Annotated in this window: 65 protein-coding genes (2 of these 65 running past the window's edge); 37 read left to right on the forward strand and 28 right to left on the reverse strand. The window is 62.9% G+C overall.

Annotation, left to right across the window (positions count from 1 at the left end; genetic code table 11):
• Both hemJ and hemE read right to left on the reverse strand, forming a co-directional pair.
• Positions 1-28: the 5' end (the start) of a protoporphyrinogen oxidase HemJ gene (gene hemJ, locus ACI3KW_RS14600; RefSeq protein WP_404848674.1), read on the reverse strand. 395 nt of this gene lie to the left of the window's left edge; only the first 28 of its 423 coding nucleotides appear in the window; its start codon is at positions 26-28; its stop codon lies off the left edge, out of view.
• Between the two features lie 38 nt (positions 29-66).
• Positions 67-1,101 (reverse strand): uroporphyrinogen decarboxylase, encoded by a 1,035-nt coding sequence (gene hemE / locus ACI3KW_RS14605; RefSeq protein WP_404848675.1) that lies wholly within the window; start codon positions 1,099-1,101, stop codon positions 67-69.
• 440 nt (positions 1,102-1,541) lie between these two features.
• Between hemE and ACI3KW_RS14610 the strand changes: the two genes are divergently transcribed.
• The 4 genes from ACI3KW_RS14610 to dnaQ are packed head-to-tail and all read left to right on the forward strand — an operon-like array spanning position 1,542 to position 4,283.
• Positions 1,542-2,150, forward strand: coding sequence for a Maf family protein (locus tag ACI3KW_RS14610; protein ID WP_404848676.1), 609 nt, complete (start codon positions 1,542-1,544; stop codon positions 2,148-2,150).
• Positions 2,147-2,974 carry a shikimate dehydrogenase gene (locus ACI3KW_RS14615; protein ID WP_404848677.1) on the forward strand — a complete coding sequence of 276 codons (828 nt, stop codon included), beginning with the start codon at positions 2,147-2,149 and terminating at the stop codon, positions 2,972-2,974. The genes ACI3KW_RS14610 and ACI3KW_RS14615 overlap by 4 nt, the downstream gene beginning before the upstream one ends.
• Before the next feature lie 2 nt (positions 2,975-2,976).
• Positions 2,977-3,573, forward strand: coding sequence for a dephospho-CoA kinase (gene coaE / locus ACI3KW_RS14620; RefSeq protein WP_404848678.1), 597 nt, complete (start codon positions 2,977-2,979; stop codon positions 3,571-3,573).
• Positions 3,570-4,283 (forward strand): DNA polymerase III subunit epsilon, encoded by a 714-nt coding sequence (gene dnaQ, locus ACI3KW_RS14625; protein ID WP_262170909.1) that lies wholly within the window; start codon positions 3,570-3,572, stop codon positions 4,281-4,283. Before coaE ends, dnaQ begins: the two co-directional genes overlap by 4 nt.
• Positions 4,284-4,341: 58 nt before the next feature.
• Here the strand turns inward: dnaQ and secB are convergent, their stop codons facing one another.
• Together secB and ACI3KW_RS14635 are read right to left on the reverse strand one after the other, a co-directional pair.
• The gene (secB, locus tag ACI3KW_RS14630; protein WP_113123327.1) at positions 4,342-4,863 is read right to left on the reverse strand and encodes a protein-export chaperone SecB; all 522 of its coding nucleotides are present in this window, start codon (positions 4,861-4,863) and stop codon (positions 4,342-4,344) included.
• A gap of 83 nt (positions 4,864-4,946) precedes the next feature.
• The gene (locus tag ACI3KW_RS14635; RefSeq protein ID WP_404848679.1) at positions 4,947-5,402 is read right to left on the reverse strand and encodes an FxsA family protein; all 456 of its coding nucleotides are present in this window, start codon (positions 5,400-5,402) and stop codon (positions 4,947-4,949) included.
• A 168-nt stretch (positions 5,403-5,570) separates the two neighbouring features.
• On the opposite strand from ACI3KW_RS14635, the gene ACI3KW_RS14640 reads away from it, so the two are divergent.
• The 3 genes from ACI3KW_RS14640 to ACI3KW_RS14650 are packed head-to-tail and all read left to right on the forward strand — an operon-like array spanning position 5,571 to position 7,262.
• Positions 5,571-6,287: a Tim44/TimA family putative adaptor protein gene (locus ACI3KW_RS14640; RefSeq protein ID WP_404848680.1), complete on the forward strand. Its 717-nt coding sequence runs from the start codon at positions 5,571-5,573 to the stop codon at positions 6,285-6,287.
• Between the two features lie 28 nt (positions 6,288-6,315).
• Positions 6,316-6,900, forward strand: coding sequence for a Smr/MutS family protein (locus ACI3KW_RS14645; RefSeq protein WP_404848681.1), 585 nt, complete (start codon positions 6,316-6,318; stop codon positions 6,898-6,900).
• Positions 6,897-7,262: a helix-turn-helix domain-containing protein gene (locus tag ACI3KW_RS14650; protein ID WP_262170903.1), complete on the forward strand. Its 366-nt coding sequence runs from the start codon at positions 6,897-6,899 to the stop codon at positions 7,260-7,262. Before ACI3KW_RS14645 ends, ACI3KW_RS14650 begins: the two co-directional genes overlap by 4 nt.
• 27 nt (positions 7,263-7,289) lie before the next feature.
• On the opposite strand, the gene hslU is transcribed toward ACI3KW_RS14650, so the two are convergent.
• The 3 genes from hslU to hslV are packed head-to-tail and all read right to left on the reverse strand — an operon-like array spanning position 7,290 to position 9,672.
• A complete protein-coding gene (gene hslU / locus ACI3KW_RS14655) occupies positions 7,290-8,600 on the reverse strand; it encodes an ATP-dependent protease ATPase subunit HslU (protein WP_404848682.1) in 1,311 nt (436 codons plus the stop codon).
• Positions 8,597-9,115: a GNAT family N-acetyltransferase gene (locus ACI3KW_RS14660; RefSeq protein ID WP_404848683.1), complete on the reverse strand. Its 519-nt coding sequence runs from the start codon at positions 9,113-9,115 to the stop codon at positions 8,597-8,599. The genes hslU and ACI3KW_RS14660 overlap by 4 nt, the downstream gene beginning before the upstream one ends.
• Positions 9,112-9,672 carry an ATP-dependent protease subunit HslV gene (gene hslV / locus ACI3KW_RS14665; protein ID WP_404848684.1) on the reverse strand — a complete coding sequence of 187 codons (561 nt, stop codon included), beginning with the start codon at positions 9,670-9,672 and terminating at the stop codon, positions 9,112-9,114. The genes ACI3KW_RS14660 and hslV overlap by 4 nt, the downstream gene beginning before the upstream one ends.
• A 565-nt stretch (positions 9,673-10,237) precedes the next feature.
• Between hslV and hisB the strand changes: the two genes are divergently transcribed.
• The 8 genes from hisB (at position 10,238) to coaA (ending at position 15,125) form a co-directional block, all read left to right on the forward strand.
• Positions 10,238-10,825 carry an imidazoleglycerol-phosphate dehydratase HisB gene (gene hisB / locus ACI3KW_RS14670; protein ID WP_404848685.1) on the forward strand — a complete coding sequence of 196 codons (588 nt, stop codon included), beginning with the start codon at positions 10,238-10,240 and terminating at the stop codon, positions 10,823-10,825.
• A gap of 135 nt (positions 10,826-10,960) precedes the next feature.
• Positions 10,961-11,317, forward strand: a complete 357-nt coding sequence (locus ACI3KW_RS14675; RefSeq protein WP_404848686.1) for a DUF2628 domain-containing protein — start codon at positions 10,961-10,963, stop codon at positions 11,315-11,317.
• Positions 11,314-11,967, forward strand: a complete 654-nt coding sequence (gene hisH, locus ACI3KW_RS14680) for an imidazole glycerol phosphate synthase subunit HisH (RefSeq protein ID WP_404848687.1) — start codon at positions 11,314-11,316, stop codon at positions 11,965-11,967. The genes ACI3KW_RS14675 and hisH overlap by 4 nt, the downstream gene beginning before the upstream one ends.
• Complete coding sequence (gene hisA / locus ACI3KW_RS14685) at positions 11,964-12,719, forward strand: 1-(5-phosphoribosyl)-5-[(5-phosphoribosylamino)methylideneamino]imidazole-4-carboxamide isomerase (protein ID WP_404848688.1); 756 nt, start codon at positions 11,964-11,966, stop codon at positions 12,717-12,719. The genes hisH and hisA overlap by 4 nt, the downstream gene beginning before the upstream one ends.
• The gene (locus ACI3KW_RS14690; protein ID WP_113120568.1) at positions 12,716-13,042 is read left to right on the forward strand and encodes a hypothetical protein; all 327 of its coding nucleotides are present in this window, start codon (positions 12,716-12,718) and stop codon (positions 13,040-13,042) included. Before hisA ends, ACI3KW_RS14690 begins: the two co-directional genes overlap by 4 nt.
• Positions 13,039-13,836, forward strand: a complete 798-nt coding sequence (hisF, locus tag ACI3KW_RS14695) for an imidazole glycerol phosphate synthase subunit HisF (RefSeq protein ID WP_404848689.1) — start codon at positions 13,039-13,041, stop codon at positions 13,834-13,836. The genes ACI3KW_RS14690 and hisF overlap by 4 nt, the downstream gene beginning before the upstream one ends.
• 17 nt (positions 13,837-13,853) lie before the next feature.
• Positions 13,854-14,177: a phosphoribosyl-ATP diphosphatase gene (locus ACI3KW_RS14700; protein ID WP_404848690.1), complete on the forward strand. Its 324-nt coding sequence runs from the start codon at positions 13,854-13,856 to the stop codon at positions 14,175-14,177.
• Entirely contained in the window at positions 14,178-15,125 is a 948-nt protein-coding gene (gene coaA / locus ACI3KW_RS14705; protein WP_404848691.1) for a type I pantothenate kinase, read from the forward strand. It abuts the gene before it with no gap.
• A gap of 155 nt (positions 15,126-15,280) precedes the next feature.
• On the opposite strand, the gene ACI3KW_RS14710 is transcribed toward coaA, so the two are convergent.
• Complete coding sequence (locus ACI3KW_RS14710; protein ID WP_113120565.1) at positions 15,281-15,631, reverse strand: VOC family protein; 351 nt, start codon at positions 15,629-15,631, stop codon at positions 15,281-15,283.
• Between the two features lie 128 nt (positions 15,632-15,759).
• Between ACI3KW_RS14710 and dapB the strand changes: the two genes are divergently transcribed.
• Together dapB and ACI3KW_RS14720 are read left to right on the forward strand one after the other, a co-directional pair.
• On the forward strand, positions 15,760-16,563 hold the full coding sequence (dapB, locus tag ACI3KW_RS14715; RefSeq protein WP_404848769.1) for a 4-hydroxy-tetrahydrodipicolinate reductase: 804 nt from the start codon (positions 15,760-15,762) through the stop codon (positions 16,561-16,563).
• 17 nt (positions 16,564-16,580) lie between these two features.
• On the forward strand, positions 16,581-17,195 hold the full coding sequence (locus ACI3KW_RS14720) for a 2,3-bisphosphoglycerate-dependent phosphoglycerate mutase (RefSeq protein WP_404848692.1): 615 nt from the start codon (positions 16,581-16,583) through the stop codon (positions 17,193-17,195).
• Positions 17,196-17,370: 175 nt separating this feature from the next.
• Here ACI3KW_RS14720 and ACI3KW_RS14725 read toward each other — a convergent pair whose 3' ends face one another.
• Together ACI3KW_RS14725 and ACI3KW_RS14730 are read right to left on the reverse strand one after the other, a co-directional pair.
• Positions 17,371-18,240 (reverse strand): methylated-DNA--[protein]-cysteine S-methyltransferase, encoded by an 870-nt coding sequence (locus tag ACI3KW_RS14725; RefSeq protein WP_404848693.1) that lies wholly within the window; start codon positions 18,238-18,240, stop codon positions 17,371-17,373.
• Positions 18,241-18,318: 78 nt separating this feature from the next.
• Positions 18,319-18,801 (reverse strand): DUF2244 domain-containing protein, encoded by a 483-nt coding sequence (locus ACI3KW_RS14730; RefSeq protein WP_262170882.1) that lies wholly within the window; start codon positions 18,799-18,801, stop codon positions 18,319-18,321.
• Positions 18,802-18,847: 46 nt separating this feature from the next.
• Between ACI3KW_RS14730 and nth the strand changes: the two genes are divergently transcribed.
• Complete coding sequence (gene nth, locus ACI3KW_RS14735; protein ID WP_404848694.1) at positions 18,848-19,522, forward strand: endonuclease III; 675 nt, start codon at positions 18,848-18,850, stop codon at positions 19,520-19,522.
• Here nth and ACI3KW_RS14740 read toward each other — a convergent pair.
• Complete coding sequence (locus ACI3KW_RS14740) at positions 19,519-19,974, reverse strand: DUF2214 family protein (protein WP_404848695.1); 456 nt, start codon at positions 19,972-19,974, stop codon at positions 19,519-19,521. The genes nth and ACI3KW_RS14740 overlap by 4 nt on opposite strands.
• Before the next feature lie 60 nt (positions 19,975-20,034).
• Here ACI3KW_RS14740 and ACI3KW_RS14745 point away from each other — a divergent pair, with 60 nt between their 5' ends.
• Together ACI3KW_RS14745 and ACI3KW_RS14750 are read left to right on the forward strand one after the other, a co-directional pair.
• Positions 20,035-20,595, forward strand: a complete 561-nt coding sequence (locus ACI3KW_RS14745) for a TetR/AcrR family transcriptional regulator (protein ID WP_404848696.1) — start codon at positions 20,035-20,037, stop codon at positions 20,593-20,595.
• Between the two features lie 69 nt (positions 20,596-20,664).
• Complete coding sequence (locus ACI3KW_RS14750; RefSeq protein ID WP_404848697.1) at positions 20,665-21,669, forward strand: adenosine kinase; 1,005 nt, start codon at positions 20,665-20,667, stop codon at positions 21,667-21,669.
• On the opposite strand, the gene ACI3KW_RS14755 is transcribed toward ACI3KW_RS14750, so the two are convergent.
• The 4 genes from ACI3KW_RS14755 to ACI3KW_RS14770 all read right to left on the reverse strand — a co-directional run bounded on the left by ACI3KW_RS14755 (position 21,670) and on the right by ACI3KW_RS14770 (position 24,353).
• Positions 21,670-22,440 (reverse strand): TIM barrel protein, encoded by a 771-nt coding sequence (locus tag ACI3KW_RS14755; RefSeq protein ID WP_404848698.1) that lies wholly within the window; start codon positions 22,438-22,440, stop codon positions 21,670-21,672.
• The gene (pyrF, locus tag ACI3KW_RS14760; protein WP_113120556.1) at positions 22,437-23,135 is read right to left on the reverse strand and encodes an orotidine-5'-phosphate decarboxylase; all 699 of its coding nucleotides are present in this window, start codon (positions 23,133-23,135) and stop codon (positions 22,437-22,439) included. The genes ACI3KW_RS14755 and pyrF overlap by 4 nt, the downstream gene beginning before the upstream one ends.
• A 63-nt stretch (positions 23,136-23,198) precedes the next feature.
• Positions 23,199-23,804: a histidine phosphatase family protein gene (locus tag ACI3KW_RS14765; RefSeq protein WP_404848699.1), complete on the reverse strand. Its 606-nt coding sequence runs from the start codon at positions 23,802-23,804 to the stop codon at positions 23,199-23,201.
• 3 nt (positions 23,805-23,807) lie between these two features.
• Positions 23,808-24,353, reverse strand: a complete 546-nt coding sequence (locus ACI3KW_RS14770) for an NADPH-dependent FMN reductase (protein ID WP_404848700.1) — start codon at positions 24,351-24,353, stop codon at positions 23,808-23,810.
• 130 nt (positions 24,354-24,483) lie between these two features.
• Here ACI3KW_RS14770 and ACI3KW_RS14775 point away from each other — a divergent pair, with 130 nt between their 5' ends.
• Positions 24,484-24,888, forward strand: coding sequence for a VOC family protein (locus ACI3KW_RS14775; RefSeq protein ID WP_404848701.1), 405 nt, complete (start codon positions 24,484-24,486; stop codon positions 24,886-24,888).
• Between the two features lie 246 nt (positions 24,889-25,134).
• Here the strand turns inward: ACI3KW_RS14775 and dnaJ are convergent, their stop codons facing one another.
• The 4 genes from dnaJ to ACI3KW_RS14795 all read right to left on the reverse strand — a co-directional run bounded on the left by dnaJ (position 25,135) and on the right by ACI3KW_RS14795 (position 30,225).
• Complete coding sequence (dnaJ, locus tag ACI3KW_RS14780; protein ID WP_113120552.1) at positions 25,135-26,274, reverse strand: molecular chaperone DnaJ; 1,140 nt, start codon at positions 26,272-26,274, stop codon at positions 25,135-25,137.
• A 192-nt stretch (positions 26,275-26,466) separates the two neighbouring features.
• The gene (locus ACI3KW_RS14785) at positions 26,467-27,534 is read right to left on the reverse strand and encodes an alpha/beta hydrolase (RefSeq protein WP_404848702.1); all 1,068 of its coding nucleotides are present in this window, start codon (positions 27,532-27,534) and stop codon (positions 26,467-26,469) included.
• Positions 27,535-27,730: 196 nt separating this feature from the next.
• The gene (dnaK, locus tag ACI3KW_RS14790) at positions 27,731-29,644 is read right to left on the reverse strand and encodes a molecular chaperone DnaK (RefSeq protein WP_404848703.1); all 1,914 of its coding nucleotides are present in this window, start codon (positions 29,642-29,644) and stop codon (positions 27,731-27,733) included.
• A 248-nt stretch (positions 29,645-29,892) separates the two neighbouring features.
• Positions 29,893-30,225 carry a hypothetical protein gene (locus ACI3KW_RS14795; RefSeq protein ID WP_113120549.1) on the reverse strand — a complete coding sequence of 111 codons (333 nt, stop codon included), beginning with the start codon at positions 30,223-30,225 and terminating at the stop codon, positions 29,893-29,895.
• A 164-nt stretch (positions 30,226-30,389) separates the two neighbouring features.
• On the opposite strand from ACI3KW_RS14795, the gene pncA reads away from it, so the two are divergent.
• Positions 30,390-31,025, forward strand: a complete 636-nt coding sequence (pncA, locus tag ACI3KW_RS14800; protein WP_404848704.1) for a bifunctional nicotinamidase/pyrazinamidase — start codon at positions 30,390-30,392, stop codon at positions 31,023-31,025.
• 120 nt (positions 31,026-31,145) lie between these two features.
• Here pncA and grpE read toward each other — a convergent pair whose 3' ends face one another.
• Together grpE and hrcA are read right to left on the reverse strand one after the other, a co-directional pair.
• The gene (grpE, locus tag ACI3KW_RS14805; RefSeq protein WP_035099450.1) at positions 31,146-31,727 is read right to left on the reverse strand and encodes a nucleotide exchange factor GrpE; all 582 of its coding nucleotides are present in this window, start codon (positions 31,725-31,727) and stop codon (positions 31,146-31,148) included.
• Positions 31,728-31,814: 87 nt separating this feature from the next.
• On the reverse strand, positions 31,815-32,885 hold the full coding sequence (gene hrcA, locus ACI3KW_RS14810) for a heat-inducible transcriptional repressor HrcA (RefSeq protein WP_404848705.1): 1,071 nt from the start codon (positions 32,883-32,885) through the stop codon (positions 31,815-31,817).
• 153 nt (positions 32,886-33,038) lie between these two features.
• Here hrcA and rph point away from each other — a divergent pair, with 153 nt between their 5' ends.
• From rph to hemW, 4 genes are read left to right on the forward strand one after another with little or no spacing between them, the layout of a single operon-like run.
• On the forward strand, positions 33,039-33,755 hold the full coding sequence (gene rph, locus ACI3KW_RS14815) for a ribonuclease PH (protein ID WP_404848706.1): 717 nt from the start codon (positions 33,039-33,041) through the stop codon (positions 33,753-33,755).
• Complete coding sequence (locus ACI3KW_RS14820; RefSeq protein ID WP_162740092.1) at positions 33,752-33,916, forward strand: hypothetical protein; 165 nt, start codon at positions 33,752-33,754, stop codon at positions 33,914-33,916. The genes rph and ACI3KW_RS14820 overlap by 4 nt, the downstream gene beginning before the upstream one ends.
• Positions 33,913-34,560: a non-canonical purine NTP pyrophosphatase gene (locus ACI3KW_RS14825; protein WP_113120544.1), complete on the forward strand. Its 648-nt coding sequence runs from the start codon at positions 33,913-33,915 to the stop codon at positions 34,558-34,560. The genes ACI3KW_RS14820 and ACI3KW_RS14825 overlap by 4 nt, the downstream gene beginning before the upstream one ends.
• 35 nt (positions 34,561-34,595) lie before the next feature.
• Positions 34,596-35,753: a radical SAM family heme chaperone HemW gene (gene hemW, locus ACI3KW_RS14830; RefSeq protein WP_404848707.1), complete on the forward strand. Its 1,158-nt coding sequence runs from the start codon at positions 34,596-34,598 to the stop codon at positions 35,751-35,753.
• On the opposite strand, the gene ACI3KW_RS14835 is transcribed toward hemW, so the two are convergent.
• Positions 35,750-37,006, reverse strand: coding sequence for a penicillin-binding protein activator (locus ACI3KW_RS14835; protein WP_404848708.1), 1,257 nt, complete (start codon positions 37,004-37,006; stop codon positions 35,750-35,752). The two genes, hemW and ACI3KW_RS14835, sit on opposite strands and share 4 nt — an antisense overlap.
• 87 nt (positions 37,007-37,093) lie before the next feature.
• Between ACI3KW_RS14835 and rsmI the strand changes: the two genes are divergently transcribed.
• The 5 genes from rsmI to ACI3KW_RS14860 all read left to right on the forward strand — a co-directional run bounded on the left by rsmI (position 37,094) and on the right by ACI3KW_RS14860 (position 40,520).
• Complete coding sequence (rsmI, locus tag ACI3KW_RS14840; protein WP_404848709.1) at positions 37,094-37,981, forward strand: 16S rRNA (cytidine(1402)-2'-O)-methyltransferase; 888 nt, start codon at positions 37,094-37,096, stop codon at positions 37,979-37,981.
• Positions 37,950-38,336 carry a YraN family protein gene (locus ACI3KW_RS14845; protein WP_404848710.1) on the forward strand — a complete coding sequence of 129 codons (387 nt, stop codon included), beginning with the start codon at positions 37,950-37,952 and terminating at the stop codon, positions 38,334-38,336. The genes rsmI and ACI3KW_RS14845 overlap by 32 nt, the downstream gene beginning before the upstream one ends.
• Before the next feature lie 44 nt (positions 38,337-38,380).
• Positions 38,381-39,319, forward strand: coding sequence for a glutathione synthase (gene gshB / locus ACI3KW_RS14850; protein ID WP_404848711.1), 939 nt, complete (start codon positions 38,381-38,383; stop codon positions 39,317-39,319).
• Positions 39,320-39,625: 306 nt separating this feature from the next.
• Positions 39,626-39,820: a DUF2283 domain-containing protein gene (locus ACI3KW_RS14855; protein WP_284394127.1), complete on the forward strand. Its 195-nt coding sequence runs from the start codon at positions 39,626-39,628 to the stop codon at positions 39,818-39,820.
• Between the two features lie 67 nt (positions 39,821-39,887).
• Positions 39,888-40,520 carry a MarC family protein gene (locus ACI3KW_RS14860; protein ID WP_113120574.1) on the forward strand — a complete coding sequence of 211 codons (633 nt, stop codon included), beginning with the start codon at positions 39,888-39,890 and terminating at the stop codon, positions 40,518-40,520.
• A 270-nt stretch (positions 40,521-40,790) separates the two neighbouring features.
• Here the strand turns inward: ACI3KW_RS14860 and ACI3KW_RS14865 are convergent, their stop codons facing one another.
• Entirely contained in the window at positions 40,791-40,913 is a 123-nt protein-coding gene (locus tag ACI3KW_RS14865) for a hypothetical protein (RefSeq protein ID WP_404848712.1), read from the reverse strand.
• An 85-nt stretch (positions 40,914-40,998) separates the two neighbouring features.
• Positions 40,999-41,838, reverse strand: coding sequence for a GH25 family lysozyme (locus tag ACI3KW_RS14870; RefSeq protein WP_404848713.1), 840 nt, complete (start codon positions 41,836-41,838; stop codon positions 40,999-41,001).
• A 183-nt stretch (positions 41,839-42,021) separates the two neighbouring features.
• Here ACI3KW_RS14870 and ACI3KW_RS14875 point away from each other — a divergent pair, with 183 nt between their 5' ends.
• Both ACI3KW_RS14875 and ACI3KW_RS14880 read left to right on the forward strand, forming a co-directional pair.
• Positions 42,022-43,572 carry a YifB family Mg chelatase-like AAA ATPase gene (locus tag ACI3KW_RS14875; protein ID WP_404848714.1) on the forward strand — a complete coding sequence of 517 codons (1,551 nt, stop codon included), beginning with the start codon at positions 42,022-42,024 and terminating at the stop codon, positions 43,570-43,572.
• Positions 43,572-44,024: an NUDIX domain-containing protein gene (locus ACI3KW_RS14880; protein WP_404848715.1), complete on the forward strand. Its 453-nt coding sequence runs from the start codon at positions 43,572-43,574 to the stop codon at positions 44,022-44,024. Before ACI3KW_RS14875 ends, ACI3KW_RS14880 begins: the two co-directional genes overlap by 1 nt.
• 224 nt (positions 44,025-44,248) lie before the next feature.
• Here ACI3KW_RS14880 and cfa read toward each other — a convergent pair whose 3' ends face one another.
• Positions 44,249-45,364 (reverse strand): cyclopropane fatty acyl phospholipid synthase, encoded by a 1,116-nt coding sequence (gene cfa, locus ACI3KW_RS14885; RefSeq protein ID WP_404848716.1) that lies wholly within the window; start codon positions 45,362-45,364, stop codon positions 44,249-44,251.
• Between the two features lie 142 nt (positions 45,365-45,506).
• Here cfa and ACI3KW_RS14890 point away from each other — a divergent pair, with 142 nt between their 5' ends.
• Entirely contained in the window at positions 45,507-46,157 is a 651-nt protein-coding gene (locus tag ACI3KW_RS14890) for a DUF1294 domain-containing protein (protein ID WP_404848717.1), read from the forward strand.
• Between the two features lie 33 nt (positions 46,158-46,190).
• Here ACI3KW_RS14890 and ACI3KW_RS14895 read toward each other — a convergent pair whose 3' ends face one another.
• The 3 genes from ACI3KW_RS14895 to ACI3KW_RS14905 form a co-directional block, all read right to left on the reverse strand.
• Complete coding sequence (locus ACI3KW_RS14895) at positions 46,191-46,886, reverse strand: helix-turn-helix transcriptional regulator (RefSeq protein ID WP_404848718.1); 696 nt, start codon at positions 46,884-46,886, stop codon at positions 46,191-46,193.
• An 84-nt stretch (positions 46,887-46,970) separates the two neighbouring features.
• Positions 46,971-48,086 (reverse strand): epoxide hydrolase family protein, encoded by a 1,116-nt coding sequence (locus ACI3KW_RS14900; RefSeq protein ID WP_404848719.1) that lies wholly within the window; start codon positions 48,084-48,086, stop codon positions 46,971-46,973.
• Positions 48,087-48,212: 126 nt separating this feature from the next.
• The gene (locus tag ACI3KW_RS14905; RefSeq protein WP_113120531.1) at positions 48,213-49,223 is read right to left on the reverse strand and encodes an aldose epimerase family protein; all 1,011 of its coding nucleotides are present in this window, start codon (positions 49,221-49,223) and stop codon (positions 48,213-48,215) included.
• Positions 49,224-49,342: 119 nt separating this feature from the next.
• Between ACI3KW_RS14905 and ACI3KW_RS14910 the strand changes: the two genes are divergently transcribed.
• The 3 genes from ACI3KW_RS14910 to xylA form a co-directional block, all read left to right on the forward strand.
• On the forward strand, positions 49,343-50,386 hold the full coding sequence (locus ACI3KW_RS14910; protein WP_404848720.1) for a LacI family DNA-binding transcriptional regulator: 1,044 nt from the start codon (positions 49,343-49,345) through the stop codon (positions 50,384-50,386).
• 92 nt (positions 50,387-50,478) lie between these two features.
• On the forward strand, positions 50,479-51,942 hold the full coding sequence (xylB, locus tag ACI3KW_RS14915) for a xylulokinase (RefSeq protein WP_404848721.1): 1,464 nt from the start codon (positions 50,479-50,481) through the stop codon (positions 51,940-51,942).
• Positions 51,939-52,865, forward strand: partial view of a xylose isomerase gene (gene xylA / locus ACI3KW_RS14920; protein WP_404848722.1) — the 5' portion only. It continues 381 nt past the right edge of the window; 927 of the gene's 1,308 nt are visible here — the first part of the coding sequence; it begins with the start codon at positions 51,939-51,941; its stop codon lies off the right edge, out of view. The genes xylB and xylA overlap by 4 nt, the downstream gene beginning before the upstream one ends.

Genomic DNA, 52,865 nt, shown 5'->3' on the forward strand with positions numbered 1-52,865 from the left:
TCACATGGCCCGCCTTGATCCATTCCATTTGGGTGAACTCCTCAACAGTTCAGTTTCTTTGGTCCGCTAGCCGTTTTTGACCAGCTCGACCAGGCGCTCGACATGGGCAATCGGCGTCTCGGGAACGATGCCATGGCCCAGATTGAAAATATGCGGCCGATCGGCAAAGGCGGCAATGATCTGGCGGGCCCGATCTTCCATCTGCGCGCCGCCGGCCACCAGCCGCAGCGGATCAAGATTGCCCTGCACGGGAAACCCGGCCGGGACGTGCTTGGCGGCAAACTCCAGCGGGGTGGCATAATCAAGCCCGACGGCATTAACGCCCGTCGCCGCGACATAGGCCGCGATATTGCCAGCCGCACCCCGCGGAAAGCCGATGATCGGCGCATTGGGCACCCGGGCGCGAACGCCTTCGACAATGCGGCGATTGGGATCGATGACCTGGCGGCTAAAGGCCTCATCGTCCAGGTTCAGCGCCCAGCTTTCAAACAGCTGCACCACATCGGCGCCCGCAGCAAATTGGGCGACGAGATAGTCGATACTGGTTTGCACCAGCACATCCATCAGAGCCGCAAAGGCCTCAGGGTGCCGCAGGGCAAACAATCGCGCGGCGGCCTGGTCGGGTGAGCCCCGGCCGCCAATCATGTAAGTCGCTACCGTCCAGGGCGAACCGCAGAAACCGATCAGGGTCTTATCGGGAGCAAGCCCAGCGCGAACCCGACGCAGGGTTTCAAACACCGGCGCCAAATGCTCCAAAGCCCGCTCGGGCTGCAATTGCCCGATTGTCTCGGCAGTCACTGGCTCAAGGACAGGCCCTTCCCCAGCCTCAAAGCGCACCGATTGGCCCAGGGCGTCGGGAATGACCAGAATGTCGGAGAACAGGATGGCTGCATCGAGCGGGAAACGGCGCAGCGGCTGTAGCGTGACTTCAGCAGCCAGCTCTGGCGTGTAGCAGAGATCGAGGAACCCGTTGCTCTTGGCGCGCAGCTCGCGATATTCCGGCAGGTAGCGACCAGCCTGTCGCATGATCCAGATCGGCGGTCGCTCCTGGCGCTCGCCCAGCACTGTTGCCAGCAAAGGTTTGTGGGCCACAGCGCTCATTCGATCACCCCTTCCAAAACCCCTAAAGAGAATCTTGTTCTTAGTATTTGTATTATCATGGCGGTGTTTTGGATGAATTCATCGCCGTCCACAATCGCCCATCGCGGTGACACAAGGGCGCAGCGCAGAGGTTAACAGGGTGTTAATCCAAATCACCCGGACCCAGATCTTAACAAAAGGTAAATAGTTAACGCCGCCTTAAGAACGTGAGTCCCGAGTCAACGATTCGATTCCGCCTGTGCGAATCCGCTTGATAGAACGACCGTGCCCCAGACCGGTTTTCCCCAGAGCTATCCATAGTCCTCGCAGCCTCTGCCCCCGAGTCCAACTGTTAATGTTTAATTTACCAAGTCGAACAAGTTTGGCCGCGAGCCAAAACCATGAGTCATTATCACAGGGAAGGCTTGAGCTGTGGATGACAGTGTGGAAAACATGGGCCCATGCTGATCCTAGCCTCCCAAAGCCAGACGCGAAAAACCCTGCTGCAACAAGCCGGTTTGCGGTTTTCGACCCAACCCGCCGCCATTGACGAACGCGCCATCGAAACCGCGGCTTTGGCCAATGGCGCCGATGCCCGCGACGTGGCTTTGCTGCTGGCGCAAAAGAAGGCCGAAGCGGTCTCAAATGTTAACCCCGGCGCCTTTGTTATCGGGGCCGATCAGACCCTGGCGCTGGGCACCGAGCTTTTGCACAAGCCGGCCGATCGTGCCGCCGCCGCCGCCCAGCTCGACCACCTCAAGGCCAAGACCCATCGCCTCCATGCCGGGGTGACTTTGGTGCGCGATGGCCAGGTTTTGTGGTCTGATCTCCAGACCGCAGAACTCACCATGCGCGATTTCTCCGCCGAAGAGCGCGAGGATATTCTGGATCGCGAAGGTACCGCGGCGCTCAATTCGGTGGGCGGCTACCGGCTCGAGGGACCGTCCATCCGGCTGTTCGAAACCGTGGCCGGCGATTATTTCACCATTCTGGGCCTGCCGCTTTTGCCGCTCCTGGCGGCTTTGCGCGCCATTGCGCCCGAACTTCTGGCCGGAAAGCCATCAGCGTGACCACCAAAGCCTTTGTTATTGGGCATCCCATCGCCCATTCGCGCTCGCCCTTGATTCATGGCACCTGGATCGCCGAACACGGCATCGACGGCAGCTATGAGGCCATCGACGTCGCCCCGGCCGAACTGCCCGGCTTTTTCGAGCGGCTACGGGAGGGTGAATTTGCTGGCGGCAATGTCACCATTCCACACAAGGAAGCGGTGTTTGCCCTCTGCGACAGCGTCGATCCGCTGGCCAGGACCATTGGGGCCGTTAACACTTTGGTGGCGCGTGCCGGCAAGGTGCATGGCACCAATACCGACTATCTCGGCTTTTTGGGCAATCTCGATGCGGCGGCGCCCGATTGGTCCGCGGGCAAAAGCACCGCCATTGTGCTGGGTGCCGGCGGCGCGGCGCGGGCCATTCTGGTGGCGCTGAAAAGCCGGTCTATTCCCGTCATTCTGCTCAACCGTACAAGGGCCACTGCGGACCGCCTGGCCAGGGACATTGGCGGCGATATCAGCACGGGTGGGTTGGCTGATTTCAATGCCGCCGCGCCATCCGCGGGCCTGGTGGTCAACACCACCTCCATTGGCATGCATAGCAGCCGCTTTGAGGGCTTTGATCTCGATCTGCTCCCGTCGGACGCTCTGGTCACCGACATTGTCTATGCGCCCCTCGTGACGCCGCTACTGGCCGATGCCAAGGCGCGCGGCTTGCGGATCGTGGATGGGCTGGGCATGCTGCTGCATCAAGCCGTGCCGGGGTTTGAAGCCTGGTTCGGGATTCGACCCTCGGTGACCAAAGACTTGCGCACCAGGATCGAAGCCACGCTGGAGCATTGAGCATGTGGCGCATCGGCATTACCGGATCGATTGCCACCGGAAAATCGACGGTACTCAGGGCTTTTGCCGACCTGGGCGTACCGGTCTTTTCCGCCGATACCGCGGTGGCCGAACTCTATGAGGCCGAGGCCGTAGCGCCGGTCGAGGCTCTCTTTCCCGGCGTCACCCATGACGGCCGCATCGACCGTGCCCTGCTCTCCAAGAAACTGGGTGAAGACCCCGCCGGCTTCAAGCGGCTCGAAGCTGTGGTGCACCCTTTGGTCCGCGGCCGCATCGCGCAATTTCTCGACACGGCCGAGACCCAGGGCCACGCGCTGGCGGTGGTGGAAGTGCCGTTGCTGTTCGAGAGCGGCCATGATTATGGCTTTGACGCCATCGCCGTGACCTTTGTCGATGAGGCCATCCAGCGCGAGCGGGCGCTGGCGCGGCCGGGGATGTCCGTGGAAAAGCTCAACACCATCCTTGCCCGCCAGACTCCTCAGGCCGAAAAGAAGAGACGCGCCACCTATCTCTTCGATACCGGCAGCTCCGCCGCCCAGACCCAAAAAGAGGTCGCCGCGCTGGTCGCCGCTATCCGCGCCAAAGGGCCAGAAAAATGAACCGCGAGATCGTGCTCGATACCGAAACCACGGGCCTGTCGCCCGCCGATGGCGATCGGCTGGTGGAAATCGGCTGCGTCGAGCTGATCAACCACATCCCTTCGGGCCGGCACTATCACGTCTATATCAATCCGCAGCGCTCCATGCCCGAAGAGGCCTTCCGAGTGCATGGCCTATCGGAAGAATTCCTGTCCGATAAGCCGCTCTTTTCGGCGGTGGCCGGCGACTTTCTCGATTTCATCGGCGACGCCAAGCTGATCATCCATAATGCGGCCTTCGATATCGGCTTTCTCAATGCCGAGCTGAAAAAGGCCGGCCGGCCGATCCTGGCCAATGAAGTGATCGATACGGTCATGGTGGCGCGGGCCAAGCATCCCGGCTCGCGGGTGAGCTTGGATGCCTTGTGCAAGCTCTATGGCATCGACAATTCCCGCCGCACGCTGCATGGCGCTTTGCTCGATAGCGAGATCCTGGCCGAGGTCTATCTCGAGCTGATCGGCGGCAAGCAGGTCAGCCTGGCGCTGATTGCGGAAAACCGCGTCTCGGGCGCCGACGCCATTGCCGCTCGCGCCGATGTGGCGCCACGGCCGGTGCCGCTGGTGCGCAAGATTAGCGAGGCCGAGCGTGCCGCGCATGCCGCCATGGTGGCCAAGCTGGGCCCCGATTCGCTCTGGGCGCAATACGACAGCGAAGTGGCCGCCGCCGAATAGAAAAACCCCGGACCATGGATCCGGGGTTTGCTTCATCACAGAACCAAAACGGCCAAAATCAATTTGGCTTGTCGGTCTCGGCATTGGCGGCGGTCAGCGGAGCCGCGCCCTGCTTGGCGGCGAGCTGGGCCAGGTTCTGGCGATAGATGGCAGCGAAATCGACCGGCTCCATCATCAGCGGCGGGAAACCGCCCTGCTGGGTGACGCTGGCGAGCACCTGACGGGCAAACGGGAAGATCAGGCGCGGGCACTCGATCATCAAAAGCTGGCTGAGCTGGGCTTCGGGCACGTTCTTGAGGCGGAACACGCCGCCATAGACCAGCTCGACATTGAACAGCACGACGGTTTCGCGATTGGCCTTGGCGTTCAGCGTCAGCTCGACGGCATAGACGTCATCGGCCTGCTTCTTGACGCCGACCGAGATCGACACGTTGAAGGCCGGATTGCCGCCACCGGCCATGATCGAGCCCGGCGCGCCGGGATTTTCGAAGGAGAGGTCGCGAATATACTGACCCACCAAGTTCATGGAGGGCAAATTGCTGGCCTGGGGTGCTGCGGCGCCCTGGTTCTCGTCAGCCATTCTCTAGTCCTTTGCGGCAATATCGTTGCCGGGGTGGCTAGCATCTTTGGCCCTGTGCCACAAGCGCAGCGCCCGCTCCGGCGTCATTTCGGCCGATAGTCTTCTTCATCCAGATCAATGGTGCCCGGCCCGTGAATACGGCCGTCTTGCGGATCGCGTTGGCTCCGATAACTGGCCGTCTCGACCACGGTGACGCGACTGGCCAGAGCATCATAAATCCAGCCACGCACCGGCGGCAGCAAGAGCGCCAAAGCCAGGATATCGGTGAGAAAGCCCGGCAGGATCAGCATCAGCCCGGCCAGCCCGATCATCATCGTGTCGGCAATGGTGCGGGCCGGCAATTGGCCGGCGCTGATATTGCCGCGCAATTGGTTGACCACGCTCAAGCCCTGCTGGCGCAGCAACATGGCGCCGAACACAGCCGCTGCGATCACCAGCGCCAGGGTGGGGAACAGGCCGATGGTCTGCCCCACCTTGATGAACAGGGCGATTTCCACAATCGGCAGCAACAGCAGACCCAGGGCGAAAAAACGAGCCAAAGGCGGACATCCTTCCGGTAAAACCGCGTCACGCCGCGGCAAATTGCAACTCGCCCCATCGTGAACTGGTTTTGAGGTGAGGCTTTGCCTATATATAGGCCAATATCCGCGCTCAGCGAGCGTCACCCGTGTCGATTTTCCGATGCGTCTTGCGCAAGGTACCCATTGATGGCCGAATTTCTAGATCTTCCGACCCTCATCGTCATCGCTGTCGCGGTGTTCGTCCTGTTCAGATTGCGCTCCGTGTTGGGCACCCGCACGGGAAATGAACGCCCGCCGGTCGAGCGGCGCAAACCGGCCGACGCCCCGGCGACCGATGATACGGTCGTGCCGATGCGCCCCCGACCTAGTGCTGCCGCCCCAGATCTGGACGACGAGCGCCGCGCCCGCAAGACCGAGGCGGAGATCGAACAACTCTCCCATGGCGATGCGGATCTCGCCACCGGCCTGCGCCAGGTGGTCGAGGCCGATCCGACCTTCTCGCCCAAATCCTTCCTCGATGGCGCCAAGCAGGCCTATGAGATGATCGTCACCGCCTTTGCCTCGGGCGATCGCACCACGCTCAAGAACCTGCTTGAAAAAGACGTGTTCGACGGCTTCCAGCGCGTCATTGCCGACCGAGAGGCAGCCGGCCAGACCGTCGATTTCACCTTTGTCGGCCTGCCCAAGGTGGAAATCTCGGAAGCCGAATACGATAAGAAGAATATCCTGATCACGGTACGTTTCCATGCCGAAGTGGTGTCGGCCACCCGCGACAAGGATGCCAATCTGATCGAGGGCAATGCCGATCAGGTGCAGACCGTGGCCGACGAATGGACTTTTGCGCGTAATCCCAAATCGCGCGATCCCAATTGGAAAGTCACTTCCACCAGCCAGCTCGATTGATCTCAGTGTCCGGCAGGCGTGACCTTGCATGTCCAAGCGTGATTCCAAACGCCTGCCGCACGATTTTCACCTGTGGACGGCTGTTGCCGCCACGGTCGACCCGCTGCGCCGCAAGGGCCTGCTGAAAATGGCCACCGGCCCGCTGCCCCTGCCGGTTGGCGAGCCCCAGCCTGAACTGCCCAAGCCACCGCCGGCGCGCAAACCGCCCCGCAAGGCGTTTTTGCCGCCCTATCAGGCGCCCATGGCCAATAGTCCGCTGCCCGACAAGGCGGTGGAGCCGTCGGTGCGCAAAAAGGTGGTGCGCGGCCGGATCGAGATCGATGGCACGATCGATCTGCATGGTATGACCCAGAATGAGGCGCGCGGCGCTTTGTACCGCTTCATCCAGGCGCGCTTTGCCCGGGGTGACCGCACCATATTGGTCATCACCGGCAAGGGCCTCAAGACCGACAATGATTATATCGCGGCCATGAGCGAGCGCGGTGTGTTGCGCACCATGTTGCCGGTCTGGCTCAATGAACCGAGTCTGGCGCCGCTGGTTTCGGGATGGAGCATTGCGGCCCGTGGCCACGGCGGAGAGGGGGCGTGGTATGTGCGCCTGCGCCGCTCATGACCCCGCTTGGCGCAAAAATCCGGGCGCTGCGCGAAGAACGCGGCATCTCGCTCAAGGAGATGGCTGCGGCGCTCAATGTGTCGAGTGCCTATCTGTCGGCGCTCGAGCATGGAAGGCGCGGCAAGCCGACCGGCTTTCTGTTGCACCGGATGATCACGTTCTTCAACGTCATCTGGGACGAGGCCGAAGAGCTGCAGCGCTTGGCTGAACTGAGCGACCCCAAGATTACCATCGACACCGGCGGTCTGGTGCCCGAGGCGACCGAGCTGACCAACCGGCTGGCCAAGGATATCGGCAAGCTCGATCCCGAGGATCTACGGTTTTTGACCAATGAGGTCATGCGGCGGTCGGGGAAGAAGTAGGTCCTTCTTCCCCGCTCTTTCGATCGCCTACAGCACGAACTTGCTCAGATCCGTATCTGCTGCCAGCACCCCAACCTTATCCGCGACGAACGCGGCGTCGATTTTGATGGTTTGGCCCTGCTTGTCCGGCGCGTCGAAGGAGATGTCCTCGACCAGCCGTTCCATCACGGTCTGCAGGCGCCGGGCGCCGATATTTTCGACCGAGTTGTTGACCTTGACGGCCGCATCGGCAATCGCCTCGATGGCGTCCTGGGTGAAGTCGAGCGTCACCCCTTCCGTGCCCATCAGCGCCACATATTGCTTGATCAGGCTGGCATCGGTGCTGGAAAGGATCTGGATGAAATCCTCCCGCGTCAGCGCCTTGAGCTCGACCCGGATCGGCAGGCGGCCCTGCAATTCGGGCAAGAGGTCGCTGGGCTTGGACACATGGAACGCGCCCGAGGCGATGAACAGGATATGGTCGGTACTGACCGGGCCATATTTGGTCGACACCGTGGTGCCTTCGATCAGCGGCAGCAGATCGCGCTGCACGCCTTCGCGGGACGGACCACCGGAGACGCCACCCTCGCGAGCGGCCACCTTGTCGATCTCGTCGATGAAGACGATGCCGTGGTTTTCCACCAGCTCGATGGCCTCGGCCTTGAGCTGTTCCTGATCGAGCAGCTTGTCGGCCTCTTCGGCGATCAGCGGCTCATAGGCATCCTTAACCTTGATCTTGCGCTTGACGCCGCGCCCGCCCATGGCCTGCCTGAACATGTCGGAAAGGTTGATCATGCCGATGCCGCCATTGGGCATGCCGGGGATTTCAAACCCGCCGGTATTGGCCGCGGGCGTCATCTCGATCTCGATTTCCTTGTCGTCGAGCTCATTGTCGCGCAGCTTCTTGCGGAAGCTATCGCGGGTTGACGGCGCGGCGGAATTACCCACCAACGCGTCGAGCACGCGTTCTTCGGCATTGTGATGGGCCTGGGCCTGTACGTCGGCGCGGCGCTTGTCGCGCAGCACGGCAATGCCGGCTTCCACCAGATCGCGGATGATCTGCTCCACGTCGCGCCCGACATAGCCCACTTCGGTGAATTTGGTGGCTTCAACCTTGATGAATGGGGCCTGCGCCAGGCGAGCGAGACGCCGGGAAATCTCGGTCTTGCCGACGCCGGTCGGCCCGATCATCAGGATATTCTTGGGGCTGACTTCGCGCCGCAATTCGGGCGGCAGCTGCTGGCGGCGCCAGCGATTGCGCAAGGCCACGGCCACGGCGCGCTTGGCGTCCTTCTGGCCGACGATATTGCGGTCGAGTTCGGAAACGATCTCGCGCGGGGAAAAATTGGTTTCACTCATTGTTGGTCTCCAGGTGCCTTATCCAGGAAGCGCACCATCAAATGGTCATCGACAAATCGACCGTTGACATAAAAGGCCCGCGGATCGTTGCCGTAGGTCACAAATCCCGTCTTTTCATAGAGACGGATAGCGGGCCGGTTTTCGGCCCAAACGCCCAGATGCACCTGCAACACCTTGCCCCGGGCATGATCGAGCAGCGTTTCGACCAGTGCCTGCGCACAGCCGGTGCCGCGCATCTCCGGGCGCACATACATTTGCAGCAGCCAGCCGCGATGGCGGTCCTTGTCGCCACCGCTCTGATCGAAGGCCACCAGCCCCACGGGGCGGCCGCCTTCGGCAAAGGCACCAAACAAGGTCAGCTGGGTCAGGGTCTCGACCCATTGGCTGGCCGGCCGTGCCGCCGCGCTTTCATAGGTGGCGGCAAAGGCCTCGGGATGCTGTTGCAGGCTTTCCAGCCGCAATTCGCGATAGGCCTCGACATCGTCACCGGTCAGCTGGCGGATGGAATAGCTCACGCGTCGAGCTCGATGGTTTCCAGCGTCACATTGCCATTGGTGTAGACGCAGATTTCCTCGGCGATCTTCATGGCGCGGCGGGCAATGTCCTCGGCATCGAGTTCGATCGCCTGATGCAGGGCCAGAGCCGCCGAATGGGCGTAATTGCCGCCCGAGCCGATGGCGATGACGCCGTGGTCAGGGGTGAGCACGTCGCCCGTGCCGGTCAAAACCAGGGTGTCGGTTTTGTCGGCGACGATCATCATGGCTTCGAGCTTGCGCAGATAGCGATCGGTGCGCCAATCCTTGGCCAATTCGACCGCGGCGCGCATCAATTGATCGGGATATTGCTCAAGCTTGGCTTCGAGCCGCTCAAACAGCGTGAAGGCATCGGCGGTGGAGCCGGCAAAGCCACCGATCACCTTGCCGCCGGCCAGGCGCCGGACTTTCTTGGCGGTGTGCTTCATCACCGTCTGGCCCATGGAAACCTGGCCATCGCCAGCCACTACGACCTTATTGCCCTTGCGCACGGAAACGATCGTCGTCCCGTGCCACCCGGGGAAATTACTGTCACTCATTGGGAAGGTACTCCAGAACTGTTGAGTGATATTTAGGTGACATGAACGCGAATGCAATGCGTGCAAAAGCGCCGCACGGCGCTTGCGCCTGCGGAGACACGGTAACGGGCGGCCTTTGACTCATGCCAGTTTAGTCTAGGGGAGCCAAAGGCCGCCCGTCACGATCCGCTTTTGTGCAGGGTCCGGTTCAGGCGGTACCATTCTTGCAGGTCCGGCTGCCGAGTTTCCAACCCCACTGGACAGGCGCCCCCATCCCACGGCCACCCCGCCCGGCCCTGCGTGGGGACCGGTGACTGGCGGGATGGGGAGATAGTGACATGCGCCCAACGGGGCGGGGATAAGTTTTTGGCGGCGGTGTTGGCGGTGACATCGGAGTACCCCCTCCTAGCCTCCCCCTGATAGGGGGAGGGATCTCTCCACTCTTGGAACTGGATCGCGTTTTAACCACAAGGCGGTCCCTCCCCCTATCAGGGGGAGGCTAGGAGGGGGTATCCCGATCCCGCAACGCAATCTTTATGCCTCTGCGCTTATCTGCTAGAGAGCCCCGACCTTCGGAGACACGCCAATGCGCACCGCCACGATCGCCCGCAAGACCAACGAGACCGAGATATCCGTCTCGATCGATCTCGATGGCACTGGCGCGCATAACATGGCGACCGGCATCGGCTTTTTCGATCACATGCTGGACCAGCTTTCCCGCCACTCGCTGATCGACATGGATGTGTCCTGCAAGGGCGATCTGCACATCGATTTCCACCACACGGCGGAAGACGTGGGCATTGCTATCGGCCAGGCGATTGCCCAAGCGCTGGGCGACAAGAAGGGCATTCGCCGCTATGCCTCCTGCGACCTGCCCATGGACGGCACGCTGACCCGCGCCGCGCTGGATGTGTCCGGCCGCCCGTTCCTCGTGTTCCGCGCTGAATTCAGCCGCGACAAGGTGGGCGAGATGGATACCGAACTGTTTCGGGAATTTTTCCAGGCCTTTGCCATGAATGCCGGCATCACGCTGCATATCGAGAACTTCTACACCGACAATAACCATCATCTGGCCGAGTCGATGTTTAAGGCCGTGGCCCGTGCTCTGCGCGACGCCGTCGAGATCGATCCGCGTGCGGCCGATCGCGTGCCCTCGACCAAGGGCGTGCTGTAGGCTTTTGTTTTCCGGCCTTTTGCACTAAATCCACCCCAACCACGGTGTCACCTCGGCGCAGGCCGGGGCCCATCCTGAGATCTCAAGATGGATCCCGGCCTGCGCCGGGATGACATCGAGTTTTTGGAGCGTTCAGTGACCCTCTTCGCCATTTTCGATCCCAAGCCCGGTCTGTCCTCTGCCCCGGCCGCCATCCCGGAGAAATTCTCCTGGTTCGCGGCCCTGTTGCCGCCGCTCTTTGCGCTGGTGCATGGGCTCTGGCTTGAGCTGATCGGCTTTGTCGTGGCGCTGGTGGCTTTGAGCTTTGCCGCGCCCTGGCTCGGCGCCGACGCGACCATCTGGCTCTATATTTTGTTTGCCGTGGCCATCGGCTTTGCCGCCCCCGGCCTGCGCCGGCATAACCTTGCCTCACGCGGCTGGCGTCATCGCGGCGACCGCGTGGCAGGCGACGCGGATCTGGCGCGGCTCGGTGCGCTGGAGAGCCGCTCATGAGCCTGGTCACCATTATCGATTACGGCGCGGGCAATCTGCACTCGGCCGCCAAGGCGTTCGAGCGCATGGCGGCATGTCTCGATGACCGCCCGATTGTGGAAGTCACCTCCGATCCCGACCGCGTGCGGCAGGCCGATCGCATCATGCTGCCCGGCGTCGGCGCCTTTGCCGAATGCAAGGCGGGTCTCGATGCTGTTGATGGCATGGTCGAGGTTCTGCAGGAGCGGGTGATCGCTGGGGGCGTGCCTTTCCTCGGGGTCTGCGTCGGCATGCAATTGCTGGCCAGCGAAGGCCGTGAAAAACTCGTGACGCCGGGTCTCGGCTGGATTGCCGGGGCGGTCGAAAAGCTGACCCCATCCGATCCGGCGCTAAAAATTCCGCATATGGGCTGGAACACCATTTCGGTGCTGCGCCCCCATGCTCTGCTCGCCGGCATTCCCACCGGGCCCGATGGGCTGCACGCCTATTTCGTGCACTCCTATCACCTGGTGACGGACGGGCCGGAGACGTTGGTCGCTACCGCCGATTATGGTGGTCCGGTCACCGCCTGCGTGGCGCGCGACAATATTTTTGGCACCCAGTTCCACCCGGAAAAAAGCCAGGCGCTGGGCCTCAAACTGATCGAGAACTTTTTGCGGTGGGCGCCATGATCCTGTTTCCAGCCATCGACCTCAAGGACGGCCAATGCGTGCGCCTCAAGCTGGGCGACATGAACCAGGCCACCGTGTTCAATGACGATCCGGCGGCGCAGGCCAAGAGCTTTGAGGACCAGGGGTTCGAATATCTGCATGTCGTCGATCTCAACGGTGCCTTTGCCGGCGAAAGCGTCAATGGCGCGGCCGTCGAAGCCATCCTCAAGACGGTAAAGTTCCCCGTCCAGCTGGGTGGCGGTATTCGCAATCTTGGCCATATCGAAAGCTGGCTCGACAAGGGCCTGGCTCGCGTCATCCTCGGCACTGTGGCAGTGCGCGATCCGGCCTTGGTGAAAGAAGCAGCCACTAAGTGGCCCGGTCAGGTCGCTGTCGGCATCGATGCGCGGGGGGGCATGGTGGCGGTCGAGGGCTGGGCGGAGACGTCCGAGCTCAGCGTGATCGAATTGGCCAAGCGCTTTGAAGGCGCTGGGGTCGCGGCCATCATCTATACCGATATCGACCGCGACGGCGTGCTGGCCGGGATCAATTGGGAGTCCACCCTCGAGTTGGCCCGCGCCACCTCCATTCCGGTGATCGCCTCGGGGGGCTTGGCTTCGATGGCCGATATCGAGCGCATGACGCAGCCGGACTATGCGGTGCTCGAAGGCGCCATTTCCGGCCGGGCGCTCTATGACGGGCGGATTGATTCACGTGAAGCATTGGCCCTGTTGCGGCAGGCGTCGCCGGCCAAGCAAGGAAGCGCCGCATGAGTGAGGCTGCCCGGCGCTTTCCCTGGGCCGCCTATTGGATCGTCTGGGCGGTGATCCTGTTCCTGACCATCCTGCCGCTGCTGTCGGTGCTGCTGGCCGCCGCCATTGCCGACGCGCATGGCTGCCGGCTCGATGAGGGGAACGCTCATCCCTGCATCGTCTGGGGCTCGGACTGGGGCACCACGCTCTATGCCATGGCGCTGATGGGCTGGCTGATGATCGCAAGCCTGCCTCTGGGCGGCGGCGCCTTTATCGTCTGGCTCGTGCTATTGATCATCCACCGCCTCGCCTGGGGCCGCGCCGCCAAGGAATCCAAACCATGAGTCTCAAGACCCGCCTGATCCCCTGCCTTGATGTGATGGGCGGCCGCGTGGTCAAGGGCGTGCAATTTGTCGATCTGATCGATGCCGGTGACCCGGTGGCGGCGGCCATTGCCTATGATGCGGCGGGCGCGGATGAGTTGACCTTCCTCGACATCACCGCCAGCCACGAGGGCCGCGACACGATTTTCGACGTGGTGGCGCGCACGGCCGAACATTGCTTCATGCCGGTGACGGTGGGCGGCGGCGTCCGCTCGATCGAGGATATCCGTAAGCTGCTGCTGGCGGGGGCCGACAAGGTCGCGATCAATTCGGCGGCGGTAAACGATCCCGATTTCATCGAACGGGCGGCGGACAAATTCGGCAATCAATGCATCGTCGTCTCGGTCGATGCCAAGCAGCGGCTTGATCAGCGGGTGGGTGGCGACAATCGCAGTGAATGGGAAATTTTCACCCATGGCGGGCGCAAGGCATCGGGCCTCGACGCGGTGGAATTTGCCGTACGCATGGTCGAACGCGGCGCGGGCGAACTGTTGGTGACCTCGATGGATCGCGACGGCACTAAATCGGGGTTCGACCTGGCGCTGACCCGCGCCATCGCCGATGCGGTGGAAGTGCCGGTGATCGCTTCGGGCGGGGTCGGCAGCTTGCAGGACCTGGTCGACGGGGTGAAGCAAGGCCATGCCAGCGCCGTGCTGGCCGCGTCGATCTTCCACTTCGGCACCTTCACCATTCCCCAGGCCAAGCACTATCTGCGCGAGCATGGCGTGGATGTGCGGCTGGACCGGGCCGCCTAACGGCATTGGAGGCATTCATGCCCATGACTCTTGAAACTCTCGACCAGCGCCTGGCTTTGCGCGCTGCGGCTTCGCCGGAGGAAAGCTACACGGCCAAGCTGATTGCCCGCGGCGTGGAGAAATGCGCGCAAAAGCTGGGCGAGGAAGCCACCGAAGCGGTGATCGCTGCGGTCAGCCGCGACAAGCCGGAACTGACCAAGGAAGCCGCCGACGTGCTCTATCACTTGCTGGTGCTGCTGCGCGTCTCGGGCGTGGCGCTGGACGATGTGATGGCCGAACTCGATGCCCGCACGGCCCAATCGGGCCTCGCCGAAAAGGCCGGCCGCAAGGACAATAGCTGAATGAGCAAGCGCAAGGCGCCCGCCCCTTACCACCACTTCACCAAGGCGGAGTGGTCCGCCTTGCGGGCCGACGAGCCGATGACGCTGACCCGCGAGGACGTCGCCCGGCTGCGCACCCTGTCCGACCCGATCTCGCTGGAAGAGGCCGAGGAAGTCTATCTGCCGCTGACGCGCCTGCTCTCCTTCTATGTCGAGGCCATTCAGGGCCTGCATAATGTGTCGGCGCGGTTCCTCGAAACCCCTGATCACAAAGTGCCCTTCATCATCGGCGTGGCCGGGTCGGTGGCGGTGGGCAAATCCACCACGGCGCGTATCCTGCAGGCGCTGCTGCAGCGCTGGCCCTCGAGCCCCAAGGTCGATCTCGTCACCACGGACGGGTTTTTGTATCCCAACGCGGTGCTGACCGAACGCGGCATCATGGAGCGCAAGGGCTTTCCCGAAAGCTATGATCGCGGGCGGTTCGTGGCCTTCCTGTCCGATATCAAATCGGGCAAGGGCAATGTTAAGGTGCCGGTCTATTCGCACCTGGTCTATGACGTGGTGCCGGGCGGGGAAGTCGTGGTCGACCGGCCCGATATCCTGATCGTCGAAGGGCTGAATATTTTGCAGCCCGGCGAGCTCCCCAGGAACGGCAAGCCCATCGTCTTTGCCTCCGATTATCTGGATTTCTCGGTCTATATCGACGCCGATACCGATGATCTCGAGGGCTGGTATCTCGAACGGTTCTTCCGCCTGCGCGAGACCGCGTTCAAGGACCCGACCTCCTATTTCCGCCGCATCGCCGAAATGAGCGAGGCCGAGGCAGAAAGCTTCGGCCGCATGATCTGGCGGACCATCAACCTGCCCAACCTGCTTGAGAACGTGCTGCCGACCCGCGGACGGGCTGATCTCGTGCTCAAGAAGGGTCGGGATCATTTGATCGAGGATGTGCAGTTGCGCCGGGTTTGAGGGCCGCGACCCGCATATTTCAGCGATCGTCATTGCCCGGCTCGTCCGGGCAATCCATTTCAGGGCTGGTGCGGGCTCATAGATGGATCACCCGGACGAGCCGGGTGATGACGGTGGGGTGAGACCGGGGTACGGCCCAGGCGTCAGTTGTCCCCTCAATAGGTCCCGTGCTGGGGTTGGCTTAGCACGATCTGGTTGCCATCGGGATCGCGGAACTTGGCGGTCTTGAAGAAGTCGCCGATGGCCTTGGCGACCGGCACGATGCCGTGCAAGCTCAGCCGGCCCAATTCCTCGGCAATGTCATCGACCACCAGGGTCAGGGCCGAGGCGCCGGCGCGGTCGGCGTCGGTGAACACCTGGATCCAGCCGCCGCCGGGCGTCTTCCATTCGGCCACATCATTGATCGGTCTGGCGTCCGGCATGCGGCCGAACAGGCGCTCGTAAAAGTCGATCGCCTCGCCAATGTCTTCCACGGCAATGCCGGCCAGGGCGTTGGTGATGGTCATGTCGCGTCCTGATTTGGTCTGCGTTTTGCCAACACTAACACGCTCATTGTGTTCCGGTAGCGGTGTTGGCGTTTGCATCCGCCGCTGCTATAGCCGACGTGACTGTTTGGAGATGGACGATGACGCAGCTGAAGGTGATCGTGGCGGGTGCTGGCGGGCGCATGGGCGTGGCCAATATCAAAGCCATCGCCAATCACCCCGATCTGCTGCTGCATGCGGCCATCGGCCGCCCGGGCTCTGCTGTCATCGGCAAGGATGCCGGCTCGTTCGTGGGTGGGGACGCGCTGGGTGTCGCCATCACCGACGATATTGACGCCGTTCTCGATGGCGCCGATGCGATCATCGATTTCACGGCGCCCGGCGCCAGCGTTGCCCTGGCGCAAAAGGCGGCGGCGCGCGGCCTCGTTCATATCATCGGCACGACCGGCTGTTCGGAAGCCGACGACGCGGCGATTGCCGCCGCTGGTGCTGCCGGTGCGCGCATCGTCAAGTCGGGCAATTTCTCCATGGGCATGGTGGTGCTGGCCAATCTGGTGCGCCAGGCCGCTGCCGCACTCGCCGATTACGACGTCGAAATCTTTGAAATGCACCATGCCAAAAAGGTCGATGCGCCTTCGGGCACTGCACTCATGCTGGGCGAGGCGGCGGCAGCAGGCCGCAACGTGTTGCTCAAGGACAAGAAGGTCAGTGGCCGCGATGGCCATACCGGCGCACGCGAGCCCGGCACCATTGGTTTCACCGCTCTGCGCGGCGGCACGGTGATCGGCGATCATATGGTGATCCTGGCTGGGCCCTCCGAGCGGATCGAGCTCAATCACAAGGCCGAAGACCGCACCATCTATGCCAATGGCGCCGCCCGCGCCGTGCTCTGGGCCTATGGGCAGAAGCCGGGCCTTTATTCCATGGTCGACGTGCTCGGCCTTACCGACTGAACAAGGACAATTCCTAAATGACCGGCACCCTGATCCTCGTGCGCCACGGCGAAAGCGAGTGGAACCTCAAGAACCTGTTTACCGGCTGGCGCAATCCGGACCTGACCGAAAAGGGCATTGGCGAAGCCCGCGCCACCGGCAAGGCGCTCAAGGCCAAGGGGATCGTGCCCGATCTCTATTACACCTCCGCCCTGCGCCGCGCTCAGCACACGCTCGACCTGATGCTGGAAGAGATGGACATTCTCAACGTCACCATCACCCGTAATATTGCGCTGAACGAACGCGATTATGGCGACCTGTCGGGGCTCAACAAGGATGATGCGCGCGAGAAATGGGGCGAGGAACAGGTGCTGATCTGGCGCCGCTCGTTCGACGTGCCCCCGCCGGGTGGCGAGAGCCTCAAGGATACGGCCGCGCGCACCCTGCCCTATTACGAGGCTGAAATCCTACCGCTGCTGAAAGCCGGCAAGACCATCCTGATTGCCGCCCATGGCAATTCGCTGCGGGCGCTGGTGATGGCGATCGAGGGGCTGACGCCCGAACAGATCCTGAAGCGCGAAATCGCGACCGGGCAGCCGACGGTTTATAATATCGGGACTGAAGGCCAGCTCGAAGCGCGGATCGAGGTTTAAGGGGGGCCCTGGTCCACCCCAACCCAACCCCGGTTCTCCCTCGGGTCAGGCCCAAGGGAGATGCGGTGGGTTTGGAGGCACGGTGCCTAACTGGGAACCTTCAGCATGGATTCCGGCTTGCGCCGGAATGACACCGTGGTTGGGGGGCTATGTGCCCCAAGGATTCACGTGAAACTTAATGCGCGGCAGAAATTACGCCGGCCTCCCAGCCCAGGATCGCCCGTTTGCGCGGCACGCCCCAGTGATAGCCGGTCAGTGCGCCTGATGTGCCCACCACGCGATGGCAGGGCACGACAAAGCTGATCGGGTTCTTGCCCACCGCCGCGCCCACTGCCCGCGATGCGGTGGGGCGGCCGATATGGTTGGCCACTGCCGAATAGGTCGTCGCCTGGCCCACCGGAATCTTCAGCAGCGTCTCCCAGACCTTGACCTCGAAATCGGTCCCGATCAACACGACCCGCACCGGGCGGTCGGCTGACCAGCGGGCCGGATCGAAGGCCTGGGCGATCATCGGCGCGACCTTGGCGTCATTGCGGGTAAAGCGGGCATTGGGCCAGCGATTGGCCAGATCTTCGAAGGCCTGCTCGATGCTGGTATCGGCATCGGCAAAGCCCAGGCCCGACATGCCATATTCGGTGGCGGTCACTACGGCGAGGCCAAAGGGCGATGGGCCGACGCCCCAGACCATGTCCAGCCCTGCCCCACCAGCGCGGAAAATCCCCGGCGGCATGGCTTCATAGGCGACGAACAGATCGTGCAGCCGCGAGGTCGAGCTGAGACCCACTTCATAGGTGGTGTCGAGCACGCTTTCCCTGGCGCGCAGCAGGCTCTTGGCATGATCGAGCGCCACGGCCTGGGCAAAGCTCTTGGGCGAGAGGCCGCACCAGCGGCGGAACAGGTCGGTCAACTGTCGCTCGGTCAGCCCCAGCGTGCGGGCAAAGCGCGGCAGGTCGGCAACGTCCGGACCATTCTCGCTCAGATAGCGGATGGCGGCCTGGATGGTTTCGTAATCACTATCGGGCGTAAGGGGCATGATCTGGTTCATCGGGACACCCATGATCGGTTTTTTGTCATGGCTTGATCTAGGCATTTGGATCAGCCAAAGCGACCCGATTTTGACGCCTCACGCCCGCGCCTTGCGCAGGGCCGTGCCGAACGCCTTGGCGAAACTGGCCTTGTCATCACTGTTGAGAAAGGCGCCGATTTCCATTTCGTCCCGATTGGCGCGCAGGCGCAGCGCCAGGGTCTTTTCATTGACGTCGCGATCGAGCACCAGCCGCACGGCATTGGGATTGAACCGGCGCAGCACGCGATCGCCCTTGGCATCGACGCTCACCACTTCGAGCTGATCGGACCACAGCCGCACGATCTCGCGCTTCTTGCCCTGACGTGAGGAGAGCAGCAGCGTCGCGCCAATGGCGATCATGTCGAGCACGATAAAGCCGAGCAGCGGTCCGACGCCGGCCGACAGGGCCAGCAGCAGCGGCGACAGGATCAGCAGAATCACCAGGGCGACGACAAGCTGCATTCCCCCCCGTCCCAGCGTACGATGGGGGGTCAGCTCGGCGGCAAACAACGGCGAAGTGGTTGTGGCTTGCATCGGCATGGCTGTCTCTGGGAAAGACTATAGGCGCAGAATCAGTGTCGAGAGAATGGCTGTGGCGAAAAAAGTGAAGAGCCTGCCCAAAGCCGATGTCGAAGCCATCTTCGCCCGGTTCCACGAGATCGAGCCAGAGCCCAAGGGCGAGCTCGATTACATCAACGCTTTTACCCTGCTGGTGGCGGTAGTGCTGTCGGCGCAGGCGACGGACGCCGGCGTCAACAAGGCGACCAAGCGCCTGTTCGAGCTGGCGCCCTCCCCGACGGCCATGGTGGCTTTGGGCCAGGAGCAAATCGAAGCTGAGATCAAGACCATCGGCCTGTTCCGCACCAAGGCCAAGAATGTCTTTGCGCTGAGCCAATTGCTGCTGGAGCGGCACAATGGCGAAGTACCGGAGGATCGCGAGGCGCTGGAGGCCCTGCCCGGGGTGGGCCGCAAGACGGCCAATGTGGTGCTCAATATCTGGTTCAAGCAGCCTACCATTGCGGTGGACACCCATCTGTTCCGTGTCGGCAACCGCACGGGACTGGCGCCGGGCGCGACGCCGCTGGCGGTGGAACAGGCGCTGCTCAAGGTGATCCCGCCGCAATATCTGTTGCATGCGCACCATTGGCTGATCCTGCACGGGCGCTACGTCTGCAAGGCGCGCAAGCCCGAATGCTGGCGCTGCGCTATCGCCGAATGGTGCCGGTTCGAGCCGAAGACGCCGCTGCCGCGGGGCAACTAGGCCACGCCATAGCCCCGCGCCATGGCGGCGGCGAAAATCGGGATCAGCACCAGTATGGCCACTTCGCCATGCAGGAACTTGCGGCTTGCGGCGATTTCGCCGGCGGGCGGAGCAAAGTCTGGCTCGCTGGCCAGACGTTTGCGCCAGCGCAGCAGCGACAGGGTCGGCTGAATCGAGAGCAGGCCCACGACGACAAAGGCCGCCATCTTGGCCCAGAAGGCGAAATTGGTCAGGTAATAGCTCGCCTCCACGCCGCCGAAGAAGACGCGGGTGAAGCCGACAATGATCACCAACGTGGCCACCCCACCATAGGCGCCGTCAATCCGCGCCAGCTGGCTGAGGCGGGTGCCGGCAATGCCTGGTCGTAGCAGGGCGAATTCGGCGGCGATGATGCCGACGAGGGTGAACACGGCCAAATGGTGCGCTATGGCCAGGATCAGTCCGATATCCATTTGCGAGCCCTCGATGCTCTATGTTATCAATGTTTACATATCTGCTCCCTCATGTGATCAATGTCAACATCATCAAACGCGCCCTATCATCACGGCAATCTGCGCCAGGCTCTGCTCGAAGCCGCACTCACCATTCTCGAGCGCGATGGCGAGGCGGGGCTGGGCCTGCGCGACCTGGCCCGCGCGGTGGGCGTCTCGGCGGCGGCGCCTTATCGGCATTTCGACAGCCGGGCGGCTTTGCTCGAGGCCCTGGCTGTCACCGGCTTCCAGCGTTTCACCGCGGCGATGGAGGCCATACCCCCGACCAATCCGCCCGATCTGATGGCGGCCATGGGCAAGACCTATGTGCTGTTCGCGCTCGACAATGCCAATCTGTTCCGGCTGATGTTCTCGCCCCAGCTCAAAAAGGATGGCCGCCCCGGCCTGCGCATGGCCGCCGACGCGGCCTTCGACACGCTGCGCCATATCAGCGGCGGCGACACCAAAACCGGCCGCATCACGGCGCTCGCCGCCTGGGCGCGGGTGCATGGGCTGGCGGTGCTGCTGCTGGATGGCCAGATCGCCATTCGCGCCGGGGAAGACACTGAAGCCCTGATCGCCGAGATCGTCGAACACCTCTAACACTTGCCCCAACGCCGCTGCCCGTCTAAACCGGGCGTCGGAAAATTTCCTCACCGGCGGACCCCCTTCATGTCCCATTCCCGTTTTGACGTCCTCACCATCGGCAATGCGATTGTCGACATCATCGCGCCGGTCGAGGCGGGATTTATCGAACGCGAAGGCATGAGCGAGGGCATCATGCACCTGATCGATACCGATCGGGCCGAGGACCTCTATGGCAAGATGCCGCTGACGCGGCAGCAGATTTCGGGCGGATCGGCCGCCAATACCGCCGCCGGCGTCGCCTCGCTGGGTGGCCGCGCCGCCTTTGTCGGCAAGGTGGCCGATGATCCGCTGGGCGATGTGTTTGAAAGCGATCTGGACGCCATCGGCGTGCATTACAGCACCAGCCGCCTCAAGAATGGCGCGCTGACGGCCCGCTCGATGATCTTCCTCAGCGAAGATGGCGAGCGCACCATGAACACGTATCTCGGCGCTTGCCACCAATTGACCGAGGCCGATATCCGCCCCGACGAGATCGGCGCCGCCGCCATCACCTATATGGAAGGCTTTTTGTGGGACCCGGTGGAAGCCAAGAAGGCCTTCGTGCTGGCGGCCCACTACGCGCACAAGAATGAGCGCGCCGCGGCCTTTACGCTGAGCGACCCGTTCTGTGTCGACCGCTACCGCGCCGAATTCCTGGACCTGATCCGCTCCAAGACCATCGACTACGTCTTTGCCAATGTGCATGAGCTCAAATCGCTGTACCAGACCGATGATCTGGGCGAAGCGGTGCGCGAAATCGCCAAGGATGCCGAGCTGGCCGCCATCACCATGGGCGCCGACGGAGCCATGGCGATCTACAATGGCGAGATCACTTCGGTGCCGGCCTTCCCCGTCGACAAGGTGGTGGACGCCACCGGCGCGGGCGATCTGTTTGCCTCGGGGTTCCTGCTCGGCATGGCGCGCGGGCAGACCATGGAATCAGCGCTCAAGACCGGGTGCCTCGCGGCATCGGAAGTGATCAGCCATATCGGCGCACGGCCGCTGGTAGAGTTGACGGGACTGGCCGAAGCGCACGGACTGGCGGGGTAGTTAGCGCCCCAGTTCTGCCCGCGTTTCATCCAGCGCTGCCGCCGTCTCGCCGGTCGGCTTGAATTCCAGGCCGATATAGCCGGCATAGCCATTGGCGGCGAGCCAATCGAGACTCTGCTTCAGCGGCAGCCCACCCGTGCCCGGCTGGTTGCGGCCGGGGTGGTCGGCGACGTGGATATGGGCGATGCGCTCGACCCGGCCGGCCAGCACGTCCTGGGGGACTTCGCCCATCACCATGGAATGGTAGAGATCGTAGAGCAGGGCGATTTCGGGACGATTGACCGCCTCGACGATGTCGAGCCCTTCAGCGGTCGAATGCAGGTAATAGCCGGCGTGGTCGACCAGGGTGTTGAGGGGCTCAAGCGCCAGCTGCACGCCAGAGCCCTTGAACACATCGGCCGAGCGCGCCATGGCTTCCACCAACGCATCATGCTGGCTCTCGCGGGATATGCCCTCTAGGAGCGGGCCGGCCTGGGCGATCATCACCTTGGTGCCCAAGCGCTGGGCGACGGCAAGGCTTTGCGCCAGCCCCTCGAGGAAGCGGTTGTGGTCACCGGTGCGGGTCAGTTCGGCAAAGGGCTCGGCGACGATCCCCGCCAATGCCAGCCCGGTCTGGCCCAGCGCGTCTTCAATGGCGTTGAGGTCCTTGTTGGACCACAGCCAGAATTCCACGGCATCCATGCCTGAGACCTTGGCCAGGTGAATGCGCTGCGCCACATCGGCCGTTTCCGGCACGAAGAGCATGTCGATACAGGCCGAATAGCCCTTCATGCCAGCCGCGTGCCGCTGTTCATTTCATTGAGAATACCCAAGGCTGCAGCCTTGGGATCGGGCGCCGCGATGATCGGACGGCCGACTACCAGATGCGTCGCGCCCAGGGCCAAAGCCTCGCCCGGCGCCATGACCCGCTTTTGATCGCCCAGGGCCGTGCCGGCCGGGCGAATGCCGGGGGTGACGATGAACATCTTGTGCCCCAGAATAGTGCGCACCATTTCGGCCTCGTGCGGGGAGGTCACCACTCCACCAATGCCCGCATCGCGCGCCTGCTGCGCCCGCAGGGCCACCAGCCCTGCCGCATCGCGGGCATAGCCGGCATCTTTCACATCGGCATCGTCCATCGAGGTCAGCACGGTGACGCCGAGCACGCAGAGATCCGAACCCTTGGCGGCCTTGGCAGCAGCCTGCATGGTCTTGGGGTAGGCGTGCACGGTCAGCATGGTCGCGCCGGTTTCGGCAATGGCGGCGACGCCTTTTTCGACCGTGTTGTCGATATCGAGCAGCTTGAGGTCGAAAAAGACTTTCTTGCCGGCCTTGAGCAGGTCGCGGCCCAGCGCGTAGCCGTCGGCGCCATAAAAGCACTGATAGCCGATCTTGTAGAAATCCACGCTATCGCCCAGCAGGGAGACGATTTCCTCGGCGCGCGCGCGTGACGAAACGTCGAGGCCCACGATTAACTGGCCAGTCATGGTGTTTCCCTCCGATGTCGCTATTGCTGTGGCGTTAACGCAAATCCGGCTGCGCCGCAAGCCTCAGCGCTGATGCCAGCCTTGGGCGATATCCTCGATACGGGTCCATTCGCTGTGCAATTGGCTGCCGGCAAGGTCGAACACAAAGCCATTGCCGCCGCCCGGGCCCGCGTGGCCCTGATCTTCGGCGCGGCTGATGGCGCGGCCAGCAACATGGCATTTGAGCAATGTGCCCACCGCGCCATGGCCGCAAAACACCACTGGCCCATCCCCCGATACGCCGGCCAATGCCGTGTCGACGGCGTCCACGATACGAGCCTGGGCGTCGATCGCCCGCTCCCAGCCATCCACGCTGGTGTCTGGCTCACCAAAGAAGCGGTCGGCGGTGGCCTCGAACAGCTCGGGTGGCAGGAAGCCGGTGGCGCTGCGATCATTCTCGCCCATGGCGTGTTCACAGACGATGACGCTGCCGGTGACAGCGGCGATGATCTCGGCCAGCTCCACGGCCTTGCGCTCGCTGCTGGAAAAGATCGGCGCGCCGGACGGGATCACACCACGGGCGGCAAAAGCCTCGGCGCGGCGCCTGCCCTCCTCCGACAGGCCCCAGAGCGGCACCGGCACATTGGGGTCCATTCTGACCTGCGGATGGGTCACGTAGAGCGCCAGCATGGTTCAGCCCCGCGAAAAATGGGTCAGTTCCCTAACCATGCTGTCGACCTTGCGGATGATGGCGGGCTCGCTGGGCGCGCCGGCCTCGTCAAAGGCTTCGCTGGCCGGCCCGATGCCCAGGAGGGTCGGCACCACCAGGGCGCCCACCTTGGTCAGCGATTCGCGCAAATGGCTGAGGCCCCAGATGGTGCCATATTTGCCCGAGCTGACCCCGCCAATGCCGAATATGGCGTGCTGGAACGGGCTGGGGCGCTGGCGGCTGACCCAGGCCAGCGTGTTGATGATCAGTGGGGAGGCCCCGCCATTATATTCGGGGCTGGCGATGAAGATAATGTCATGGCTGCGCCACAGCTCGGCCAGGCGCACCGCGGCTTCGGGCACATTGTCGGGCTCCAGATCCTCATTGAAGATTGGCATGTCGAAATCAGCGAGATTGAGCGCCGTGACGTTGACACCGGCCTCTTCGAGCTTGCGGCCGATATGAGCCTGCAACAGGCGATTATACGATCCGGTGCGGATGGAGCCGGAAAGGGTAAGGGCGGTCGGCATGGTTGGGGGAGTTCCTGCTGCGGTTCGGCAAGTCTGCCTGCGCGCCCTCGCTTCGGCAAGAGCCGGACTTGACTCCCTAGCGGCATCGCGCTTAACTTAAGCAAATGCTTTACTAATAGGGAGAGACATCGTGGCCACCAATATCTTCATCAACCTGCCCGTCGCCGATCTGGAGGCGTCCAAGGCGTTTTTCGGCAAGCTGGGGTTCAGCTTCAATCCGCAATTCACCGATGAGACGGCGGCGGCCATGGTGATCGAGGAAAACATTTTCTCCATGCTGCTGACCCATGAAAAGTTCAAGCAGTTCACGCCCAAGGTGATCGCCGACGCCAAGATCTCAAGCGAAGTGCTGATCGCCATTTCCCGCGACGGCCGGGAGGCGGTGGGCGAGCTGTTCGACAAGGCGATAGCGGCCGGCGGCACCGAAGTGCGTCCCGGCGATGATTACGGCTTCATGGTCAGCAAGGCTTTTGCCGATCTGGATGGCCATATCTGGGAGGTGGTGTGGATGGACCCGAACTATGTGCAGGGGTGAGGGCTCGCGCCGCACCTTCTTCCCCTCTCCCCTTGTGGGAGAGGGACCGACCTGACGCGTTCAGCGGAAGGTCAGGGTGAGGGGTACTGCGCTCGCCTATGCCAGAAGTTCAGAAGAAAGAGACCCCTCATCCGCCCTTCGGGCACCTTCTCCCACAAGGGGAGAAGGGTGGACCGTGGCTCCCGGCCTTCGTGCCCCGGCCTGCGCCGGGGTGACACGCGTTAGGGGAGTGCTCGGCGTGCCCCCCTAAGCCTCGAACATCTTCTTGAGCTTGTCGAAGAACCCACCCGAGGTCGGGCTGTTCTCTTCGGTCTCGAGCCGGGCGAATTCTTCGAGCAGTTCGCGCTGTTTGCGGCTCAGGGCCTGCGGCGTTTCGATATCGAGCTGCACATAGAGATCGCCGACATCCTTACTGCGCAGCACCGGCATGCCCTTGCCCTTGAGGCGGACGCGCTGGCCGGGCTGGGTGCCGGCGGCGACCTTGACCTTGGCGCGGGTGGCGTCGAGCGTGGGCACTTCGAATTCCCCGCCCAGGGCGGCAGTGGTCATGGCGATGGGGACGCGGGCGTAAAGATCGGCCCCGTCGCGCTGGAACAGCTCATGCGGGCGGATCGAGATGAAGATGTAGAGATCGCCCGGCGGGCCACCGCGCAAGCCCGCTTCGCCCTCATTGGCGAGGCGGATGCGGGTGCCGTCCTCGATGCCCTTTGGGATATCGACCGAGAGCTTGCGATTTTCCTGGCGCCGGCCCTGGCCACCGCAATCGGTGCAGGGCTGGTCCATCATCTGGCCGCGGCCCTGGCAGACCGGGCAGGTACGTTCAATGGTGAAAAAGCCCTGGGCCGCGCGCACCTTGCCATGGCCATTGCACTGGCGGCAGGTATGGGTGCCGGTGCCCGGCTTGGCGCCCGAACCATCGCAGGTGGTGCAGCCCACCAAAGTGGGCACGTCGATTTCGACGGTGCGGCCGGCAAAGCTTTCTTCGAGGCTGATTTCAAGATTATAGCGCAGGTCGGCGCCGCGCAGCTTGGCGGCGCCACCCCCGCCCCCGCCGCGGCGGCCTCCGCCCATGAAGTCGCCAAAGATGTCCTCGAAAATATCGGACATGGAGGAATTGAAATCGCTGCCGAAACCGGGGCCGGGACCACGCCCGCCGCCATTTTCGAAGGCGGCATGGCCGAACCGGTCATAGGCGGCGCGCTTCTGGCCGTCCTTGAGCGTGTCGTAGGCCTCGTTGATTTCCTTGAACTTGGCCTCGGCGTCGGCATTGCCGGGATTGCGATCGGGGTGATGCTGCATGGCGAGCTTGCGATAGGCACTTTTCAGCGCTGCATCGTCGGCGCCCTTGGCCACGCCAAGCACCTCATAGAAATCCCGTTTGGCCAAGAAACAACTCCGAATGCATTTTGGGGGCGCATACGCCCCTGATCAAACCAGCCCCACGTCTCGCCCTAGATGGCAATCGACCCCGCTCCCCGCAAGGGGCTGGGGTCGGTTAACGGGCAAAACCATCGCCGCCGCTCTTAGCAAGCGACGGCGGGCGGTTCAACATTGCTGATTCGGCGGATGTTCAGGCGATCACCCGCGCCGGTCGGACATGAAGGCCTTGCTCAGCGCATCGGCGGCGTCGCCCTGGGCGAACAGCGCCTTGGTGACCAGCACGCCCAGCCCGAAAAAGCCCTGCGTTACCCCGTCATAAACCCAGCAATTGACCGGCACATGGGCGGCTTCCAGAGCTTCGGCCAAAGCCTCGCCTTCCGAGCGCAGCGGATCGATCTCGGCCAGCACGATCGTGGCCGGGGCCACGCCGCGCCAATCGTCGCGGGCGACCAGATCAATGCGCTGGTCCTTGATGGATTCGGCATCCTCGAACAGGTGCCGGAAGCGCCAGCGCATGGCAGCCAGCCCGATCGGGCGGACCCGGAGCGTGGCGCCATAGGAGGCGGTGGTCAGATCGCTGCCGGCGATGGGATGGATCAGCAATTGGTGCAGCGGCTGGGTGACGCGCTCCTTGCGGGCGCGCAATGCCACATTGGCTGCAAGGTTGGCACCGGCATCCTCGCCGGCAATCGCCAGCCGGCGTGGGTCCCCGCCCAGCTCGCGCGCCTTGGCAATCAGCCAGCGCCAGGACGCCCAGGCATCGTCATGGGCGGCGGGAAATTTGTGCTCGGGCGCGAGGCGATAGGCCACCGAGACCACAATGGCGCCGGTGCGCCGCGCCAGGGCACGGGCCGAGGCATCGTGCGTATCGAGGTCGCCGGTGACAAAGCCACCGCCGTGGAAATAGAGGATCATCGGATTGAGCCGGCTGAGTAGGCCCAAGGGGCGATAGAGGCGCGCAGGCAGGCTCGTGTCCTCGCCGGTCTCGACGGCAATATCCTCGGCAGTCACGCCATCATCGGCGGCTTCGCGGGTCTGCAAGGCCAGAATGCCGGCTATGGCATCGGCAGCCTTGGGCTGGCGCCTTGCCGAGGCGGGCGTTGCCTGTTCCAGCGGTCGCGCGCCGAGTTCGGCCAGGGCGTCGAGCACATGCTTCATATCGGTATCGAGCCGGCTCATCGGATCGCCACCGATCAATTCGGCAATGCGCCCGATCGTGTCGGCCTGGTGGGCCGGCTCAGGAATATTCGCGCTGGAATCGCTCATCGAGCCACCTCGTTTCTAAACTGGCTCTGTTTGATCCCCCTATTCGGCCGGGATTTAGGCCCAATCGTGCTGTTTTTGCGGCGGGTGATTCACGTGAAACGGAATCGCACCACAGCCACCGGCCAGCACCAGTTCATCGGGGCAAAACAAAAGGGCCCGGCTTGCGCCGGGCCCCCTCGATTCATTCAAACCGGACTTAAGCCGATTTCTTGTCGTCGTCGTCCTTGACCTCTTCGAAGTCGGCGTCGACGACATCGTCTTCGTCCTCATCGGCGGTGCCATTGGCCTTGGCTTCGGCTTCTGCCTGGCTGGCCTTGTACATGGCTTCGCCCAGCTTCATCGAGGCCTCGGCCAAAGCCGCGGTCTTTTCCTTGATCGCTTCGCCGTCCTCGCCGTCGATCACGCCCTTGAGGTCGGTGATCGCGGTTTCGATGGCGGTCTTGTCCTCGGCCGAAACCTTGTCGCCATATTCCTTGAGCGACTTTTCGGTCGAGTGGATCAGGCTTTCGCCCTGGTTCTTGGCTTCCACAGCTTCGCGCTTGGCCTTGTCGGCCTCGGCATTCTGCTCGGCTTCCTTGACCATCTTTTCGATGTCGGCGTCGCTGAGGCCACCCGAAGCCTGGATGCGGATCTGCTGCTCCTTGCCGGTGCCCTTGTCCTTGGCTGAAACCTGCACGATGCCGTTGGCATCGATGTCGAAGGTCACTTCGATCTGCGGCACGCCACGCGGTGCGGGCGGAATGCCGGTCAGGTCGAAATTGCCGAGCAGCTTGTTGTTGGCGGCCATTTCGCGTTCACCCTGGAACACGCGGATGGTCACGGCCGACTGGCTGTCCTCGGCGGTCGAGAAGGTCTGGCTCTTCTTGGTCGGAATGGTCGTGTTGCGATCGATCAGGCGGGTGAAGACGCCACCCAGCGTTTCGATGCCGAGCGACAATGGCGTCACGTCGAGCAGCAGCACGTCCTTGACGTCGCCCTGCAGCACGCCGGCCTGGATGGCCGCGCCGAGCGCCACGACTTCGTCCGGGTTGACACCCTTGTGGGGTTCCTTGCCGAACAACTGCTTGACCACTTCCTGCACCTTGGGCATGCGGCTCATGCCACCGACCAGCACGACTTCGTCGATCTGGGCTGCGGTCAGGCCGGCATCCTTGAGCGCCTGCTTGCAGGGCTCGACGGTCTTCTGGATCAGGTCATCGACCAGCGATTCGAACTTGGAACGGCTCAGCTTGAGCGTCAGATGCTTGGGGCCCGACGCGTCTGCCGTGATGAAGGGCAGGTTGATTTCGGTCTGGGTCGAAGCCGACAGCTCGATCTTGGCCTTTTCGGCAGCTTCCTTGAGGCGCTGCAGAGCGAGCTTGTCATTGCGCAGGTCGATGCCCTGCTCTTTCTTGAACTCGTCGGCAAAGTAATCGACCAGACGCATGTCGAAGTCTTCGCCGCCCAGGAACGTGTCGCCATTGGTCGACTTCACTTCGAACACGCCATCGCCGATTTCCAGCACCGACACGTCGAACGTGCCGCCGCCAAGGTCATAGACGGCGATCGTACCGGCGGCCTTCTTGTCGAGGCCATAGGCGAGCGCGGCAGCCGTGGGTTCGTTGATGATGCGCAGCACTTCAAGCCCGGCAATGCGGCCGGCATCCTTGGTGGCCTGGCGCTGGCTGTCGTTGAAGTAGGCGGGAACCGTGATCACAGCCTGGGTAACATTTTCACCCAGATAGGATTCGGCGGTTTCCTTCATCTTCTGCAGGATCATGGCCGAAACCTGCGAGGGCGAATACTTTTCGCCCGAGGCTTCCACCCACGCATCGCCATTGTCCGCCTTCACGATCTTGAAGGGGACCAGATTCTTGTCCTTGGCAACGACGCCATCGTCAAAGCGGCGCCCGATCAGGCGCTTGACGGCAAACAGCGTGCCTTCGGGATTGGTGACCGCCTGGCGCTTGGCCGGCTGGCCGACAAGACGTTCGCCATCCTTACTGAAGGCGACCATCGAGGGGGTGGTGCGGGCCCCTTCCGCGTTTTCGATGACCTTGGGATTGGCGCCGTCCATCACTGCAACGCAGCTATTGGTGGTGCCCAGATCGATACCGATAACTTTAGCCATTACTCTAGCCTCTCTTTCAGCAAACCCATTGAGGAGCCCTCCTTGCGAAGCAGCCCCGTGGCCGCGCAGGCCGGGTTCCTTGCAACTGGAATGTGCCCATTGCTGGGCCTTGGGCGTATATAGGGGGGTGAGCATGGCGCTTCAAGCGCGCAGAGCCCGGATTTGCCTTGGGTTTGATTCATTGTTGTACGCGGCCCGACAGGTGCGCGGCGCCGTTCCCGCCGCGCTGCCATGATCGGGCCAGCCAATTAGTCGGTCAGCGTATATTCGTCCAGCGTGCAGATATCGACTTCGTTCACCTCGAGCGTAGCGCCTTCGCCGGTCTCGAAGCGGAAATCATAGAGGCACTGGTCCGAGCCGTCGCCAATGCTTACCGTGCCCTGCATGCCCGCTTCCAGCGTACCATCGGGGCCCAACAGGTCCTCGCCCCAGTTATTTTCGGCGCTGGGCGTGGTGTAGAAATAATGCAGCGATTGCGAGCTGGCATTGATCAGCGTGAATTCGACATTCTGCGCCAGGGCCGGCGCTGCGCCGCCCACAAGGGCCAGGGCGGCAAGACCGCCCTTGAGAAGATTATGCATGGATTGTCCCCAAACCGGCCGTCTGCTGCGGCCGGGCGAGATAGATGGCACGCGGACGTGCCGCCGCCAAGCGCAATTCCATGGCGCTGGTGAACGTGGCCCCCCTTGCCCGGACAGCCCCGGGCAAGGCAGTCTCATCGCGGTTCATTTGAGGAGTTGCTGCCATGCCGATCGCCATCACCCCCCAGGACGTGCTGATCGTCGTCGACATGCAATATGACTTCCTGCCCGGCGGCAATCTGGCGGTGACCGGCGGCGACGAGATCGTGCCGTTGATCAATACGCTGGCCAGAAAATTCACCAATGTCGTGCTGACCCAGGACTGGCACCCGGCCAATCACATTTCCTTTGCCAGCAATCATCCCGGCAAAGCTCCGTTCGAGACCATCGAGCTGCCCTATGGGACCCAGGTGCTCTGGCCCGACCATTGCGTCTGGATGAGCCACGGCGCGCAGATTTCGGCCGATCTCGACATCCCCCAGGCGCAGCTGATCATCCGCAAGGGCTATAATCCCCGGATCGACAGCTATTCCGGCTTCCAGGAAGCCGACCGCGAAACGCTGACGGGCCTGGCCGGTTATCTGAACGAGCGCGATGTGGACCGGCTCTATATGGTCGGCCTCGCCACCGATTTCTGCGTCGGCTGGACCGCCATTGATGGCGCCGCCGCGGGCTATGATGTGACAATCATCGAGGACGCCACCCGGGCGATCGACAATGCCGGGAGCCTGGAACGGGCCTGGGCCGATATGGCAGAGGCCGGCGTGGAACGGGTGCTGAGCAAGGATATTCTGGGGTAGCGCCGAGCGCTCCGAACGCCATGTCCGGCCGTGTTGGAACGGGATCTCCGTCCTTCTCCTCCCCAAACAACAAGGGCGCCATTGCTGGCGCCCCTAGATTGGTGAGGTGGCGTTAAGCCGTCAAACGCTCTTATCCACCGTTTCGTCGGCCGGGGCGTGGCTGGGGCCGCCTTTGGCGACGCCGACCATGGCGGGGCGCAGCACGCGGTCGCCGATGGCAAAGCCCGCCTGCACGACCTGCACGACCGTGCCTTCCGGGCGGCTGGGATCGGGGACTTCGAACATGGCCTGATGCTTGTGCGGATCGAATTTCTGGCCTTCGGCCTCGATCGGCTTGACGCCATGCTTGGCGAGCAGGCGCTGCATTTCGCGCTCGGTCATCTCGATGCCTTCGATCAGGCTCTTGGTGGTCGCATCGCCCGATTCGCGGGCTTCGGGCGGCAGCACCAGCAAGGCCCGGCTCAGCGCGTCGGTGGCCGAGAGCATGTCGCGGGCGAAGCCGGCAATGGCGTAGGAACGCGTGTCGGCGACATCACGCTCGGTGCGCTTGCGCAGGTTTTCCATCTCCGCAATGGTCCGCAACACCCGGTCCTTGAGCTCGGCATTCTCGGCGCGCAGCGCTTCGATCGGATCGATCTCAGGGGTCGCTTCAGGGGTTTCGACTTCGGGCGTTTCGCCATTGGCGGCGTTTTCGTCGCTCATCATGAATTTGGGTTCCGCAAACAGTTCGGGATTTAATCAGCCATATCGGCCAAACATGGCGCTTTTTCAAGCCTTGGGAACGCCGCACTAACGCTTGCGCGCCATCATCGCGGAAATCACATTGGCGGTGTAATCCACTACCGGCACGATGCGGGCATAGTTGAGCCGGGTCGGGCCGATCACCCCCAACACGCCGACCACCTTGTCATTGGCGTCCTTATAGGGGCTCAGGATCACCGAGGAGCCGGAGAGCGAGAACAGCTTGTTCTCCGAGCCGATAAAGATGCGCACGCCCTGCGCCTTTTCGGCGTCACCCAGGAGGTCCAGCAAGCCATCCTTGCTTTCGAGCTCGTCGAAGAGCTGCCGCATCCGCGCCAGATCGTCCGAGGCCATGGCATCATTGATCAAATTGGCCCGGCCGCGCACGATCACCGTGGGCTGGCTCGAGGCCGAGGGCTGGCTGAGCGTGGCTATGCCGGCATCGACCAGTTTTTGCGTCAGTTCATCGAGTTCGGCCCGTTGTTCGGCGCGTTGCTCGGCCAAGACCTTGCGCGCCTCGGCAATGGTACGGCCGACCACGTGATGGGCGAGATAATTGCTGGCCTGGGTCAAGGTGCTGGCGGCAAGGCCCGGCGGCAGGTCCATGATGCGGTTTTCCACCTGCCCGTCCTGCCCCACCAGCACGGCCATGGCGCGGCTGGCGTCGAGCCGCACAAATTCGATATGGCGCAGCACCATGTCGGCCTTGGCGGCGATCACCACCCCTGCCCCCTGGCTGAGGCCACTCAAAAGCTGGCTGGCCTCGGTCAGAAAATCCTCGACCTGGCCCTGCCGTCCTTCGATATGGCTGGCAATCTGGCTGCGCTCGCGTTCATCCACCGCGCCCACTTCGAGCATGGCATCGACGAAAAACCGCAGGCCTTCCTGGGTCGGGGCGCGGCCGGCTGAGGTATGCGGGGCCGCGATCAGCCCCAGATCTTCGAGGTCGGCCATGACATTGCGCACCGAGGCGGGGGACAGCCCCACCTGCAGCATGCGGCTGAGATCGCGCGAACCCACCGGCATGCCGGTATCGAGATAGCGCTCGACGATCTTCTTGAAGATGTCCTGGCTACGGGCATTGAGGACGCTGAGAAAGTCTTCCGGGGGCTTTGTCATGAGAAAAGATTCAAATTATCCCTTTAACCCTGAGCTCTCATTTAAGGGCATTGCTGCCTCCCGCCAAGCGTCCGCGACTTGTGAGCGAGGCCCATCAGGGTTAAGAGGCGGTTAACAGCCCTTTTCTTTGACTTGTCTTCAGGTGATTTGCCCATGCGGCCTTCCGGACGTGAGCCCAACCAGATGCGCGCCGTAACCATCGAGCGCGGCGTCGCCCAAAAGGCGGAAGGCTCGTGCCTCGTCAGCTTCGGCAATACCAAGGTGCTGGTAACGGCATCGGTGGAGACCAGCATTCCCAGCTGGCTACGCGGCAAGGGCCAGGGCTGGGTTACCGCCGAATATGGCATGCTGCCCCGCGCCACCGGCAGCCGCACCCGCCGCGAGGCGACCGCCGGCAAGCAATCGGGCCGCACCCAGGAAATCCAGCGCCTCATTGGCCGCTCGCTGCGTGCGGTGGTCGACCTGCAATTGCTGGGCGAAAACCAGATTACCGTCGATTGCGATGTGCTCGAAGCCGATGGCGGCACCCGCACCGCCTCGATCACCGGCGCCTATATCGCGCTGGCCGATGCGCTGAGCTGGATGGGCGAGCGCAAGCTGACCAAAGGCAATGCGCTGCGCGAATCGGTGGCTGCGGTCTCCTGCGGCATCTATCGCGGCGCTCCCGTGCTGGATCTCGATTATCTCGAGGACGTCGAAGCCCATACCGACGCCAATTTCGTCATGACCGGCTCGGGCAAGTTCGTCGAAATCCAGGGCACGGCCGAACAGGTCCCCTTCAGCCGCGACGAGCTCAATGCGCTCATGGCGCTGGCCGAACAGGGCATTGGCGAACTGACCCTGCTCCAACAAGCGGCGCTCGCCTCATGATCGGCTGGATTCTCAAAAAACTCACCGGCAATCAGCCCGCCCCCGAGCCCATCCGCTCCACGCCGGGCGAAAATTGCGCCCTCTGGCATGATGTGAGCCGCGCGCTCGATCAATCGGCCCGTGCCGCCAGCGAACGCAAGGCCAAGGGGGCAGCACGATGACCTCGATACCCCGCCTGCGCGATGGCGACCGCCTGGTTTTGGCCTCCCACAACAAGGGCAAGCTGGTCGAATTCCAGGAATTGTTCGAGCCCTTTGGCCTCGAAATCATTTCGGCGGCCGAGCTCGACCTGCCCGAGCCCGAGGAAACCGGCACCACCTTTGCCGAAAATGCGCGCATCAAGGCCCATGCCGCCGCCCAGGCTTCGGGCATGCTGGCGCTGAGCGATGATTCGGGGCTCTGCGTCGATGCGCTGGGCGGCGATCCCGGCGTCTATACGGCCGATTGGGCCGGCATGCCGCGCAATTTCGAGCATGCCATGAAGCGCGTCGAAGATGCCTTGCAGGCGGCCAATGCCACTTCGCCCAACCAGCGCCGCGGCTATTTCAATGCCACGCTATGCCTCGCCCATCCCGATGGCCGCGATGAACTTTTCGTCGGCCGCTGCGATGGCACCCTGGTCTGGCCGCCGCGCGGCGAGCGCGGTCATGGCTATGATCCGGTTTTCATGCCCGATGGCTATGACATCACCTTTGGGCAGATGGCGGCCGAAGCCAAGCATAGCTGGGCCCCCGGCCAGCAGGGCCTCAGCCACCGCGCCCGTGCCTTTTCGAAATTCGTCGAGGACCAGATTGCCAAGGACTGACCGCATCATGTGGCAGCCATTATTGGGAGCAGGGAATGCCGCAATCCAGCAATGACCTGTTCGGCGTCTATGTGCATTGGCCGTTCTGCGCGTCCAAATGCCCCTATTGCGACTTCAACAGCCATGTCCATCGCGGCCCCTTTGACGAGGAAGGCTATGTCGCGGCCTATGAGCGCGAAATCGCCCATGCCGCCGAGCTGGCGCCTGGCCGGGTCGTCCAATCGGTGTTTTTCGGCGGCGGCACGCCCTCGCTGATGAGCCCCTGGGCCACCGGCAAGATCATTGACGCCATTGCCAAGCATTGGACCGTCGAGCGCCATGCCGAGATCACGCTCGAAGCCAATCCGACCAGCGTCGAAGTCGACCGTTTCAAGGGGTTCCGCACCGCCGGGGTCAACCGCGTCTCGCTGGGCGTGCAATCTTTGCGCGACAAGCCGCTGGCTGAACTGGGCCGCCGCCACACGGTGGACGAAGCCATTACGGCGGTGCGTATCGCCCAATCGGTATTCGAGCGCTCGAGCTTCGATCTGATCTATGCGCGTCCCCATCAGACGCTGGAAGATTGGGAAGACGAGCTCAAGGAAGCGCTCTGGATGGCGCGCGGCCATATCAGCCTCTACCAGCTGACCATCGAGCAGGGCACGCGCTATTTCGACCTGCACAAGGCCGGCAAGCTCAAGATGCCGGACGAGGATCTCTCGGCCGATTTCTATGAGCTGACCCAGGAATTGACCGCTGCCGCCGGCCTGCCCGCCTACGAGATTTCCAACCACGCCCGCCCCGGCCAGGAAAGCCAGCACAATATGCTCTATTGGCGCTATGGCGAATATGCCGGCATTGGTCCGGGCGCCCATGGTCGGTTGATGATCAACAATCAGCGCCACGCCACTGCGGCTGAAAAAATGCCCTTCGACTGGCAGAAAAAGGTCAATGCGGCCGGCCACGGCATGGTGGTGGACGATGTGCTGACCTGGGAAGAGCAAGGCGACGAATTCCTCGTCATGGGCCTGCGGCTCAAGGAAGGCATTTCCCCGTCTCGCTTCACCGCCATTTCCGGCCGCAAGATCAACCAGCGGCAGATTGATGACTTGAAGGGCTATGGGTTTGTCGAGACGCTGCCCAATGGCAATATCCGCGTGACGGACCGGGGCTGGCCCGTGCTGGATGCCGTAGTGGCGGATCTGGCGGCCTAGAGTTTTACGCCGTCAATCGTCACCGCGCCGCCCGGCGCGAGCTTTTTGATCACCAGCCCATATTCGCTGCGGCCATTGCCCAGGAAGCGGAATATCCCGTCGCGCCCGTTGAAGCCCGATGCGGCCAGCATCAGGCTCGGATTATAGGGCGGGTTGGCCATGGACAGCGTGTTCACATTGGCGAGGATCGTTGCCGTATAGGCGATGGTCGATAGCGGATGCGGCTGGGTGCCGAACCGGGCCTGGTATTCGCCGGCAATGGCATTGAGCCCGCCATCGTCGACGCTGGGATAGACCGCCCCGCTCAGTGACGGGGATTGCAATATCGCCATGTCGCCCTGCCAATCGGCCGAGCCGACCAGCAGCACCCGGCCGGGCGTCACTCCGGCTTGCTGCAAGGCCGCGGCAAAACCCGGTGCACTGGCCCGATCGGGCAAAAAGAGCGTATCGATCACCCCGCTCTGGATCAGCGGGAGCGCCTGGCTGATGACCTGCGGCACTTCCCCGGCGCCAGAAAATCCATAAACCGCCTGCGGCTGATAGCCCGCCGCGGCCGCCTGTTGGCGGAACGCGGCCTGTTGCGCCTGCCCGAATTCGGTATTGGGGAAAATCCCGGCAATGCCGCGACGGCCCTGCGTCCGCACATAGGCCAGGGAGCGTTTCATCTCGGCATCCGGCAAGACGCTCAAGAGGTACACGCCGGGGCTGGCGGCATCGGGATTGTTGGAAAACCCGATCAGCGGCAGCCCGGCCGAGCGCGCCACCGCGCCCGCCGCCGTCACCTGATCGGCTCGCAATGGCCCCAGGATCAGCTTGGCGCCATCCGTCACCGCCGCACTGGCAGCGCTGGTCGCGCCCTCGATGCTGGTGCCGGTATCGCGCAGGGTGATGGTGATGTTCTCGGCAATATTGGGATTGGCCTCGATAAAGCTGATGGCGAGCTTGCTGGCATTGGCCAGCGCCATGCCCACCGAGGCCGTGCCGGGGTCCCCGCTCAACGGCAGCAGCAAGGCCACTTTGACCGGCCCGCGCCCGAAGCTCTCGGATGGGCCGGTCGCCACCGGCATGGGCATCATGCTGCCCTGCTGCATCGGAATGGGTTGGCCTTGTGGCGGGCTCGAGTCACCAAAGGGAAAGCTGAAGCTGCGCGAACCGATCTGGTATTCGCCCGGAGTGCAGGAGGACACGGCGAGCAGCGCCGCACTCAGCAGCGCCAGCCGGATTCGTCGCGTGGATGGTTTGACAATGCCCACCCCATGCCCTCGAATTGATAGCAATCGGTTAACATCTTGCGCCGATATCGTTAACTCGGCGTCAATGACGTGCGACAAGGCAAAGCCATGACCGAACCCTCCTCCGGCTATTTCATCGCCGGCACCGCCTTCGCCGCCCCGCCTCTCGCCCCAGGCCTTTATGTCGTGGCGACGCCGATCGGCAATCTGCGCGATATCACCATCCGCGCGCTGGAAACCCTCGCCGCGGCCTCGGTCGTGCTGTGCGAGGACACCCGCATGTCCGCCCGCCTGCTCGACCATTACGGCATCAAGGGCCGCCGCGTGGCGCTGCATGAGCATAATGAACGCGCCAAGGCCGACGATATCGTCGCCCGCGTCGCTGCAGGCCAGGCCATAGCGCTGATTTCCGACGCCGGCACGCCGCTGCTGTCCGATCCCGGCTTTCCGCTGATCCGCGCTTTGGCCGAAGCCAATCTGCCGGTTTTTCCCATTCCTGGCGCTTCGGCCCTGCTTTCGGCGCTGGTGGTGGCGGGCCTGCCCACCGATGCCTTTGCCTTTCACGGCTTTTTGCCCAACAAGGCCGGCGCCCGCGCCAATGCCATGACCGCGCTTAAGGATTCACGTGAAACTTTGGTGTTTTACGAAAGCCCCCGCCGGCTCGATGACACGCTGGCGGCCATGGCCGAAATCTTTGGCGAGCGGCAGGCGGCGGTGGCGTTGGAGCTGACCAAACGCTTCGAGCGCGTCCATCGCGGCACCCTGCCCGTTCTCGCTGTCGAATTTGCTGATACCGAAACCAAGGGCGAAGCCGTCATCGTCGTTGCCGGCGCGGCCGAAGCTAGCGCCCCCGATGCTGCCGACTGGCAAGCCGACCTCGTGGCCGAAATGGACAAGCACCCCCTGCGGGCTGCAGTGGACGAAGTGACAAAAAAATACGGGCTCAAGCGCAAGGAAGTCTACGATGCCGCCCTCGCCCTTAAAGCCGAAAAGTAAGGCGCGCCTCAAAGCTCATCTGGGCGGTCATCGCGGCGAGGCGCTGGCCGCGTTTTTCCTGCGGCTCAAGCTCTACCGGATCGTGGAGACCCGCTACAAAACTCCGGTCGGAGAAATCGACCTCATCGCCGAGCGCTTCGGCGTGACGGTCTTTGTCGAGGTCAAAACGCGCAATAAAGCCAGCGCCCATGCCGAGGCCCTGGCGGCAGTCAATCAAGCGCGCATCGCGCGGGCCGCCGAATATTGGCTCAGCCGCCATCCGGCCAAGGCCCATACCGACCTGCGCTTTGACGTAATTTTCCTTGCACCCCGCACATGGCCGCGCCATTTGGTGAATGCGTTCAACGCGACCTGATAGGATCGCGCCTGGAACTCAAGAATCAAACAAGGGCCAACAGCATGCTCAAAGTCGCCGTCCAGATGGACCATGTCGCCAGTATCAATCCACGCGGGGATTCCACCTTCGCCATGATGCTGGAGGCGCAGGAGCGCGGGCACCAATTGCTGCATTATACGCCCGACAGCCTGGCGCTGCGCGGCAATGTGGTTTCGGCGCTGGCCGCCCCGATCACCGTGATCGACAAGCCCAAGGGCGAGCATTTCACCCTGGGCGAAGCGGCGCGCATTGATCTCTCCACCCAGGACGTGGTGCTGATGCGCCAGGACCCGCCCTTTGACATGAACTATATCACGCTCACGCATCTGCTTGAGCGCATCCACCCCAAGACGCTGGTGGTCAATCCGCCCGCCGCCGTGCGCAATGCGCCCGAAAAAATCCTGGTCACCGATTTCCCCGAGCTGATGCCGCCGACCCTGGTGACGCGCGACCGCAGCCAGATCCACGAATTCCGCAAGGAGCATGGCAATATCATCGTCAAGCCGCTCTACGGCAATGGCGGGGCCGGCGTCTTCTTCATCCAGGAGGGCGACCACAATCTGGCGAGCCTCCTCGAATTGTTCGAAGCCAATTACCGCGAACCTTTCATGATCCAGAAATACCTGCCGGATGTGCGCAAGGGCGATAAACGCATCATCATCATCGATGGCGAGCCCGTGGCCGGTCTCAACCGCATTCCCGCCGATGGCGAGGCGCGCTCCAATATGCATGTCGGCGGCCGCCCCGAACTTTCTCCGCTCACCGAGCGCGAGAAGGAAATCTGTGCTGCGATTGCCCCCGCTCTAAAGGCGCGAGAAATGATCTTTGTGGGCATCGACGTCATCGGCGACTACCTTACCGAAATCAACGTCACCTCCCCCACCGGCATCCGCGAAATCAAACGCTTCGGCGGCCCCGACATAGCCGTGATGATCTGGGACGCGATCGAGAAGCGGCGGTAGTTTTTCAGCTCAACCATTGCCGAACTATGGCTTGGCCTAATTCTTGGAGGTAAGCGATGGCCAGGCCGATACTATTCACTCAAACGCGCTGGATGCCATGGCAGAGCGGCAGCTTGATCCGGCCTGGGTGGAGTTGACGGTTTTCGGGCCCCATTGGCAGGAAGCTGACCCGAGCAGTCCCGATGTCATTCGCCGCTTCCGCGCTATTCCCGAGCGGGGCGGCCGCTACCTTCGCGTGGCGCTTGTGGAAACTTCGGCAGAAATCCGTATACTTTCGGCGTTCCTTGATCGCCGCGCGAGGCCCAAATGAAGCCGACCGTCACCTATGACCGCGAAGCCAACGCCGCCTATATCCGCTTTTCGCCCGAACCCATCGAGGAGAGCGAAGAGGTTTCGGAAGGCATCGTGCTGGACTATGACGCCGACGGGCGCATTGTCGGCATGGAAGTGCTGGACGCCCGTGCCCACCTGTCGCCCGATCTGCTCGACAAGGTCGCCTGACGCAGGACTGGCCCCCGCCCCTCTAACCCGCTAATGCTGGTGGCGAGAAGCGGGGGACCGGCCGGCAATGCCCACAACGACATTCTTCGTCGCCTTTGCGACCCTGTTTGCCACTGTGGGCGTGGCTGACATCGCCTTTATCTTCGCGGCGCTGACCAAGCATAATACGGCCAAGCAGCGCTTTGCCTTTGCCACGCGCGGCGTGATTATTGCCGGGTTGATCCTGCTGCTGTTCGGCGTTTTGGGCAGCGCGATTCTCGAGGTGTTCGGCATCACCATTCCGGCCTTGCGCACGGCCGGTGGTCTGCTGCTGTTTTTGATCGCCATCGACATGGTGTTCGCCCGCCATTCGGGCGGCACCGGCACCACCGATGAGGAAGAGGTCGAGGCCCGGCAGCGCGAGGATATTGCCGTTTTCCCGCTGGCCATGCCGCTGCTGGCCGGCCCCGGCGCTATTTCGGCGGTGATCCTGCTCACCACCGGCACCAAGACCGATCTCGAATTCTGGGCCGTGCTGGTCGCCATCGTGGTGATTCTGTTCCTCGCCTGGCTGACGCTGCTGGTCGCTATCCCCATCCAGCGCCTGCTGGGCGTTACGGGCCTAGCCGTGGTGTCGCGCGTCGTCGGCATTCTGCTGGCGGCTTTGGCGGTGCAATTCGTCTTTGACGGGGTCAAGGCCAGCGGCCTGCTCGGCGGCTAGAATTTTCGTAAAATTGCTATGTTAATCAAGTCTTAACACGGGTCTTGACCCTGCCGAACTTGGGGCGCACCTATCCCTCAAGACCTTGAATGAGGCGGAGGGGCTTATGCGTATCACCGCGGCAATCGTCTTGCTGATCTTTGCCATTATCGGCTCCGGCGCGGCCGGCATTGCCGCCACGCAGACATCGCCATCCCAGCTCAGCACGGTGCAATAAAAAACGGCCGGCGTGAGCCGACCGTTCGACATTTCAGCAAGGCAAACCTGGCCCTATTTCTTGGCCACATTGCCGGTGCTGCCGGCGCCCAGACCCGTCACGGGCTTGGCCGCAGCGACCTTGTCCTTTTTGGGTTTCTTGGCTTCCTTATTGCTGCGCATTTGTCCTTTGGCCATCGAATGGTCCTCCTCTAGTCGGGCGCCCGCCCGCAATTACATGGGTGAGGCTAATCCTGCCCCAAGAGGCTGGCAAGGCCCGCAATTATTTGGCGTAGCCGCACCGCCCGGTCGGTAGCAGCGCCGCAATGGCGCGCGGATCGCAACCGGTCGAGAGGAAGGTCAGCCAGTCGTTCTGGTTGCCGTAAAACGCATTGCGATCCACTTCCCCGCGCACGCCACGCACCACCCCGGTCTGGGTCCACTGCCAGAAGGTCCAAGTGCGGTTGTGATAGCGCTCATGCGGCTCGGCGGCGGTCGAGCGCAGCCAGAATGCATTGGGGAAATATTCGCCTTCCAGAATATCGCGGTGGAAATTCATGTCGGTATAGATGATCGGCAGCTTGCCGGTATGGCGCTCCATGGCGTCCAGCATGACGCGGATCTTTTCCAGCGCATCGGCCCGGCTCGGCTTGTTCTTGCAGCTCGAATGATTGTTCCATTCCAGATCGAGCACCGGCGGCAGCGCATCAGGATCATTGGGTACATTGGCGATGAACCAGGCCGCCTGCTCGGAGGCCAGCGAACACCAGGTCATGAAGTGATAGGCGCCGCGCGGCATGCCGGACTGGCGCGCCCGCTCCCAGTTCACCCGGAAATTGGGGTCGACATAATCCTTGCCCTCGGTCGCCTTCATGAAGACGAAATGGATGCCGGCGCCAAAAGCGGCCGGGAAGTCCACATTCTCCTGATAGCGCGCCACGTCGATCCCCTGGATCGGCATATTGCGGGCGCGGTCGACGCCCTTATGCGGGCGATTGTCACCGGGAATGGCGCCGTACAGCCCTCCGCCGGTGGAACAGGCAGCCAGGATGAACACGACGGCCGCAGCCAGCGAGGTCTTGGCGATGGCGGAAAACGAGAAGAATGGCCGGCTGGCGGTCATTGGGCGGAACTCTATGCAACAAACAAATCTGGCCTTTGATTCAACATGGCGCGGTTAATGGAGGATTAGGGTAACCAGTGTGGCAGCGCGCATGGTTAATGAGCCATATTCTGTTCGCCAAACGTTCTTGTCGGCCAATGGGAGTCCTGCTAGGCTTGCCATGGGTTTAGGGGAGCTTGAGGCATGGTTACCCGCGTTGCGACCGTGGCGTTTCAGGGCATTGAGGCCGTGCCGGTCGATGTGCAGGTGCAGATCGCGCCGGTCGATGTGCAGGTGCAGATCGCGCCGGGCGTGCCGAAATTTCTCATGGTTGGGCTGCCCGACAAGGCGGTCAAGGAATCCAGCGAACGCGTCCATGCTGCGCTGATCGCCTCGGGCCTGGGCCTGCCGCCCAAGCGCATCACCATCAATCTGGCACCGGCCGACCTGCCCAAGGAAGGCAGCCATTACGATCTGCCCATCGCGCTCGGCCTGATGGCCGCCATGGGCGCCATCCCGCAGGATGCGCTGGATGGTTTTCTGGTGCTGGGCGAACTGGGCCTGGATGGACGGCTGGCCTCGGTCAGCGGTGTGCTGCCGGCCGCCATTGCCGCGCAAAGCCGCGATCTGGGGATTATCTGCCCCGCGCCCTCCGGTCCCGAAGCGGCCTGGGCCGGCGAGGGCATCGATATCATTGCCGCCGAGAGTCTGCTGGCGCTGGTCAATCACCTGACCGGCCGGCAATTGGCGGCGCGGCCGCAACCACGCAAATATCTGCCCAATGGGGCGCTGCCTGACCTGAGCGAAGTGCGCGGCCAACAGGTGGCGCGGCGGGCGCTCGAAGTGGCGGCGGCGGGTGGGCATAATATGCTGATGATCGGCCCGCCCGGCGCCGGAAAATCCATGCTGGCGGCGCGCCTGCCCTCCATCCTGCCGCCGCTCAACCCGCGCGAATTGCTCGATATTTCCATGATCCAGTCCATTGCCGGGGAATTGGCCGGCGGCGCCATTTCCGACCGGCGGCCGTTCCGCGCGCCCCATCACTCGGCCTCCATGGCGGCTTTGGTCGGTGGTGGCTTGCGCGTGCGGCCGGGGGAAGTGAGTCTGGCGCATAATGGCGTGCTGTTTCTCGACGAATTGCCCGAATTTGCGCCCCAGGTACTCGATAGCCTGCGCCAGCCGCTTGAAAGCGGCGAGACGGTGATTGCCCGCGCCAATGCGCGCGTCAATTATCCAAGCCGGGTACAGCTGATCGCGGCGATGAATCCGTGCAAATGCGGCATGGCCGGCACGCCGGGCCATACCTGCAAGCGCGGCGCGGCCTGTGCCGGCGATTATCAGGCGCGGGTGTCCGGCCCATTCCTTGATCGCATCGATATCCGCATCGACGTGCCCGCTGTCACCGCCGCCGATATGATCGCCCCATCCAATGCGGGTGAAAGCTCCAATATTGTCGCCCAACGCGTCCATACGGCGCGCGAACGGCAGCGCGAGCGCTTCCTCGAACATGGTGCGCCCGACATTTTCACCAATGCCGCCGCCGGCCCGACGCTGATCGAAAAGCTGGTCAATCCCGACCGGGAGAGCCAAGCGCTGTTGTTGCAGGCGGCCGAGCGGTTCAATCTTTCCGCCCGCGCCTATCATCGCGTGCTCAAGGTCGCTCGCACGCTGGCCGATCTGGCCGGGGTCGATCGCGTCGCCCGCCCGCACATCGCCGAAGCATTGAGCTATCGCGTCAATATGGGACTGGCATGATGGCCCATCGCATTTCCGCCGGCGCGTTGGTGCTGCGCGATAATAAGATCCTGCTGGTCCGCCATTTTCGCCCCGGCATCCATGATTTCTGGGTGCCACCGGGCGGTGGCGTCGAAGGCGAAGAGGAATTGTTGGCCGCCGCCGAGCGGGAGACATTTGAGGAAACCGGGCTGCGCGTGCGCGCCGGCGCCATGGCCTATATCGATGAATTGTTCGATGACAGCGAGCGCATGATCAAGTTCTGGTTCCTGGCCGATTACGTCTCGGGCGAACTCGACATCACCGCCAATCCGGCCGCGGGGGAATCCATCTCCGAAGCGGGCTGGTTCGCCCGCGACAAGCTGCCCAAGGCTCATGTCTTTATCGGTCCGGCCGATGGCCAATTCTGGGAGGACCTCAAGACCGGCTTCCCCGCGCCGATCAAACTCCCGCTGCGGCGACTGCTTTTTTAGCCAGGGTCTTTGTGGCTTTCGGCTCTAGCCCTCCCTCCCCCTTGAGGGGAGGGCCGGGGTGGGGGTCGTTGTGACTCTTGCGCTGAAGCCCGCTGACCCCCACCCTCATTCCCTCCCCTCAAGGGGGAGGGAGGCGACGGGCCGCCGTCATCTCGACTTTAGCCGCGACGCTGAAGCGTGCCTGTGCATAAGCCTGTGGACAAATGTTCCACGTGAATCACGGCTCACCGCACGCCCGTATAACCGCCGGGTACGCCGCGCGGCGACAGGACCACCTGCCAGAGGCTGATATTGCGGGCGCGGAACAGGGCGGCGAAGACGTTGAGATAATAGCGCCACATCCGGTAGAAGCGCTCGTCATACTGGTCTTTCAGCTGCGGCCAGGCCGCGACGAAGCGCTCATGCCAGGCCATCAGCGTCTTGTCGTAATCGGCGCCGAAATTGTGCCAGTCCTCCATCACGAACAGGCCCTCGATGGCTTTGCCGATCTGGGCGATGGAGGGCAGCATGCCATTGGGGAAAATGTATTTTTCGCTCCACGGATCGCCATGGCTGGTCGAGCTGTGGCCGCCGATCGTGTGCAGCAGCATCAGGCCATCCGGCGCCAACAGGCTCGCCGCCTTTTCGAAATAGGCTCGGTAATTCTTGTAGCCGACATGCTCGAACATGCCGATCGAGATGATACGATCGAATTTTCCGTCCAGCGCCTGATAATCGAGCAATTTGGTCTCGACTGGCAGGTGGGCCGTGCGTTCATTGGCCAAAGCCGCCTGTTCCTTGGAGACGGTAACGCCCACCCCCGACACGCCATAGCGCTCGGCGGCAAATTGCAGAAAACCGCCCCAACCTGAGCCGATATCGAGAATGCGCATGCCCGGCTCAAGCCCCACCTTGCGGCAGATCAGGTCGAGCTTGGCTTCCTGGGCGGCATCGAGATCCCCGGCATTATGCCAATAGCCGCAGGAATAGATCATGCGCTTGTCGAGCATGGCAGCGTAGAGATCATTGCCGATATCGTAATGCTTCTCGCCCACTTCGGTGACGCGCAGGCGCTGCATATTGAGCAGCTTGCCCTTGAGCACGCTGCCGATCAGCGCCAGGTCCTTGGGGAAATTGTCCTGGATATTGGCGGTGATCAGCTTGAACAGAAACTGGTCGAGCGCTTCGGCATCCCACCAGCCATCCATGTAACTTTCGCCTAGGCCCAAAGTGCCCTGACTGAGCACGCGGCCATAGAGGCGTTCATTGTGCACCTGCACGTCCCAGGGGCGAGAACCCCCGATCTCGATCTCCGTGCGGGCCAATTGGGTTTGCACGAAACGCTTCGCAGTATCTGACATGACAAACGGCATGAAAAATGGAAGGAAGCCTTAGCCTATATCCATCGTCGTTTACCGATCAATGGTTTTCTCGAGCTATTTTTGGCCCCGCAAAGCCTGCTTAACCGGCCTGTTGCTATGCTGGCAGGCGCGGAGGCGGAACATGCGCAAAAGCGGGCAATTGGTCGATTGGAACGATGATCGCGGCTTTGGTTTCATCCGCGATGCCGAAGGCGAACGCTATTTCGTCCACATCAAATCCATTACCCGCATCGCCACGCGTCCGCTGATTGGCGATCAGCTCGATTTCGACACCGGCGTTGATGCGCAAGGTCGCCCGCGTGCAATCAACGCTCGCATCCGGGGTGCCAACCCCGCCCCGGCCCGGGCCGTGCGATCGCGCGGCCTGCCGCCGGTCGCCAATGAGCAGCGTTTCGATCCGCGGCCCTGGCTTGCCGTGGGTCTATTGGTTTTGCTCACTTATGACCTGGCTCTGGGTCTCGCGCCGCTCTGGTTGGGAGCCGGCTATCTTGGGATGGGTGTCTTGTCCTTCGGGCTTTATGCCACCGACAAGCATTATGCCCGGACCAATCAATGGCGCATTTCGGAAACCATGCTGCACAGCATTGATCTGGGTTTTGGCATCATTGGGGGCCTATTGGCGCAAAGCCGGTTTCGCCACAAGACGGCCAAGCCCGGTTTTGCCCTGTTCACCTGGTGCCTGGCCGGCCTGCATGCGCTCTGGCTCGGCGGCATAGCGATTGGCCGGATCGCGCCGGATGATCTGGCGAACCTGCTCAATCGGTTCGGCTGATTCACGTGAAACGAGTGCCGCTAGGCCGCTGGCTCACTCGCCACGCCGTTCCGTGGCCAGTACCTCGCGCCATTCGCGTTCCAGCATGGCGCGGCGTTTGCCGTAGCGGTCTTCGGTCATCAGCAGCGACACGATGCGGTCGGTGCGGAAATTGCGGAAGGCCTGGCGCAGGCAGCACCAGGCGGCGATGACCTGCTTGCCTTCGTAATAGGCCAGTTGCACCGGCCAGATGGCGCGCTCGCTGGGCCGCCCGCTTTCATCTTCATAGCAAATATGCAGCGCTTTTTCGGTCCGCATGGCCTGTCGCACCTGGCCCAGCACGGGCATGGGCGTCTTGTTGCTCCACACCGCCACGGGCCAGAGGCCAGTGTCGTTGATGCGGTCGCGCAAATCCTCGGGCGAGGCGGTGGCGATCTTGGCCAGGGCATTCTGTGCGGCCGCGCCCAGCCCGTCATCGGGCTGCGCGCCCACCCAGCGGGCACCCAGCACCAGCGCCTCGAGCTCTTCGGGCGTGAACATCAGGGGCGGCAGGAAGAAGCCGGGTTTCAGCATATAGCCCCCCCCCGCCTCACCATCGATGGGCGCGCCCAGCCCGATAAGCGTCTGCACGTCGCGATACAGCGTGCGCACGGAAACGCCCTGTTCCTCGGCCAAAGCGGCGGCCGTGACCGGCCGGCGATGGCGTCGCAGCGCATCCATGACGGCGAAGAGCCGCTCGGTCTTGTCCATGGTTCGTTCTCCTCTGGCGCCCTTGGATGCCAGATTCCCGAGACGGAGCCAAGCGTCTGCATGGCGGCCGGCACGGCGCCAGAATTACGCGATCTGGCCATGAAACGCACGGATATCGTGGGCCATCGCCTCGGGCACTTCGAGTGCCGGGAAATGGCCGCCCTGGCTCAGTTCGGTCCAGCGTACGATGTTCCAGAGATTGCGTTCGCCCCAGGCGCGCGGCGCCGGATTGTCGGCTGGTGGCACGAGAATGGCATGGGGCACGTCGCGCCGGGGCGGTTTTTTGGGCAATTCGGCATCGGCAAAAGCCTCCTTGTAGAGCCGCACGGAGGAGCCGATCGTCTGGGTGAACCAATAGACCGAGAGAATGGTGGCCAGATCTTCGAACTCGAAGGCATTGCTGATATCGCCACCATTATCCGACCAGGTGCGATATTTTTCGAGGATCCAGGCGGCGAGCCCGGCCGGGGAATCGTTGAGGCCGGCCGCCAGTGTGGCGGGTTTGGTGGCCTGGATCATGGCATAGGCGCCCTCGGCAAAGGCCCAATAATTGCCGCGCTCGACATAGGCCTTTTCCTCGGGTGAGAGGTCGTCCGGCTTGGGAAAACCGAAATAGACATTGATGTAATGCGCTCCGATCAGCCGGTCGGGAAAGTCGCGCACCAGCGCCATCACCGCGCCGGCGCCCAGATCGGAGCCGGATACGAGAAATTTTGGATAATCGAGGCGGCTCATCAGCTCGGCCCAGAGCGGGGCGACCCGGGTCAGGTTCATGCCGGGTCGGCTGGGCTTGCCGGAAAAGCCAAAGCCGGGCAGCGAGGGAATGATCACGTCGAAGGCCACGCCATCGACCGGCTCGGTGAGCAGCGGCACCAGTGGCAGCAATTCGACGAAATTGGATGGCCAGCCATTGGCCAGCAGTAGCGGCACATTGGTCTGGCCGCGGCCGCGCACATGCACGAAATGCACCAGCTCGCCCCCGATCACCTCGGTGAATTGGGGGAAGGCGTTGAGCCTGGCTTCGGCGGCGCGCCAATCATAGCGCGTGCCCCAATAGGCGAGAAAATCGCGCAGGAAGTTGCCGTCTATGCCATCGTCCCAGCCGGCATCCGGCAGCGCATGGGGAAAGCGGGTGCGGGCGAGCCGGTCTTTGAGATCGGCAAGATCGGCGTCGGAAACAGCGATGGTGAAAGGGGTCATGTCGTCTCTCCTCATGTCGCAGCAACGCGGCATCATGAGGAAAGCTTCATTCACGCGTGCTGACAGGCCGTGGCAGCAGTGATTCGGGTATCACTGCTGCCAGATTCTGTCGCAGGCTCGTGCCGCTCAGGCGATCTCGAACTCGCACCAATGGCTGTAGGGGCGGTCGGGCGAATAGATCACATTGGGGAAATGTGGATTGTGCACCGCATCGGCAAAGGCCTGGTCCTCAAGGCAGAAGCCGGCATGTTTGCCATAATGCTTGCCGTTCAGGCCCGGCACCGGAATGTCGGTCCATACGCCATTGTAAACCTGCACGCCCGGCCGGTCGCTCCACAGCTTGAGCGTCAGCGCCTGGTCCGGCCCGACCACAGTGGCGATCGGATCGGCATGATTGCGGCCGGTGTCGAGCACCATCCCGATGTCGTAATCCACCGGCGCGCCATTGCCGTCGCGCATGCTGCGCGGCTGGCGCAGGTCATATGGCGTGCCGGCCGATGGCAGGATGGCGCCGGTCGGCGCCAGGTCTTCGCCCAGCTGGGTATAGGCCGATGAATTGACCTGGATGGTGTGGTCGAGCACATCGGCTGATGTGCCCAGGTTGAAATATTGATGCTGTACCAGGCTGATCGGGGTGGCTCGATCGGTCGTTGCGGTCAGCTCCAGCAATAGGCGGTGGCCCTTGAGCCGGTAGGTCGCGGTGAAATTGACATTGCCGGGATAGCCCATCGCCCCGTCCGGGCTGAAATGGGTGAAGCGCACGGCCGTGTTAGCTTCGTCGACTTCCCCGTCCCACACCTGCCGTCCCAGACCCTGCTCGCCGCCATGCAACTGCAGGCTGCCGGCATTTGCGGGCAGGTTGTAGGTTTTTCCATCGAGATCGAAGGAGGCATTCTTGATGCGGTTGGCGACGCGCCCGGCGAGCGAGCCCAAATGCGGGCTATGGGCGGGATAGGCGTCGAAATTGTCGAATCCCAGCACCACCGAGCGCGGGGCCCCGGCCACCGGCACGCGCCAGTCGCGCACCACCACGCCATAGCCGATCAGGTCGACTTCAACGCCCGTATCGCTCACCAAGCGGAACTGATCCACCCGCTTGCCTGCGTGTTCGCCGAATGTCGATACCGCAATGGTCATGCTGCCCCTCCAGGTTTTGGCGCTATGGTCTAGCGCGCTTTCTCGGCGCCCTGCAATGTCGGACTTGACCTTTTCTCGGGCGGTGTCGAGTGTACGCACAATGAGGGAAGGAAAGTGCCGTGAATGAGATCGCTGGCAGACGGCGCGTTACCGTCCATGACGTGGCGCGGGTGGCGGGCGTATCGCTGGCCACGGTCGATCGCGTGCTCAATGGCCGTCCCGGCGTACGCGCCGCCACCGTCGAAAAGGTCGAGGCGGCCATTGCCGAGATCGGTTTTCATCGCGATCTGTCGGCGTCCTTGCTGGCCCGCGCCCGCGATATCGGCGTCACTTTCATCATCCCCGATGGCTCCAATGCCTTCATGGCCAGCCTTGCCGAGGCGATCGAACGCTGGACCGCGCCGGCGTTGAGCGACCGGGTGCATATCCAGATTTTGCGGGTCAAGGCGCTGGATGGCGCCGCCCTGGCCCGGGCGCTGGATGGGCTTGACGCAAAAACCTGCGATTGCGCTGTCATCGTGGCGGGAGAAGATCCGGCTGTGCTGGCCGCCGTCGACGCTGCCAGCCGGCGCGATATTGCCGTGCTCACTTTGGTCTCGGACCTGCCCGGTTCGCAGCGCCGCCATTTCATCGGCATCGACAATGTCGCGGCCGGCCGCACTGCCGCTTCGCTCCTGGGCCGCTTCCTGCCGCAGGGCGGCAAGGTGGCACTGATCGCCGGCTCGCTGCATCTGCGCGATCATTCCGATCGCCTGGCCGGCTTTCATGCGGCATTGGCGGCCGAATTTCCCGCGGTCACCGTGGTGGGGCCGCTCGAGGGGCATGACGAAGCCTCCCAGACCGAATCAATCGTCGCTGCGCTCCTCGTTGAGCATCCCGATCTTGCCGGACTCTACAATCTGGGCGCGGGCAATTCCGGTATGGTCAAGGCGCTGGACAATTCGGGCCGCGCCGGGGCTATCCGCGTTATCGCCCATGAATTGACCGCCGCCACCCGCCAGGGCCTTGTCGGCGGGGCGATTGACGTGGTGCTCGACCAGAATCCGGACGGCGAAATTCGCGAGGCTATTGCGGCGGCGCGGGCCCTGGCTTTGGGCGGCAATGGCCTTTCCGGCAACGCCCCCATTGAAATCGGGATTTTCCTGCGCGACAATCTGCGCTAAGAAGCACGCCATCACCAAACCGGCGTGGCCCCAAAAGTGGGCCGGGAGGACGTTCAGATGTTGTTTGTGACCGCCAATGAGGTACGTGCCTCATGACTTTTCTCGGCATCGATATCGGCACGTCCGGCGTCAAGGCGCTGCTGATCAACGATAACGGCAAGCCCGTTGGCGAAGCCTCGGCCCCCGCGGTCGAGCCCGTGCGCCCCCATCCCGGCTGGTCCGAACAGAACCCCAATGATTGGTGGACAGCAACGCTCGCCGCCGTGGACAAGCTCAAAGCCAGCCATCCGGCCGAGCTCGCCAAGGTCAGCGGCATTGGCCTTTCCGGCCACATGCATGGCGCGGTGCTGCTGGGCAAAGGCGACGAAGTGCTTCGCCCCTCTATCCTGTGGAACGATGGCCGCTCGGCCGCCGAATGTCTTGAGATGGAAGCCGCTCTCCCGAGCCTGCGCGACATTGCCGGCAATATCGCCATGCCCGGCTTTACCGCCCCCAAGATCGCCTGGATGCGCAAGCATGAGCCGGACATTTACGCCAGAATCGCCAAAGTGCTGCTGCCAAAGGCCTATGTGCGGCTGCTGCTGAGCGGCGAGCATGTCGAGGACATGTCCGACGCCGCCGGCACGCTTTGGCTCGATGTTGCCAAGCGCGATTGGTCCGATGAATTGCTGGCCGTAACCGGGCTGAACCGCTCGCACATGCCGCGGCTGGTTGAAGGCTCGGCCCCTTCAGCCAATCTCAAGCGCGAATTCGCTGCTCGCTGGGGCATGTCGGGCGATGTGGTTATTGCCGGCGGCGCTGGTGACAACGCCGCCTCGGCCTGCGGCATCGGCGCCATCCGCCCCGGCGAAGGCTTTGTTTCGCTGGGCACGTCCGGCGTGCTGTTCGTTTCCAACGATAAGTTTCGTCCTAATACCAAGGGCGCCGTGCACGCCTTCTGCCATGCCATTCCCGATACCTGGCACCAGATGGGAGTGATTCTGTCGGCCACCGATAGCCTCAATTGGCTGTCGCGCATGACCGGCCAGAAACAGGCCGACCTCTCCCGCGCCGCCGAAGCCCAGTTCAAAGGTCCGGGCGAAGAAATCTTCCTGCCCTACCTGTCGGGTGAGCGCACCCCGCATAACAATGCCAAGGCGCGCGGCTCCTTTACTGGGCTCAGCCAAAGCACCGAACCGGCGCAATTGGCCCAGGCCGTCATGGAAGGCGTCACCTTTGCCATGCGCGATTGCCAGCGTGTCCTGTCCGACGCCGGCACCAAAATCGACCGGCTGCTGGCTGTCGGCGGCGGCTCCAAATCCGCGCTCTGGCTCAAGCTATTGGCCACCAATCTCGACATGGAAATCGCCCTCCCCGAGGACGGCGATTTCGGTGGTGCGCTGGGTGCCGCCCGGCTTGGCCTTTGCGCCGCGACCGGGGCTAACCCGGCCGACATCATGACCATGCCGCCGATTAAAACCGTCATCGCGCCCGACACATCCCTGTCGGCCGCCTATTCCGATCAATATGCGCGCTACCGCGCCCTTTACCCCGCCATCGAGGAGGCAATTTCGTGAGTGATTTTTTCAAGGGCCTAAGCCAGGTCAAGTATGAAGGCCCTGCCAGCAAGAACCCGCTGGCCTATCGCCATTACAACAAGGACGAAGTGATCGCCGGCAAGCGGATGGAAGACCATATCCGCCCGGCCATCGCCTATTGGCACACCTTTGCCCAGGAAGGCGGCGACCCGTTCGGCGGCCGGACCTTCGACCGCCCCTGGTTCGACAAGGGTCTGGAAGGCGCCAAGCTCAAGGCCGAAGTGGCCTTTGAATTCTTCAACCTGATCGACGTGCCCTTCTTCGCCTTCCACGACGTGGACGTGGCCCCCGAAGGCGCGACTCTCGAGGAGAGCAACAAGAACCTGCGCGTCATCGGTGACATCATCGCTGCCAAGATGCAGGAAAGCGGCAAGAAGCTGCTCTGGGGCACGGCGAACCTGTTCTCCAACCGCCGCTACATGGCCGGCGCCGCCACCAATCCCGATCCGGAAATCTTCGCCTATGCCGCCGGCCAGGTGAAGGCCGTTCTCGAGCTGACCCATGAATTGGGCGGCGAGAATTATGTGCTGTGGGGCGGTCGCGAAGGCTACGAAACCCTGCTCAATACCAAGATCGGCCAGGAGCAGGACCAGATGGCCCGCTTCCTGCACCTGGTCATCGAGCATGCCGAAAAGATCGGCTTTACCGGCCAGATCCTGATCGAGCCCAAGCCACAGGAACCGAGCAAGCACCAGTACGACTTCGACGTCGCCACGGTGTTTGGGTTCCTGCAGAAATACGGCCTCGAAAAGAAGGTGAAGTGCAATATCGAGGTTGGCCACGCCTTCCTCGCCGGTCACTCCTTCGAGCATGAACTGGCTGTTGCCTCTTCGCTGGGCCAACTCGGCTCGGTCGACGCCAACCGCAACGATCTGCAGTCCGGCTGGGACACCGACCACTTC

The sequence above is a fragment of the Devosia sp. ZW T5_3 genome (assembly GCF_044987315.1).
Classification (GTDB): domain Bacteria; phylum Pseudomonadota; class Alphaproteobacteria; order Rhizobiales; family Devosiaceae; genus Devosia.

Excerpts from the sequence above, each read along its gene's own strand:
- hemE (WP_404848675.1), bottom strand. The coding sequence starts at position 1,101 with ATGAGCGCTGTGGCCCACAAACCTTTGCTGGCAACAGTGCTGGGCGAG.
- ACI3KW_RS14610 (WP_404848676.1), top strand. The coding sequence starts at position 1,542 with ATGCTGATCCTAGCCTCCCAAAGCCAGACGCGAAAAACCCTGCTGCAA.
- coaE (WP_404848678.1), top strand. The coding sequence starts at position 2,977 with ATGTGGCGCATCGGCATTACCGGATCGATTGCCACCGGAAAATCGACG.
- dnaQ (WP_262170909.1), top strand. The coding sequence starts at position 3,570 with ATGAACCGCGAGATCGTGCTCGATACCGAAACCACGGGCCTGTCGCCC.
- secB (WP_113123327.1), bottom strand. The coding sequence starts at position 4,863 with ATGGCTGACGAGAACCAGGGCGCCGCAGCACCCCAGGCCAGCAATTTG.
- ACI3KW_RS14640 (WP_404848680.1), top strand. The coding sequence starts at position 5,571 with ATGGCCGAATTTCTAGATCTTCCGACCCTCATCGTCATCGCTGTCGCG.
- ACI3KW_RS14645 (WP_404848681.1), top strand. The coding sequence starts at position 6,316 with ATGTCCAAGCGTGATTCCAAACGCCTGCCGCACGATTTTCACCTGTGG.
- ACI3KW_RS14650 (WP_262170903.1), top strand. The coding sequence starts at position 6,897 with ATGACCCCGCTTGGCGCAAAAATCCGGGCGCTGCGCGAAGAACGCGGC.
- hslU (WP_404848682.1), bottom strand. The coding sequence starts at position 8,600 with ATGAGTGAAACCAATTTTTCCCCGCGCGAGATCGTTTCCGAACTCGAC.
- hslV (WP_404848684.1), bottom strand. The coding sequence starts at position 9,672 with ATGAGTGACAGTAATTTCCCCGGGTGGCACGGGACGACGATCGTTTCC.
- hisB (WP_404848685.1), top strand. The coding sequence starts at position 10,238 with ATGCGCACCGCCACGATCGCCCGCAAGACCAACGAGACCGAGATATCC.
- hisH (WP_404848687.1), top strand. The coding sequence starts at position 11,314 with ATGAGCCTGGTCACCATTATCGATTACGGCGCGGGCAATCTGCACTCG.
- hisA (WP_404848688.1), top strand. The coding sequence starts at position 11,964 with ATGATCCTGTTTCCAGCCATCGACCTCAAGGACGGCCAATGCGTGCGC.
- ACI3KW_RS14690 (WP_113120568.1), top strand. The coding sequence starts at position 12,716 with ATGAGTGAGGCTGCCCGGCGCTTTCCCTGGGCCGCCTATTGGATCGTC.
- hisF (WP_404848689.1), top strand. The coding sequence starts at position 13,039 with ATGAGTCTCAAGACCCGCCTGATCCCCTGCCTTGATGTGATGGGCGGC.
- ACI3KW_RS14700 (WP_404848690.1), top strand. The coding sequence starts at position 13,854 with ATGCCCATGACTCTTGAAACTCTCGACCAGCGCCTGGCTTTGCGCGCT.
- coaA (WP_404848691.1), top strand. The coding sequence starts at position 14,178 with ATGAGCAAGCGCAAGGCGCCCGCCCCTTACCACCACTTCACCAAGGCG.
- ACI3KW_RS14710 (WP_113120565.1), bottom strand. The coding sequence starts at position 15,631 with ATGACCATCACCAACGCCCTGGCCGGCATTGCCGTGGAAGACATTGGC.
- ACI3KW_RS14720 (WP_404848692.1), top strand. The coding sequence starts at position 16,581 with ATGACCGGCACCCTGATCCTCGTGCGCCACGGCGAAAGCGAGTGGAAC.
- ACI3KW_RS14725 (WP_404848693.1), bottom strand. The coding sequence starts at position 18,240 with ATGAACCAGATCATGCCCCTTACGCCCGATAGTGATTACGAAACCATC.
- ACI3KW_RS14730 (WP_262170882.1), bottom strand. The coding sequence starts at position 18,801 with ATGCCGATGCAAGCCACAACCACTTCGCCGTTGTTTGCCGCCGAGCTG.
- nth (WP_404848694.1), top strand. The coding sequence starts at position 18,848 with ATGGCTGTGGCGAAAAAAGTGAAGAGCCTGCCCAAAGCCGATGTCGAA.
- ACI3KW_RS14740 (WP_404848695.1), bottom strand. The coding sequence starts at position 19,974 with ATGGATATCGGACTGATCCTGGCCATAGCGCACCATTTGGCCGTGTTC.
- ACI3KW_RS14745 (WP_404848696.1), top strand. The coding sequence starts at position 20,035 with ATGTCAACATCATCAAACGCGCCCTATCATCACGGCAATCTGCGCCAG.
- ACI3KW_RS14750 (WP_404848697.1), top strand. The coding sequence starts at position 20,665 with ATGTCCCATTCCCGTTTTGACGTCCTCACCATCGGCAATGCGATTGTC.
- ACI3KW_RS14755 (WP_404848698.1), bottom strand. The coding sequence starts at position 22,440 with ATGAAGGGCTATTCGGCCTGTATCGACATGCTCTTCGTGCCGGAAACG.
- pyrF (WP_113120556.1), bottom strand. The coding sequence starts at position 23,135 with ATGACTGGCCAGTTAATCGTGGGCCTCGACGTTTCGTCACGCGCGCGC.
- ACI3KW_RS14765 (WP_404848699.1), bottom strand. The coding sequence starts at position 23,804 with ATGCTGGCGCTCTACGTGACCCATCCGCAGGTCAGAATGGACCCCAAT.
- ACI3KW_RS14770 (WP_404848700.1), bottom strand. The coding sequence starts at position 24,353 with ATGCCGACCGCCCTTACCCTTTCCGGCTCCATCCGCACCGGATCGTAT.
- ACI3KW_RS14785 (WP_404848702.1), bottom strand. The coding sequence starts at position 27,534 with ATGAGCGATTCCAGCGCGAATATTCCTGAGCCGGCCCACCAGGCCGAC.
- dnaK (WP_404848703.1), bottom strand. The coding sequence starts at position 29,644 with ATGGCTAAAGTTATCGGTATCGATCTGGGCACCACCAATAGCTGCGTT.
- ACI3KW_RS14795 (WP_113120549.1), bottom strand. The coding sequence starts at position 30,225 with ATGCATAATCTTCTCAAGGGCGGTCTTGCCGCCCTGGCCCTTGTGGGC.
- pncA (WP_404848704.1), top strand. The coding sequence starts at position 30,390 with ATGCCGATCGCCATCACCCCCCAGGACGTGCTGATCGTCGTCGACATG.
- grpE (WP_035099450.1), bottom strand. The coding sequence starts at position 31,727 with ATGAGCGACGAAAACGCCGCCAATGGCGAAACGCCCGAAGTCGAAACC.
- hrcA (WP_404848705.1), bottom strand. The coding sequence starts at position 32,885 with ATGACAAAGCCCCCGGAAGACTTTCTCAGCGTCCTCAATGCCCGTAGC.
- rph (WP_404848706.1), top strand. The coding sequence starts at position 33,039 with ATGCGGCCTTCCGGACGTGAGCCCAACCAGATGCGCGCCGTAACCATC.
- ACI3KW_RS14820 (WP_162740092.1), top strand. The coding sequence starts at position 33,752 with ATGATCGGCTGGATTCTCAAAAAACTCACCGGCAATCAGCCCGCCCCC.
- ACI3KW_RS14825 (WP_113120544.1), top strand. The coding sequence starts at position 33,913 with ATGACCTCGATACCCCGCCTGCGCGATGGCGACCGCCTGGTTTTGGCC.
- hemW (WP_404848707.1), top strand. The coding sequence starts at position 34,596 with ATGCCGCAATCCAGCAATGACCTGTTCGGCGTCTATGTGCATTGGCCG.
- rsmI (WP_404848709.1), top strand. The coding sequence starts at position 37,094 with ATGACCGAACCCTCCTCCGGCTATTTCATCGCCGGCACCGCCTTCGCC.
- ACI3KW_RS14845 (WP_404848710.1), top strand. The coding sequence starts at position 37,950 with ATGCCGCCCTCGCCCTTAAAGCCGAAAAGTAAGGCGCGCCTCAAAGCT.
- gshB (WP_404848711.1), top strand. The coding sequence starts at position 38,381 with ATGCTCAAAGTCGCCGTCCAGATGGACCATGTCGCCAGTATCAATCCA.
- ACI3KW_RS14855 (WP_284394127.1), top strand. The coding sequence starts at position 39,626 with ATGAAGCCGACCGTCACCTATGACCGCGAAGCCAACGCCGCCTATATC.
- ACI3KW_RS14860 (WP_113120574.1), top strand. The coding sequence starts at position 39,888 with ATGCCCACAACGACATTCTTCGTCGCCTTTGCGACCCTGTTTGCCACT.
- ACI3KW_RS14865 (WP_404848712.1), bottom strand. The coding sequence starts at position 40,913 with ATGGCCAAAGGACAAATGCGCAGCAATAAGGAAGCCAAGAAACCCAAA.
- ACI3KW_RS14870 (WP_404848713.1), bottom strand. The coding sequence starts at position 41,838 with ATGACCGCCAGCCGGCCATTCTTCTCGTTTTCCGCCATCGCCAAGACC.
- ACI3KW_RS14875 (WP_404848714.1), top strand. The coding sequence starts at position 42,022 with ATGGTTACCCGCGTTGCGACCGTGGCGTTTCAGGGCATTGAGGCCGTG.
- ACI3KW_RS14880 (WP_404848715.1), top strand. The coding sequence starts at position 43,572 with ATGGCCCATCGCATTTCCGCCGGCGCGTTGGTGCTGCGCGATAATAAG.
- cfa (WP_404848716.1), bottom strand. The coding sequence starts at position 45,364 with ATGTCAGATACTGCGAAGCGTTTCGTGCAAACCCAATTGGCCCGCACG.
- ACI3KW_RS14890 (WP_404848717.1), top strand. The coding sequence starts at position 45,507 with ATGCGCAAAAGCGGGCAATTGGTCGATTGGAACGATGATCGCGGCTTT.
- ACI3KW_RS14895 (WP_404848718.1), bottom strand. The coding sequence starts at position 46,886 with ATGGACAAGACCGAGCGGCTCTTCGCCGTCATGGATGCGCTGCGACGC.
- ACI3KW_RS14900 (WP_404848719.1), bottom strand. The coding sequence starts at position 48,086 with ATGACCCCTTTCACCATCGCTGTTTCCGACGCCGATCTTGCCGATCTC.
- ACI3KW_RS14905 (WP_113120531.1), bottom strand. The coding sequence starts at position 49,223 with ATGACCATTGCGGTATCGACATTCGGCGAACACGCAGGCAAGCGGGTG.
- xylB (WP_404848721.1), top strand. The coding sequence starts at position 50,479 with ATGACTTTTCTCGGCATCGATATCGGCACGTCCGGCGTCAAGGCGCTG.